This window comes from Meiothermus sp. QL-1 (genome assembly GCF_003351145.1).
Classification (GTDB): domain Bacteria; phylum Deinococcota; class Deinococci; order Deinococcales; family Thermaceae; genus Meiothermus.
Map to the genome: position 1 here is coordinate 1 of NZ_QQSV01000006.1, position 55,369 is coordinate 55,369.

The 55,369-nt window shown below is 66.7% G+C and carries 52 protein-coding genes, 3 tRNA genes and 1 pseudogene (1 of these 56 cut by a window edge); 30 read left to right on the forward strand and 26 right to left on the reverse strand.

Annotated features, from left to right (window positions below):
• From DV704_RS07590 to DV704_RS07630, 9 genes are all read left to right on the forward strand, one after another.
• Positions 1 to 206 (forward strand): zinc ribbon domain-containing protein (locus DV704_RS07590; protein WP_147279596.1); only part of this gene is annotated, 206 nt, incomplete at its 5' end.
• A 304-nt stretch (positions 207 to 510) separates the two neighbouring features.
• Entirely contained in the window at positions 511 to 2,166 is a 1,656-nt protein-coding gene (locus tag DV704_RS07595; RefSeq protein WP_147279597.1) for a hypothetical protein, read from the forward strand.
• A gap of 144 nt (positions 2,167 to 2,310) precedes the next feature.
• Complete coding sequence (locus DV704_RS07600; protein ID WP_233498295.1) at positions 2,311 to 2,958, forward strand: monothiol bacilliredoxin BrxC family protein; 648 nt, start codon at positions 2,311 to 2,313, stop codon at positions 2,956 to 2,958.
• A gap of 123 nt (positions 2,959 to 3,081) precedes the next feature.
• On the forward strand, positions 3,082 to 3,969 hold the full coding sequence (locus tag DV704_RS07605) for a histone deacetylase (RefSeq protein ID WP_114798985.1): 888 nt from the start codon (positions 3,082 to 3,084) through the stop codon (positions 3,967 to 3,969).
• Positions 3,970 to 3,972: 3 nt separating this feature from the next.
• The gene (gene pdxY, locus DV704_RS07610) at positions 3,973 to 4,827 is read left to right on the forward strand and encodes a pyridoxal kinase PdxY (protein WP_114798986.1); all 855 of its coding nucleotides are present in this window, start codon (positions 3,973 to 3,975) and stop codon (positions 4,825 to 4,827) included.
• Between the two features lie 7 nt (positions 4,828 to 4,834).
• A complete protein-coding gene (locus DV704_RS07615; protein ID WP_114798987.1) occupies positions 4,835 to 6,844 on the forward strand; it encodes a molybdopterin-dependent oxidoreductase in 2,010 nt (669 codons plus the stop codon).
• A gap of 157 nt (positions 6,845 to 7,001) precedes the next feature.
• Positions 7,002 to 8,576 carry a DEAD/DEAH box helicase gene (locus DV704_RS07620; RefSeq protein ID WP_114798988.1) on the forward strand — a complete coding sequence of 525 codons (1,575 nt, stop codon included), beginning with the start codon at positions 7,002 to 7,004 and terminating at the stop codon, positions 8,574 to 8,576.
• 154 nt (positions 8,577 to 8,730) lie between these two features.
• Positions 8,731 to 10,743, forward strand: coding sequence for a carboxypeptidase regulatory-like domain-containing protein (locus DV704_RS07625; protein ID WP_114798989.1), 2,013 nt, complete (start codon positions 8,731 to 8,733; stop codon positions 10,741 to 10,743).
• 9 nt (positions 10,744 to 10,752) lie between these two features.
• Positions 10,753 to 12,819 (forward strand): S8 family serine peptidase, encoded by a 2,067-nt coding sequence (locus tag DV704_RS07630; protein ID WP_114798990.1) that lies wholly within the window; start codon positions 10,753 to 10,755, stop codon positions 12,817 to 12,819.
• A gap of 72 nt (positions 12,820 to 12,891) precedes the next feature.
• Here DV704_RS07630 and DV704_RS07635 read toward each other — a convergent pair whose 3' ends face one another.
• From DV704_RS07635 to DV704_RS07650, 4 genes are all read right to left on the reverse strand, one after another.
• The gene (locus DV704_RS07635; RefSeq protein WP_114798991.1) at positions 12,892 to 14,397 is read right to left on the reverse strand and encodes a tripartite tricarboxylate transporter permease; all 1,506 of its coding nucleotides are present in this window, start codon (positions 14,395 to 14,397) and stop codon (positions 12,892 to 12,894) included.
• Positions 14,398 to 14,400: 3 nt separating this feature from the next.
• A complete protein-coding gene (locus tag DV704_RS07640) occupies positions 14,401 to 14,832 on the reverse strand; it encodes a tripartite tricarboxylate transporter TctB family protein (RefSeq protein WP_114798992.1) in 432 nt (143 codons plus the stop codon).
• Between the two features lie 61 nt (positions 14,833 to 14,893).
• A complete protein-coding gene (locus tag DV704_RS07645) occupies positions 14,894 to 15,862 on the reverse strand; it encodes a tripartite tricarboxylate transporter substrate binding protein (protein ID WP_114798993.1) in 969 nt (322 codons plus the stop codon).
• A gap of 64 nt (positions 15,863 to 15,926) precedes the next feature.
• The gene (locus DV704_RS07650) at positions 15,927 to 16,568 is read right to left on the reverse strand and encodes a GntR family transcriptional regulator (protein ID WP_114798994.1); all 642 of its coding nucleotides are present in this window, start codon (positions 16,566 to 16,568) and stop codon (positions 15,927 to 15,929) included.
• Between the two features lie 83 nt (positions 16,569 to 16,651).
• On the opposite strand from DV704_RS07650, the gene DV704_RS07655 reads away from it, so the two are divergent.
• Entirely contained in the window at positions 16,652 to 17,896 is a 1,245-nt protein-coding gene (locus tag DV704_RS07655; RefSeq protein WP_114798995.1) for an esterase-like activity of phytase family protein, read from the forward strand.
• Here the strand turns inward: DV704_RS07655 and DV704_RS07660 are convergent.
• From DV704_RS07660 to dcd, 3 genes are all read right to left on the reverse strand, one after another.
• Positions 17,893 to 19,002 (reverse strand): ATP phosphoribosyltransferase regulatory subunit, encoded by a 1,110-nt coding sequence (locus tag DV704_RS07660; protein ID WP_114798996.1) that lies wholly within the window; start codon positions 19,000 to 19,002, stop codon positions 17,893 to 17,895. The genes DV704_RS07655 and DV704_RS07660 overlap by 4 nt on opposite strands.
• Positions 18,999 to 19,553 carry a peptidylprolyl isomerase gene (locus tag DV704_RS07665; RefSeq protein WP_114799104.1) on the reverse strand — a complete coding sequence of 185 codons (555 nt, stop codon included), beginning with the start codon at positions 19,551 to 19,553 and terminating at the stop codon, positions 18,999 to 19,001. Before DV704_RS07665 ends, DV704_RS07660 begins: the two co-directional genes overlap by 4 nt.
• A gap of 133 nt (positions 19,554 to 19,686) precedes the next feature.
• Positions 19,687 to 20,232 (reverse strand): dCTP deaminase, encoded by a 546-nt coding sequence (gene dcd / locus DV704_RS07670; RefSeq protein WP_114798997.1) that lies wholly within the window; start codon positions 20,230 to 20,232, stop codon positions 19,687 to 19,689.
• A 91-nt stretch (positions 20,233 to 20,323) separates the two neighbouring features.
• Between dcd and DV704_RS07675 the strand changes: the two genes are divergently transcribed.
• Genes DV704_RS07675 through DV704_RS07690 form a run of 4 tightly spaced genes read left to right on the forward strand, consistent with a single transcriptional unit; the run spans position 20,324 to position 23,029 of the window.
• Complete coding sequence (locus tag DV704_RS07675; RefSeq protein WP_233498296.1) at positions 20,324 to 21,286, forward strand: putative Ig domain-containing protein; 963 nt, start codon at positions 20,324 to 20,326, stop codon at positions 21,284 to 21,286.
• 38 nt (positions 21,287 to 21,324) lie between these two features.
• Positions 21,325 to 21,543: a hypothetical protein gene (locus DV704_RS07680; protein WP_114798998.1), complete on the forward strand. Its 219-nt coding sequence runs from the start codon at positions 21,325 to 21,327 to the stop codon at positions 21,541 to 21,543.
• A gap of 2 nt (positions 21,544 to 21,545) precedes the next feature.
• A complete protein-coding gene (locus DV704_RS07685; RefSeq protein WP_114798999.1) occupies positions 21,546 to 22,460 on the forward strand; it encodes a metallophosphoesterase in 915 nt (304 codons plus the stop codon).
• A gap of 2 nt (positions 22,461 to 22,462) precedes the next feature.
• Positions 22,463 to 23,029, forward strand: a complete 567-nt coding sequence (locus DV704_RS07690; RefSeq protein WP_114799000.1) for an ankyrin repeat domain-containing protein — start codon at positions 22,463 to 22,465, stop codon at positions 23,027 to 23,029.
• Between the two features lie 233 nt (positions 23,030 to 23,262).
• Here DV704_RS07690 and DV704_RS07695 read toward each other — a convergent pair whose 3' ends face one another.
• The 5 genes and pseudogenes from DV704_RS07695 to DV704_RS07710 form a co-directional block, all read right to left on the reverse strand.
• Positions 23,263 to 23,640 (reverse strand): nucleotidyltransferase domain-containing protein, encoded by a 378-nt coding sequence (locus DV704_RS07695; RefSeq protein ID WP_114799001.1) that lies wholly within the window; start codon positions 23,638 to 23,640, stop codon positions 23,263 to 23,265.
• A complete protein-coding gene (locus tag DV704_RS07700; RefSeq protein WP_114799002.1) occupies positions 23,618 to 24,043 on the reverse strand; it encodes a HEPN domain-containing protein in 426 nt (141 codons plus the stop codon). The genes DV704_RS07695 and DV704_RS07700 overlap by 23 nt, the downstream gene beginning before the upstream one ends.
• A gap of 199 nt (positions 24,044 to 24,242) precedes the next feature.
• Positions 24,243 to 24,386 carry a hypothetical protein gene (locus tag DV704_RS12160; protein ID WP_158539613.1) on the reverse strand — a complete coding sequence of 48 codons (144 nt, stop codon included), beginning with the start codon at positions 24,384 to 24,386 and terminating at the stop codon, positions 24,243 to 24,245.
• Between the two features lie 3 nt (positions 24,387 to 24,389).
• Complete coding sequence (locus DV704_RS07705; protein ID WP_158539614.1) at positions 24,390 to 26,096, reverse strand: DUF4832 domain-containing protein; 1,707 nt, start codon at positions 26,094 to 26,096, stop codon at positions 24,390 to 24,392.
• Between the two features lie 325 nt (positions 26,097 to 26,421).
• Positions 26,422 to 26,666 (reverse strand): annotated as a pseudogene (locus DV704_RS07710) (DUF2188 domain-containing protein).
• A 356-nt stretch (positions 26,667 to 27,022) separates the two neighbouring features.
• Between DV704_RS07710 and DV704_RS07715 the strand changes: the two are divergent.
• The gene (locus tag DV704_RS07715) at positions 27,023 to 27,424 is read left to right on the forward strand and encodes a CoA-binding protein (RefSeq protein WP_114799004.1); all 402 of its coding nucleotides are present in this window, start codon (positions 27,023 to 27,025) and stop codon (positions 27,422 to 27,424) included.
• 10 nt (positions 27,425 to 27,434) lie between these two features.
• Positions 27,435 to 28,412 carry an A/G-specific adenine glycosylase gene (locus DV704_RS07720; protein ID WP_114799005.1) on the forward strand — a complete coding sequence of 326 codons (978 nt, stop codon included), beginning with the start codon at positions 27,435 to 27,437 and terminating at the stop codon, positions 28,410 to 28,412.
• On the opposite strand, the gene DV704_RS07725 is transcribed toward DV704_RS07720, so the two are convergent.
• From DV704_RS07725 to DV704_RS07735, 3 genes are all read right to left on the reverse strand, one after another.
• Positions 28,407 to 29,090 (reverse strand): FAD-dependent oxidoreductase, encoded by a 684-nt coding sequence (locus DV704_RS07725; RefSeq protein ID WP_114799006.1) that lies wholly within the window; start codon positions 29,088 to 29,090, stop codon positions 28,407 to 28,409. The two genes, DV704_RS07720 and DV704_RS07725, sit on opposite strands and share 6 nt — an antisense overlap.
• 16 nt (positions 29,091 to 29,106) lie before the next feature.
• Positions 29,107 to 29,182 (reverse strand) — tRNA-Lys (locus DV704_RS07730).
• 57 nt (positions 29,183 to 29,239) lie between these two features.
• Entirely contained in the window at positions 29,240 to 30,049 is an 810-nt protein-coding gene (locus DV704_RS07735) for a TlpA disulfide reductase family protein (RefSeq protein ID WP_114799007.1), read from the reverse strand.
• Between the two features lie 166 nt (positions 30,050 to 30,215).
• Here DV704_RS07735 and DV704_RS07740 point away from each other — a divergent pair, with 166 nt between their 5' ends.
• Positions 30,216 to 30,863 (forward strand): hypothetical protein, encoded by a 648-nt coding sequence (locus DV704_RS07740; RefSeq protein WP_114799008.1) that lies wholly within the window; start codon positions 30,216 to 30,218, stop codon positions 30,861 to 30,863.
• Between the two features lies 1 nt (position 30,864).
• Here the strand turns inward: DV704_RS07740 and DV704_RS07745 are convergent, their stop codons facing one another.
• From DV704_RS07745 to DV704_RS07775, 7 genes are read right to left on the reverse strand one after another with little or no spacing between them, the layout of a single operon-like run.
• Entirely contained in the window at positions 30,865 to 31,293 is a 429-nt protein-coding gene (locus DV704_RS07745; RefSeq protein WP_114799009.1) for a copper chaperone PCu(A)C, read from the reverse strand.
• The gene (locus DV704_RS07750) at positions 31,293 to 32,045 is read right to left on the reverse strand and encodes a hypothetical protein (RefSeq protein WP_114799010.1); all 753 of its coding nucleotides are present in this window, start codon (positions 32,043 to 32,045) and stop codon (positions 31,293 to 31,295) included. Before DV704_RS07750 ends, DV704_RS07745 begins: the two co-directional genes overlap by 1 nt.
• A 3-nt stretch (positions 32,046 to 32,048) precedes the next feature.
• Positions 32,049 to 32,546: a nitrous oxide reductase accessory protein NosL gene (locus DV704_RS07755; protein ID WP_114799011.1), complete on the reverse strand. Its 498-nt coding sequence runs from the start codon at positions 32,544 to 32,546 to the stop codon at positions 32,049 to 32,051.
• A gap of 44 nt (positions 32,547 to 32,590) precedes the next feature.
• A complete protein-coding gene (locus tag DV704_RS07760; protein WP_199489962.1) occupies positions 32,591 to 33,247 on the reverse strand; it encodes a nitrous oxide reductase accessory protein NosL in 657 nt (218 codons plus the stop codon).
• Positions 33,228 to 33,860 (reverse strand): ATP-binding cassette domain-containing protein, encoded by a 633-nt coding sequence (locus tag DV704_RS07765; RefSeq protein ID WP_114799013.1) that lies wholly within the window; start codon positions 33,858 to 33,860, stop codon positions 33,228 to 33,230. Before DV704_RS07765 ends, DV704_RS07760 begins: the two co-directional genes overlap by 20 nt.
• Complete coding sequence (locus tag DV704_RS07770) at positions 33,845 to 35,038, reverse strand: NosD domain-containing protein (RefSeq protein WP_114799014.1); 1,194 nt, start codon at positions 35,036 to 35,038, stop codon at positions 33,845 to 33,847. The genes DV704_RS07765 and DV704_RS07770 overlap by 16 nt, the downstream gene beginning before the upstream one ends.
• 55 nt (positions 35,039 to 35,093) lie before the next feature.
• Complete coding sequence (locus DV704_RS07775) at positions 35,094 to 35,450, reverse strand: hypothetical protein (RefSeq protein WP_114799015.1); 357 nt, start codon at positions 35,448 to 35,450, stop codon at positions 35,094 to 35,096.
• A gap of 118 nt (positions 35,451 to 35,568) precedes the next feature.
• Between DV704_RS07775 and trxB the strand changes: the two genes are divergently transcribed.
• Genes trxB through DV704_RS07800 form a run of 5 tightly spaced genes read left to right on the forward strand, consistent with a single transcriptional unit; the run spans position 35,569 to position 40,328 of the window.
• Positions 35,569 to 36,507: a thioredoxin-disulfide reductase gene (gene trxB / locus DV704_RS07780; protein WP_114799016.1), complete on the forward strand. Its 939-nt coding sequence runs from the start codon at positions 35,569 to 35,571 to the stop codon at positions 36,505 to 36,507.
• An 8-nt stretch (positions 36,508 to 36,515) separates the two neighbouring features.
• Entirely contained in the window at positions 36,516 to 37,583 is a 1,068-nt protein-coding gene (locus DV704_RS07785) for a C4-dicarboxylate transporter (protein WP_114799017.1), read from the forward strand.
• 60 nt (positions 37,584 to 37,643) lie between these two features.
• Positions 37,644 to 38,576, forward strand: coding sequence for a hemin ABC transporter substrate-binding protein (locus tag DV704_RS07790; RefSeq protein WP_114799018.1), 933 nt, complete (start codon positions 37,644 to 37,646; stop codon positions 38,574 to 38,576).
• A complete protein-coding gene (locus DV704_RS07795) occupies positions 38,576 to 39,568 on the forward strand; it encodes an iron ABC transporter permease (RefSeq protein WP_114799019.1) in 993 nt (330 codons plus the stop codon). Before DV704_RS07790 ends, DV704_RS07795 begins: the two co-directional genes overlap by 1 nt.
• Positions 39,561 to 40,328: an ABC transporter ATP-binding protein gene (locus DV704_RS07800; RefSeq protein ID WP_114799020.1), complete on the forward strand. Its 768-nt coding sequence runs from the start codon at positions 39,561 to 39,563 to the stop codon at positions 40,326 to 40,328. Before DV704_RS07795 ends, DV704_RS07800 begins: the two co-directional genes overlap by 8 nt.
• Here DV704_RS07800 and DV704_RS07805 read toward each other — a convergent pair.
• Entirely contained in the window at positions 40,325 to 40,663 is a 339-nt protein-coding gene (locus DV704_RS07805) for a heavy metal-binding domain-containing protein (protein WP_114799021.1), read from the reverse strand. The genes DV704_RS07800 and DV704_RS07805 overlap by 4 nt on opposite strands.
• Positions 40,664 to 40,750: 87 nt before the next feature.
• On the opposite strand from DV704_RS07805, the gene DV704_RS07810 reads away from it, so the two are divergent.
• The 3 genes from DV704_RS07810 to DV704_RS07820 are packed head-to-tail and all read left to right on the forward strand — an operon-like array spanning position 40,751 to position 43,490.
• The gene (locus DV704_RS07810; RefSeq protein WP_114799022.1) at positions 40,751 to 41,479 is read left to right on the forward strand and encodes a (Fe-S)-binding protein; all 729 of its coding nucleotides are present in this window, start codon (positions 40,751 to 40,753) and stop codon (positions 41,477 to 41,479) included.
• Positions 41,476 to 42,870 (forward strand): LutB/LldF family L-lactate oxidation iron-sulfur protein, encoded by a 1,395-nt coding sequence (locus DV704_RS07815; protein ID WP_114799023.1) that lies wholly within the window; start codon positions 41,476 to 41,478, stop codon positions 42,868 to 42,870. Before DV704_RS07810 ends, DV704_RS07815 begins: the two co-directional genes overlap by 4 nt.
• An 8-nt stretch (positions 42,871 to 42,878) precedes the next feature.
• Entirely contained in the window at positions 42,879 to 43,490 is a 612-nt protein-coding gene (locus DV704_RS07820) for a phosphoribosylanthranilate isomerase (RefSeq protein WP_114799024.1), read from the forward strand.
• Here DV704_RS07820 and DV704_RS07825 read toward each other — a convergent pair.
• Entirely contained in the window at positions 43,460 to 43,819 is a 360-nt protein-coding gene (locus DV704_RS07825) for a hypothetical protein (protein ID WP_114799025.1), read from the reverse strand. The genes DV704_RS07820 and DV704_RS07825 overlap by 31 nt on opposite strands.
• 57 nt (positions 43,820 to 43,876) lie before the next feature.
• Here DV704_RS07825 and DV704_RS07830 point away from each other — a divergent pair.
• From DV704_RS07830 to DV704_RS07850, 5 genes are all read left to right on the forward strand, one after another.
• Positions 43,877 to 43,953 (forward strand) — tRNA-Asp (locus tag DV704_RS07830).
• 28 nt (positions 43,954 to 43,981) lie between these two features.
• A tRNA-Phe gene (locus tag DV704_RS07835) sits at positions 43,982 to 44,057 on the forward strand.
• Positions 44,058 to 44,132: 75 nt separating this feature from the next.
• On the forward strand, positions 44,133 to 47,306 hold the full coding sequence (locus DV704_RS07840; RefSeq protein WP_114799026.1) for a DUF499 domain-containing protein: 3,174 nt from the start codon (positions 44,133 to 44,135) through the stop codon (positions 47,304 to 47,306).
• 3 nt (positions 47,307 to 47,309) lie between these two features.
• A complete protein-coding gene (locus DV704_RS07845; protein WP_114799027.1) occupies positions 47,310 to 50,582 on the forward strand; it encodes a helicase-related protein in 3,273 nt (1,090 codons plus the stop codon).
• Positions 50,583 to 50,613: 31 nt separating this feature from the next.
• On the forward strand, positions 50,614 to 53,352 hold the full coding sequence (locus tag DV704_RS07850; protein ID WP_114799028.1) for a DUF1156 domain-containing protein: 2,739 nt from the start codon (positions 50,614 to 50,616) through the stop codon (positions 53,350 to 53,352).
• Here the strand turns inward: DV704_RS07850 and DV704_RS07855 are convergent.
• Both DV704_RS07855 and DV704_RS07860 read right to left on the reverse strand, forming a co-directional pair.
• Entirely contained in the window at positions 53,349 to 55,181 is a 1,833-nt protein-coding gene (locus DV704_RS07855) for a glycogen debranching N-terminal domain-containing protein (RefSeq protein WP_114799029.1), read from the reverse strand. The two genes, DV704_RS07850 and DV704_RS07855, sit on opposite strands and share 4 nt — an antisense overlap.
• 36 nt (positions 55,182 to 55,217) lie before the next feature.
• A protein-coding gene (locus DV704_RS07860; RefSeq protein ID WP_114799030.1) for a carbohydrate ABC transporter permease crosses the window boundary here: on the reverse strand, positions 55,218 to 55,369 show its 3' portion. Its footprint extends 1,210 nt past the window's final position; 152 of the gene's 1,362 nt are visible here — the last part of the coding sequence; the start codon falls outside the window, past its right edge; its stop codon occupies positions 55,218 to 55,220.

A 55,369-nucleotide genomic window follows, 5' to 3' on the forward strand; every position in this document is an offset into this window, starting at 1 on the left:
GGCGGGTAGTCAGGGTAGACCCAAAATACACCAGCCAGGATTGTCCGGTGTGCGGCTACAGAGAAAAACGCCCTCTCTGGGTGCGGGAGTACACCTGTCCCCAGTGCGGCGCCCACCAGCACCGGGATGTGGCCGCAGCGCTGAACATCCTGGCCAGGGCTCGGACGGAGCCTGCGGGGATGGATACGGCAAGGGCCGTCCCGTGAGAACCGCGAAGCCCCGTTCTTCAGAACGGGGAGTCGTCACGAGGGAGACATGCGAAGCAACATCGCGCTACCCGGGATACTCTTCCTTCTTTTCGCCTGTACATCCCCTTCGGGCGGCTCGACCGACTTCGCCATCGCCCTAGACCCCACGAACCTGGCTGTGGAGCAGGGCGCTCAAGGGACCACAAGGCTTACCCTCACGCCCCGGGGGGGTTTTACCGGGATGGTCTCGCTCTCTTTGCACAACGCTCCCGCCGGGGTCAGCCTTGCGCCCACCAGCCTGAGCGTGACGGGGAGCAGCCCGGTGAGCCAGAGCCTCACCATCAGCGTGGGGAGCGGTGTGGCCGCCGGGAACTACACCGTCAAGGTGCGGGCCAGCGCAGGCGGCATTGCCAAGGAGGCTGATCTCGCACTTGCCGTGGGTGCACGGTTGGGCGGTGGAGAGGGCAGCCTGGTCGTTGGGCCGACCCGGCTCAAGCTTCTCCCCAATACCCGAGGGCAGGTCCAGCTCACCCTGACCCCTCCTTCGGGCTTCAGGGGGAGCGTGGAGCTTTCAATCTGGGGGACGCTAGTGCGGCCTATACCCGACCGGCTCGAGATTACAAGCGACCAGCCAGTCCGGATGCCTTTGGTCATCGCCGTGGGAAACCTCTCGCCACAGCGGCTCAACCTCCGGCTCTACGCTGAGGGGGATGGGTTCCCCCGGAAAGAGGCCCCCTTCGAGCTTTGGGTCGCCACCGACCCTGAACCGGACCCCAGCTTTGGCAGGGATGGGTTCGCCGCGACTGATACGGCGCCCGGCTTTGGGGATTCTCTCAAGGGGCTGGTCCAGCACCCTGATGGGAGCTTCACCGCCCTAGTCGCATATCATAACACAATCCAACTGGTCCGCTACCTCCCCGATGGCCAACTCGATACCTCGTTCGGCCAGGGAGGCGTTGTCGAGAGGGCCCTGCCCAGAATAAGAGAAGGCAGTATGCTCCTCGAGCCCAACGAAAGACTGGTGGTAGCGGGAGACAGGTTTAGACCAGACGGCAGCTTGAACACCTCCATCTTCCTGGCCCGCTTCAACCGCGACGGGACTCCGGACACGAGCTTCGACCAGGACGGGCTGCTGGAACTGAGCCTGGGTGGAATGAGTGAAGACTTCGGCGCCATAATCCGCCGGCCTGATGGGAGGTTGGTCGGGACTGGCAGCTCCTCGAACAATGGCAGCAAAATTCTCCTCTTCCAGGTCCGCTCCGACGGCCTTCTGGACCCGGGCTTCGGCGCCCCCGGAACGGGTTTCGTTCGTATCGACACTGGCAGCGAGCAGGGGTCAGGGAAGGACCTGGTGCTCCTGCCGAGCGGGGACTTCCTGGTGGCCAGCGAGCTGACATCCGGCGACATCCTTCTCACCCGCCACAACCACGACGGCAGCCTGGACCCTGCTTTTGGCGTGAATGGCCGGCTCAGGGTTGACCTGGGGGCCTTTGAGGACTCGCCCCGGCTGCTTGTCGATTCAAACGGCCGGGTGGTTCTGCTGGGGGCACAGCAGAGCTGCCAGGGCAGCACCTGCCAGTTCGCCTACTTCCTGCGCCGTTACCTGGCAAATGGCGCTCTGGACGCCAGCTTTGGCCAGGGTGGCACCCAGATCTTTCCGGTAGGCGATAGCCGGTACCGGCCCACCCAGCTCTTGGAGGTGGACGGGAAACTGCTCACGATAGGGAACTGGCCTCGCAATGGTGTTATCTTCCGCTACCACCCAGACGGCAGCCGGGACCAGGAGTTCGGCCCGGGGGGTAGTATTGGGTTCTTCTACTCCCCATATGAGACTGAACTCTCCTCAATCCTGGTGCAGCCCAATGGCAGGCTTGTGGTGGGTGGGACAGCATTTTACAGACAGACGTCGGGATGGTATTCCTTCACTCTCCTTGCGCGCTACCGCAGGGTTGAGGGGCTGGGGCCCCTGGCGCCCTAGGCGTTTGCTCCATACCCCCGAGGGGGCCTACTGAAATCAGGCCCCCTCGGATGCCGCATGCCCTGGGGATGCAAAGGGGACCAAGGCGACCGAGGTGTGGTGGCTGACGTTTGCCTAGAGGGGCCTTCGGCTAGACTCGAGCCTATGAGAGAGCGCATGCACCCCCTGACCACCCCTGAGGAAGTCGACGCCTTCATCGAAGGGCACCCCGTGGCGGCCATCTTCAAGGCCGGCACCTGCCACAAGACCATGCAGGGCTGGGGCTATGTGGAGCAGATGCTCCGGGTACGCCCCTCCATCCCGGTGGGCATCATCCGGGTGGTGGAGCACCGCCCCGCCTCCAACCGGGTGGCCGAGCGCACCGGCATCGTGCACCACTCCCCCCAGATCATCCTCTTCCGCAACGCCCAACCGCTTTTTGAGCTCAACAACTGGGACATCACCCCGGAAAACCTCGAGCCCCTCTTCGCTGCCCACCTCGCCGATGTGCCGGTGGTGGAGGCCGGGAGCGGGGCCCGGAGCGACCTCGAGCCCTACAAGCGCCTCCTGGACGCCTACCTGGGCGGGGCCATCAGCGAGCCCCAGTTCGCCTGGACCTACCTGAACCTTTTCCGGGAAGACGCTGCGCTGCGCTCTAAGGAGGAGTTCGACCTGCTCAACTCGCTCTTCGGCAACCCCGACGAGCACCACATCCACCCCATGGCCATCCTCCAGTTCGAGCAGAACAACCCCTCGCCTACCCCCCTGCGGGAGCGGGCCCGGGCGCTGCGGGAGCGGCTGGAGACCCTGTAAAAAAACCCCACCTGGCGGTGGGGAGCCCGGCCCCGAGGGGTTTCAATGGGAACCATTTTGAGCAGGGGTGGCTCGAGGCCGGGCAGACCTAGCCTAGCAAGCAGTTGTGGATAAGGTGTGGAAATGCGCGCCTACTCCACCGCCCATTGCACGCTGGAACTGCCCGACTACCACCCCTTCCCCCGCTACAAGTACCAGGGGGTGGCCGAGGCGCTGAGGGAAGAGCTGGAGGTTCGGCCCGCCCCCGTCATCGGCTGGGAAACCCTGGCCCTGGCCCACCACCCAGGGTACCTGGACAAGCTGCGCCGCGAGGGCCTGAGCCGGGCCGAGGCCCATCGGGTGGGCCTGCCCTGGAGCCAGGGCCTGCTCGAGCGGGCCCTCCACGCCGCAGGGGGCACCCTGGCCGCCACCCTGGATGCCCTGGCGTGGGGCCTGGGCCTGAACCTGGCCGGGGGCACCCACCACGCCTTCCCTGACCGGGCCGAGGGCTACAGCCTCTTCAACGACGTGGCCGTGGCGGTGGCCTACCTGCGGGCCCGGGGCTTCCAGGGCCGGGTGCTTGTAGTGGACCTGGACGCCCACCAGGGCAACGGCACCGCGGTATTTTTCCAGGGCGACCCCACGGTCTTCACCCTCTCGCTCCACGCCGAGCGCAACTACCCCCTGAAAAAGGAGGCAAGCGACCTGGACGTGGGGCTGGCCGACGGCACCGACGACCGGAGCTACCTCGCCGCCCTGGAGCCCGCTTTGGACCAGGCCTTTGCCCACCGGCCCGAGCTGGTCTTCTACAACGCCGGGGTGGACGTGCTGCGCAACGACCGCTTTGGCCGGCTGGGGCTGAGCCTAGAAGGCCTGGCCGAGCGGGAGCGGCAGGTCTTTGCTCGGGTAAAGCAAGCCCACCTGCCCCTGGTGGTGGTGATGGGCGGCGGCTACAACCGCGACCCCCAGCTGACCGTGACCGCCCACGCCCAGACCTACCGGCTGGCCCTGGCCATGCTGGGCCAGAGGTGAGGGGTGGGCCAGGTCCTTTCGATCCAAAGCTGGGTGGCCTACGGCCATGTGGGCAACGCTGCGGCCACCCTTCCCCTCCAGCGCCTGGGCTTTGAGGTCTGGGCCGTGCACACCGTACAGTTCTCCAACCACCCCGGCTACGGCCTGTTCCGGGGCATGCGGCTTCCCCCCGCGCACCTTTTGGAAGTGGTGGCGGGCCTGGCTGAACAGGGCGTGCTGGCCAAGTGCGATGCCCTGCTCTTGGGCTATATGGGCCAGGCCGGCACCGCCCAGGCCGTCCTTTTCGCCCTGGAGCAGCTCCGGGCGCAGAACCCAAGGGCCCTATTCTGCTGCGACCCGGTGATGGGCGACGAAGGGCGGCTTTACGTGGAGCCGCAGGTTCCCGAGGCCATCCAGCGCCTGCTACCCCAGGCCGACCTCCTCACCCCCAACCCCTTCGAGCTGGGGCTGCTCAGCCAAAGGGAGGTAGATGACCTGGACGCAGCGCTCGAGGCCGCCTGCCTGCTGCGGGAACAGATGCGGCCCGAAGGGCCCCGCATCGTGCTGGTCAGCGGCCTGCGGCAGGGGGAGGAGACCGAGACCCTGGCCGTGGGCGAGGAGGGCGCCTTTGGCGTGCGCACCCCCTATATCCCCTTCCATCCGCCCCCCAACGGGACCGGCGACGCCCTAGCCGCACTGTTTTTGGGGCACTACCTGCGGGAAAAAGCCCTGGTGCCCAGCCTGGAGCTGGCCGTATCGGCCCTGTGGGGGCTGCTCTGGCACACCCACCAGGCCCGAAGCCGCGAGCTTTGTCTGGTGGCTGCGCAGGAGGAGTACGCCCAACCCAGCCGGCGCTTCAGGGCAGAACGGCGCTTATAATGGCCCCATGCAGCCCCGCCAGGCCCGCGCCACCTGCCCCCTGGACTGCCCCGACGCCTGTTCGCTTTTGGTAACCCTGGAGGGGAACCGGCTGTTGGAGGTGAAGGGCGACCCCGCCCACCCCATCACCCGGGGCTTTGCCTGCGTCAAGACCTACCGCTACCCCGAACGGCAGCACCACCCCCTGCGGCCCCTCTACCCCCTCAGGCGGGTGGGGCGAAAGGGCGAGGGGCGCTTTGAGCGGGTGGGCTGGACCGAGGCTTTGGACGAGATTGCCGAGCGGCTCAGGCAGATTCTGGCCGAAAGCGGCCCCGAGGCCGTCCTGCCCTACCACTACGCCGGCACCATGGGCCTGATGCAGTACGAGCATCCCCTTGCCTTCTTCCGGGCCCTGGGTGCGAGCGAGCTCGAGACCACCATCTGCGCCACCGCGGGCCGGGCCGCCTGGGAGGCCACCTACGGCCACCGCTTCGGCACCGACCCCGAGGAGGTGCCCAAGGCCCGCTTCATTCTGCTCTGGGGCATCAACAGCCTGCACACCCACACCCACCTCACCCCCTTCCTCAAGGAAGCCCGGCACAACGGGGCCCGCATCGTGCACATTGACCCCTACGAGAACCTCACCAGCCGCTTTGCCGACGAGCACATCAAGATTCGCCCCGGAACCGATGCGGCGCTGGCCTACGGGATGGCCCGGGCCATCATCCAAGCCGGGCTCCACGACAGGGACTACATTGCGCGGATGACCACCGGGTTCGAGGCCTTTGCCCAAGCAGCCCTGGCCTGGACGCCCGAGCGGGTGGAGGCGGTCACCGGCGTACCGGCGGCCACGGTGGAGCGGCTGGGGCTCGAGTTCGCCCAGGCCCGGGCCAGCTTCATCCGCACCAGCTACGGCCTCACCCGCCACCCCGGCGGGGGCTCGGCCCTGCGGGCGGTCATCCTGCTGCCCGCCCTCACCGGGGCCTGGCAGTACCCGGGCGGCGGGGCTTTGCTGAGCACCAGCGGGGCCTTCGCCCTCAACCGAAAATTCCTGGGCGGCCAGCACCTCCTGGCCCGGCGCCCCGCCCCACCCCGGCGGGTCAACATGACCCAGCTCGGCACCGCCCTCACCGCCCTCAAGCCCCCCATCCGGGCCCTCTTCGTCTTCAACTCCAACCCGGCGGTCATCGCCCCCCGCTCCGACCTGGTGCAAAAGGGCCTGCTGCGCGAGGACCTTTTTACGGTGGTGCTGGAGCAGGCCCTCACCGAGACCACCCGCTACGCCGACTTCGTGCTGCCCGCCACCACTTTTTTAGAGCACCCCGACCTCTACACCGCCTACGGCCACTACTACCTCTCCTGGAACGAGGCCCTCCTGCCCCCCCAGGGCGAGGCCCGGCCCAACACCTGGGTCTTCGCCGAACTGGGCCGAAGGCTAGGCCTGGAGGAGCCCACCCTTTACTGGGACGCCGAGACCCTGGCGCGCTCGCTTTTGGACACCGACCATCCCTGGCTGGAGGGCATCACCCTGGAGCGGCTCAAGGCCGAGGGCTTCGTGCGGCTCAACATCCCCCGGGGCTACCAGCCCTTCACCGAGCAGGCCGGCACCCCCTCGGGCAAGATAGCCTTCGACCCCCCGCCCCAGGTCATCCTGACCGAGCCCACCGCCGAATTTCCCCTGATTCTGCTTACCCCCCCAGCCAAACACTTCCTGAACAGCACCTACGGGCACATCGAGCGCCTGGTGCGGGCCGAGGGGGGTGAGCCCTTCCTGCTGGTGCATCCAGAGGACGCGCAGGCCTTTGGGGTGAAGGACGGGGCGCTGGTGCGCATCCGCTCCCCGCACGGCGCGGTGGTGCGGCGGGTGCGGGTCACCGAGGCCCCTATCCCCGGCACGGTGGTGCTGGAGGGCACCTGGTGGGAGGCCCCGGCCCCCGACGGCAAGGGGATCAACTGGCTCACCGGCGAGCACCTGACCGACCTAGGCGCGGGCTCCACCTTCCACAGCAACCCGGTGCGGTTGGAGCCGCTGGACTAGGGCTTGACAAAAGCTGTGCCAACCCCCAAACTGCTAGGGTTGCGCCCAATGGCCGCCGGGTGCGGCTGGGCGCGCAGTGGGCCGTACATCCAGGGTAGCCCCGACGGTTTTCTTTCTGGGATGGGCGGCTCGAGCCCCACACCCGGAGGAAGAACCGATGGAATTTGCTGCGCTCAATCTGCGGCTCGAGGTGGCCCAGGCCATCCAGGCCAAGGGCTTCACCACCCTTACCCCCATCCAGGCCGCGGCCATCCCGCTGGCTCTGGAAGGCAAAGACGTGCTGGGGCAGGCCCGCACCGGCACCGGCAAGACGCTGGCCTTTGGCATCCCCATCGCGCACCGGCTGGAGCCGGCCCGCGCGCGGGGCCGGGCCCCCAGAGCCCTGGTGCTCACCCCCACCCGCGAACTGGCCCTGCAGGTGGCCAAGGAGCTGGCCTGGCTGGCCCCCCACCTCAGCATCACCCCCATCTACGGCGGAACCGGCTACGGCAAGCAGGCCGAGGCCCTGAAGCGCGGCACCGACGTGGTGGTGGCCACCCCCGGGCGGGCCCTCGACTACCTGGAGCAGGGGGTGCTCGAGCTCTCCCAGATCGAGATTGCCGTGCTGGACGAGGCCGATGAGATGCTATCGATGGGCTTCGAGGAGGCGGTGGAGCGGATTTTGGAAGCCACCCCTCCCTCGCGCCAGACCCTCCTGTTCTCGGCCACCCTGCCCCCCTGGGCCCGCCGTCTCTCGGAGCGCTACCAGCAGGGCGCCATCCACGTGAACGTCATCAAGGACGAGGCCGTCTCCTACGAGGAGGTGGCCATCCAGGCCCCTTTGCAAAACCGCCTGGCTTTGCTGTCCGACCTGCTCTTCGCCTACGCCCCCGAGCGGGCCATCGTGTTCACCAGCACCAAAGCCGAGTGCAACGATCTGGCCCTGGGCCTGGAAAGCCGCGCCCACAACGCCGCCCCCATCCACGGCGATATGGGGCAGCTCGAACGCGAGCGGGTGATGGAGCGCTTCCGCAGCGGGGCCACCACCGTTCTGGTGGCCACCGACGTGGCCGCGCGAGGGCTGGACATCCCCCAGGTGGACCTGGTGGTGCACTACCGCCTGCCCGACCAGCCCGAGACCTACCTGCACCGCTCGGGCCGCACCGGGCGAGCAGGGCGCTCGGGCAGGGTGGTGGTGCTCTATGGACCCCGCGAAAAGCGTGAGTTGGAGACCCTTGAGCGCGAGCTCAAGCGCAGCTTCAAGCGGATCAACCCCCCCACCCCCGAGGAGGTGATGGAGGCCAAGTGGGCGGCCCTGGCCCGGCGCATCGCGGCCCAGCCCGAGGCCGACAAAAAGCTGTGGCGGAAACAGGCCGAGCGGCTGGTGGTGGAGGGAGGGGTGGACGCGGTGGCCGGCATGCTGGCTTTGCTTCTGGGCGGGGCCCCCACCCCCAGGAGCCTGCTCACGGGCGAGGAGAACTGGGTCACCCTCAGGCTCACGGGCCCGCGCCTCAGCGTAAGCCGGGTGGTGGCGCTGCTCAAAGCCGCCGGGGCAGGGGAAATCGGCCGCGTTCGCCTCGAGGGCGACACGGCCTACGTGGATTTGCGCCCCGCCGATATGGACCGGCTCGAGCCCACCCCTTTGCGCGAGCTAAAGCTCAGCCGGGCCACTGAGGTACCTCCCGAGTCGGAGCCCAAGCAATACCGCCGAAGCACCTCTGCAGGTGAACGCCGGCGGGTGGCCTATCGTTAGACAGGAACCTCGCAAGGGTTTGGTTTCTCCTTGACCGAATTCTAACGGTGTATTATTCTAACGGCGCATTCTCCTTGGGAGATGTAAAAATAGCAGTTCGCTTATCGTAGGCCAAAGTCAAAAACCATCGTCCAAGCCATCTAGGAGGAGGCGGATGAAGCTCCTGAGGTCTTTCTTTTCTTTGCTAGGCATCACCCTTCTTTTGGCTGGGTGTTCCTCAAGTACCCCCGACACCACAAGCCCCACGGTTACGATCTCCCAGCCACGAAACAACACTACGCTCAACAGCAACCAGGTCGCCATCCAGGGCTCCGCCCAGGACAACACCCAGGTGGCCCGCATCACCTACCAGCTCAACGGCGGCCAGGAACAGCAGGTCCCCATCACCCCAGGCCAAAACGTCTCCTTCCAGTTCCAGGTCACCCTCCAGCAGGGCCAAAACACCATCGCCGTCCACGCCTACGACCAGGCCAACAACAAGGGTAGCGCCACCATCCAAATAACGTACGATCCGACTGCTGTACACACCCTCTCAGGTGCGGTGGTGAGCGAGTACGCCGGCGGGCCCGTGGCCGGAAGCACGCTCAAGCTCTACAAAAACGGCAACCTCGTGGGCACGACCCTCTCCGGGGCCGATGGAAGCTTCAGCTTTGGCACTCTGGCCCCCGGCACCTACCGCCTGGAAGCCCAGAAGCCCGGCATGGCGGGAAGCGTTCTGGAGGGCATCCGGGTGCCGGAAATGGCCAGCGTCACCCTCATCCAGCGCCAGGCCTTTGACGCCAACGCCTCCACCACCCCGCCCACCCTCCTCATCACCCAGGATGGCACCCAGCCCTTGGAAGGGGGTACCTTCACCAACGCCATCCCCTTCCGGGTCCAGGTGGACACCAGCAAGGATTACGTCCGCCCCATGCGCCTCATCTACGTGGCCCTGGGCCGCACCCCAGGCGCTACCTTCATCACCAACAGCGCTACCTGGACCCGCCAAGCTTTCAGCAACGTGGAGGACACCGGCAACCGCACCCTCAGCGGTGCCAACGTGGCCGGCTTCGGCAGCACCAGCGGAGAAGCCGTTTACGTGGAGGTGGTAGCCTACGACTTCAACCTGAACCGTAGCCACTACCTGATTCCCATCACCTTCAAGAACACCTCCCCCAACCAAAACAACACCGTGAGCGCCCCCACCGGGGTAGCGGCCACGGCCATCACCCTGGGCGAGGCCGTGGGGTTCTACAGCGTAAAAAGCCCAACCACCCTCAAAGTACCCGTGGCCAAGGGGATGATGGGCGAACTCACCCTGGACCCCCAAGCGGCGCCTGAAGGGAGCAACCTCTACGTGGAGGTGCGCTGGTGCTACACCGCCACCGCCGTTCCCTTCGCCTTTGACATAGAGCGCTCCACCGACGGGACCAACTGGAACCGGGTAGGCACGGTGGGTGGGGCCAGAAGCAGCAGTTGCGACACCAACAACCCCCTCAACCGGCCCTTCTTCTTCCGCGACGCCTCGCCCGACCTGACCCCCGGCCAAACCTACTACTACCGGGTGGTGGCCCGGGGGGCCAACCAGGCCCCAAGCGCCCCCAGCGCCACTACGCCCCTTCCCCCCTTCTTTGCCCCCCTTCTGAGCCCTGCGGACGAAAGTGTGGGCGTCTCCCGCACCCCGGACTTCGTCATCGGGCATCCCCAGCTCACCATCGGAGCGGACGGCGCCGCCTACAACCTGGTCCTCTGGGACACCCTTACCGGGGACAGCGTGGCCTGGCAGAGCCTGGCCGGGTACAACCTCTTGGTGGAGTTTGGCACCCCGGACAACGGCATCCCCAGCGGTGAGGCCCTGGTCTACGGCTTCCACCCACCCAGCAACAGAGTGGTCTTCTTCACCGACACCGCGGGAATCATAGACCCGGCAAGGCCCAACCGGGTGCCCGTGGACACCACCCAGGGAACGGTAAGCATCCCCTACAACTTTGACGGCCTGGCCCAGCTCCCAGCCCTCCAGGCCCTGCGCTCCTACGCCTGGCAGCTTTTCGTAGCCTACGCCTACAAGCACAACCCCCAGGAAAACCGCATCTCGGCCTACAGCATCCAGACCTGGCCCAGCTCCACCTCCTTCATCCGCATCACCCGTCCCGGCACCCAGGTCTTTGACTTCACCACGGGGCAGTAAGGAGAAACGATGAAAAACCTTCGCCTAACCCTCATCCTCAGCCTTGCCGCCCTGCTCGGGGCCTGCTCCCAGGGGCCCCAGGGGGCGACCCCTCCCGCCTCCCCTCCAGGTGTGACCACCATCTCTGAGGGCATCCGCCACTTCCAGGGGCAGGTGGTGGTGGGCTACCAGGACGAGGCCGCCCTCCAGGCCGCCATCCAAAAGATCCGGGCCAGAGAGATCGCTCGGATACCCGAGCTCAAGGCCGCCCTTCTTCAGGTGAATGGGGATGCCCTGAAGGCGAGCCGCAGCCTGAAAGGGCTTCAGGGCCTGCGCTTCGCCGAGCCCCACCTGGCCCAGGTCACCCCGCCCAGCGAAGACCCCGTGGAGCGCCCCCACCGGGAAGGCGACCTGCTACCCCTGGCCAACCCCGCTGACCAAATTCTGGACGCACTACCCCAGTACGCCCTGGACCCCCGCCACCTGAACGCCAAGCGGGCCTGGGACCTGGGGTTTGAGGGCCAGGGGGTGACGGTGGCCATCATCGACGATGCCGCCGACGTCACCCACCCCGACCTGGCCGCCAACTGGGCGGGTAGGGCCTATGACCCTGTGACGGACACCACCTACACCAACGCCAGCGCCTGGCTGGCCTTCATCAACAACAACCCCAACATCTACCACGGCACCTTCGTGGCCTCCACGGTGAGCGCTCCCCGGGACGGCCAGGGCATCGCTGGGTTAGCTCCCAGGACCAAGTTTCTCCCCGTGGCCATCTTCCAGCCCGGCTACGTGGGCGATTTCTACGTGGCCCGGGGCATCGTGTGGGCGGTGAACAATGGGGCCCAGGTGCTCAACAACTCCTGGGGCGGCTTAGGGTATGGGGAGCTCGTCAAGGAGGCCTTTGACTACGCCCTGGCCAACGGGGTGGTGGTGGTGGCCAGCGCCGGAAACTCCTACAAGGACGAGGTGCGCACCCCCGCAGGCTACCCGGGAATAATCGCCTCGGTGGCGGCGGACGGGAACCGCAACCGCGCCAATTTCTCCACCCATGGCCGCCATGTTTCCACCGCCGCCCCCGGGGTGGACGTCCTCCTGGCCAACCCCACCTGGCTGGGGGGGGGCTACGGGCTCATCTCCGGCACCTCCTTCTCGGGGCCCTACACCGCCGCTGCGGCCGCCCTGGTGAAGGCCGCCTGCCCGGGCGCCACCCCTTACCAGGTGCGCCGGGCCCTGGAGACCACCACCTGGGAAAGGAGCTTCAGCCGCCAAAAAGGCTGGGGGCACCTGAACGCCGGCAACCTGGCCGACCTCCTGCAGCAGGGCTGCGGGGCGCTTCCCCCCAAGGGCGCGGTGGTGCGGGTAAAGGTGGAGTACTTCAACCAAAACGGCGTCTTCCCCGGTCTCCTGGCCGACGTGATCCTGCGGGGCAAGGGCCTGCGACCCGGAGACCCCACCGACCCCACCCCCATGTACTGGGCCCGCACCAACCAGGAGGGGGAGGCCTGGTTCTACGAGATTGCCCCTGGGGAGTACGACATCTACGTGGCCGGGGCTGACCTGGCCCTCACGGGAGGCTTCCCCGAGGAGCGGGGTACCTTCGTGGGTACCCTGGTGGCCACCTCGGGCTCCCATGCGGGTAACCCTGACTTCAAGCGGGTGCGCCTGAACGCCAGCGAGGTGAACCTCAACCCCACCGACCCCTACGAGCCCAACGACAATCCCGCCCAGGCCACGCCCATGGTCTACAACACCACCACCCAGACGGCCTACATCTTTGGCCAGCCCCGGGACTTTGACTTTTTTGCCTTCTCCGGAACTTCTGGAGACCAGATCCGGGCCCGGGTCTACGCCCGCTCCAGCCTGGGAGGGACCCTGGAATCCTACCTCTACCTGCTGGACGGGAACGGGAACGTGCTGGCCGAAAACGACGACATCATCCCCGGGCAGAACACCGACTCGGAAATCACCTACACCCTAACCAGCGACGGCACTTACTACCTGGTGGTGACCAGCTACACCATTGCCAGCAACCCCAACGCCTCCGACAACAGCCCCTTCAACAAGTACCAGCTCGAGCTCAGGAAGACCAACTGACCTAGAGGAAGAACCCCCGGCTGCACTCTCAGCCGGGGGTAGGCTTCTAGCTATCCCAAACCCCAGCCACGGTCAAAGCTCCTCGCCCCCCAGGCCCCGCCGGTGAAAGCGGGATAGGAGCCAAGGGGCCAAGAGCGAGAGCAGCGCCAGCCCCCAAAGGGCGATGGCGATGGGGCTGCTAAAGAGATAGCCCACGTCTCCACCGCTCAGGGTCATAGCGCGGCGCAGGTTGATTTCCATCAGGTAGCCGAGCACCAGGCCCAAAAGCACCGGGGCCAGGGGGAACTCGAGCTTACGCATCAAATAGCCCAGGAAACCGAAAAAGGCCATCAAGAGCAGGTCGAAGGGGTTGTTGTTGACCGCGTAGACCCCGATGAAGCTGATGGCCAGCACGGCCGGTATCAAAAACCACGCAGGCACCGCCAGGAGGCGCACGAAAAGGCCCACCAAAGGTAGGTTTAGCAAGAGCAAAACCGCGTTGCCCACATACATCGAGGCAATCAAGCCCCAGACCACCTGGGGGTGCTGCTGAAACATCTGGGGGCCTGGGGTTACCCCCAGGCTCATAAGGGCACCCAGCATGATGGCGGTGGTGCCGCTGCCGGGAAGGCCCAGGGTGAGGAGGGGAATCATGGCCCCACCTGCTGCCGCGTTGTTGGCCGCCTCGGGGGCCGCCACCCCCCGCAGGTCGCCCTCGCCCAGCCGCCCCCGTGGGCCCAGCCAGCGCTTTTCGCTGGTGTAGGCCACAAAACTGGCAATAGAGGCCCCAGCCCCTGGCAGAATCCCGATCAAAAAGCCCAGCACGCTGCTGCGCAGGATGGTGAGGAGTGAGCCCATGAAGTCACGAAGGGAAAGGTAGATCCGCCCCACCTGGGCTTTGATGACCCCTGGGGTTTTCTCTTCCAGAAGCATCAAGACCTCGCTCACTGCAAAAAGGCCGATGGCCACTACCAGAAAGTCCAGGCCATCCTCGAGCTGCATCACCCCGAAGGTGTAGCGGGCTATACCGGACTGCGGGTCCTGGCCCACCGTGGCCAGCATCAAGCCCAGCGCCGTGGCGGTGAGAGCCTTGAAGAGGTTCTTGCCTGCCAGGGCCGAAAGGGTGGAAAAGCCGAAAACCATGAGGGCAAAGTACTCTGCAGGCCCAAAGCGGATAGCCCACTGGGCTAGAAGGGGCCCCAGGGTCATGAGGCCCAGCACCGAGAGGGTACCGGCGATGAAGGAGGCCCAGGCCGCCATGGCGAGGGCCGGGCCGGGCCGGCCCTGCTTGGCCAGTTTGTTGCCATCTATGGCGGTCACCACCGAGGAGGTCTCGCCTGGGATGTTGAGCAGGATGCTGGTGGTGGAGCCCCCGTACATGGCCCCGTAGTAGATGCCGGCCAGCAAAATCAAGGCCGACTCAGGCGGAAGCTTGAGGGCAAAGGTGAGGGGCACCAACAGCGCCACCCCGCTGATGGGCCCAATTCCAGGCAGCACACCTATGAGAGTGCCCACCAAACACCCCAAGAAGACCAGCAGCAGGTTTAGGGGCTGTAACGCCACCCCGAAGCCGTTTAGAAGGGCCTGTAGGATATCCATAAGCTAGGGGAAGAAAAAACCGGATGGAAGACCAACCCCCAAACCCTCGGTAAACAAGAGGTAAAGCACCAGGCTGAAAACCAAAGCAGCCAGGAATCCTCTCGGTACCGAAGCCCCAAAGAGCCAGGCGAGCAGGGTCATCTCGAGGGTAGTGGCCACAACGAAGCCCAGGGGTACCACTGAATAGGCATAGGCCCCAAGGCTCAAAAGCACCAGCCCCAGGACCGCCCAGAAGCGTTTGGGCGGCCAGGTGGGTTCAGGGTCGGGGCGCAGCAGCAAGCCCAGCGCCGAAAGCCCTAATAGCAATGCGATGATATAGGGGAAAGGTCTGGGGCCCAGGGGGTCGGTGAAGAAGCTCACCTGCATCCGGCTGGCCTCGAGGCCGTAACCAAGGGCCAGCAACAAGAGTAGGGACCCTACGATGCGGTCGGTCATACAGCCTCAACAAACAGCAGCCCCCAGGGAGGAACGAAGGCTTCCCCTGGGAGCCTCTAAGCTAGCGAATGATGCCCAGCTCGCGCGATAGGTTGCGGAACTGGTTGACCTGCCGGTCGATGAAGACCTGGAACTCGGCCCCTACCATGAAGAACTGGCCCAGGGCGTTCTGCTCCCGGATGCGGGCCCACTCCGGGCTGCGCTCCACCTGCCTCAAAGCCCGGGCCCAGAACTCGTAGGCCTCGGCGGGCATGTTCTTGGGCACGTAAAAACCGCGCCAAACCACCCAGTCCACGTTGTAACCAAGCTCCCTCAAGGTAGGTACGTTGGCGTAAACCCCACCCAGCCGACGGGGCGCCATGACCCCCAGCACCCGCACCGTACCGGCCTGCACCTGGGCCCTGAGCTCCGAGGCATCGCCCGCGAACACCTGGATGAACCCTCCCAGAAGCGCGGTCAGGGCCTCCCCACCCCCATCGAAGGGCACGTACTTGATGTTCCGGGGCTCAATGCCCGCCGCCCGGCCCAAGAGCAGCACCTTCATGTGGTCCTGCCCGCCCACGGCGCTGCCGCCCCCCACCGCGAGCCGGGCTGGATCGGCTTTCCAGGCCGCTACCAGCTCCTGCATGGTGCGCCAGGGGGCATCGGCCTTGACCGCCACCACGCCAAAGTCGGCGGCAATGGCCCCTAGCCAGCGCACGTCCCGCTCGGTGAAGCGGCTGTACTGCCCCTGGGCCAGGCGCACAGTGGTGGCCGGGCTGGCCGCCACAATCAGGTTGGCGTCATCGCTGCGCTGGGTAACCACGTTGGCATAGGCCACGCCACCCCCACCCCCGGTCACATTGCTCACCCGCATGGGCTGGGGAATGAGTTTTAGGTCGAAAAGCACCTGGGCCACGCTGCGGCAGGTGAAGTCCCAACCACCCCCGGCCCCAGCCGGGGCGATGCACTCGGGGTTGCGCGGGGTAAACTGGGCCAGCCCGCCGCTCAGGGCCAAGAACAGAAGGGTTGGGATAAGCCATCGAACCATAGGTTCCTCCGGTTTTCGAGACCCGTTCCTAGGTGCCTAGATTCTACTAATACTCTCACTTTCGTCAAGGGCGCGTGAGCAGGGCCGAGCCCTCGAGGCTGCGCAAAAGAGCCTCACGGGAACGCTCGAGGTGCTGCTGCATGAATAGCGCAGCCTCCTCACCCCTGCCCTCCTGCACCAGCTCGATCAGGGTCAGGTGGTCGCTCAGGGCGGCCTCGGCCCCTTTGGGCCGGGTAATCTCCAGATAGCGGGCCCGGTAGATGCGCTGGAGCACCTGGGCCAGCGCGGCCACCACGAAGCGGTTGCCGGTGAGGCGGGCCAGGGCCAGGTGGAAGTCGGTGGCCTTCTCCAGCTCCACCTCGGGGTCCAGGTCGGCCTCCAAGGAGGCCAGCAGGTCCCTGAGCTCCTGGGCCTTGGGCCGGCGGGCTGCGGCCACCCGGACCACCTGGGTCTCGAGCCACTGGCGGAACTCAAAGGCCTCCTCGAGCTCGGCCAGGTCCACCGGGGCCACGGTGTACACCCGGCCCGAACGCACCACCAGCCCCTCGCGGGAAAGCTGTTGCAAAGCGGTACGGATAGGGGTGCGGGAGACCCCCAGCCTCTCCTCCAGCCTGCGCTCGACCATGGGCTCGCCCGGCCTGAGCTCCAAAGAGAGAATCATCCGCCGAAGGCGGCGGTAGGCTTCCTCGGTCTGGGGTGCCAACACGCCGGTTATGGTACCCTTTCTGGTATACCGGCTCAAGCCGCTCTGACCCTTTTCTGACGCTTCAGAGCTACCTTCATCCCGGTATGCGACGCTTCATCTCTCTCGCCCTTGGGGCCGGCCTGGCCCTGGGCCAAGGGGGGCAGGTGGTGGGGGTCTACACCCTGCCGCCCACCCCCATCCGCACCCTCAACCCTCATCTCACCCAGGCCGACGTAGAGAGCAGCTTGAAAGCGGGCTGGCCGGTAAGCGACCGGCCAGCGCTGGGCTCGAGCCTAGCCTACCTAGGCCAAGGGCGTTTCGTAGGCAGCACCGACCGCGGCCCCAACGGGGACTGCCCTGGGGGCAAGTACTTCCCTTTGCCCGGCTTTACCCCTAGCCTGCTCTTTTTCCGACTGGAGGGCAAGGAGATTCGTCTGGAAAAATCCCTGCCGCTGCACAACCTGGGCGGCAGGCGGGTCAGCGGCCTGCCCAACCTGCCGGGTGAGGACGTCCCCTTTGCCAACAAGGAGTGCAGGGAGCGCCTTCCCCTTGACCCTGATGGTTTGGACGTAGAGGACATAGCCATAGCCCCGGGAGGAGGCTTCTGGCTGGTGGAGGAAAACTCCCCCTCCCTCCTCTATGCCACACCCCAGGGGGCCATTGTGATGCGCTACGTGCCCCAAGGGGTGCGCCTCAACGCCAGCTACCCGGTGCGCGACAGCCTGCCCGCCATCCTGCGCCAGCGCCGCAATAACCGGGGCCTTGAGAACCTGGCCCTATCCGGGGACGGAAAGACCGCCTGGATCATCTTGCAAAGCCCCATTGGCCCCACCTCCAATCCAGCCTTCGACCAAAGCCTGGTGGCCCGGGCGGTGCGGCTCGACGTGAGCAACCCGGTGCAGGCCCGGGTAACCGGGATGTACCTGGTGCCCTTCTCCGACCCCAAGGACTACCCCAAGCCCAACCGGCCCCGCGACATGAAGTACAGCGCCGCCACCTGGGTCAAGGACGAGCAGATTCTCCTCCTGGAGCGGGCCGAGGGCGGGGCACGGGTCTACCTGGTGGACTTCGCCCGCGCCACCAACCTGCTGAGCCGGCCCGATGGAAGCAGCAGCGAGCTGGACAAGGCTGGGGTGGACTATGCTTCCCTGGGCATTCACCTACCCGAACGGCGGCTTTTGCTCGAGACCTGGCGGCTGCCCGAGTTCGATACCGACAAGCTCGAGGACCTGGCTCTGTTGGAGGACGGCCAGACCCTGGCCATCGTGGACGACAACGACTTCGCCATCACCGGCAAGGAGGGGCCCAGCCGGCTGTGGCTGGTGCGGCTGGCGCAAAAGCTCCGCTAGCGCCCCACCTCCTCCAGCCGCCCCTCCCGGGCCAGGTAGCGGATGCCCCGGGCCCGGGCGTAGGCCCGCAGGGCCTCCAGGTCCTCCGTCCAAGCGAGCTCCACCCGCCGGCCCTCGGCCCGCAGCCGCCGGGCCAAGGCCCTATCCAGGGCCAGCACCTCTGGAGGGGCCTCGGCAGTAGGCAGTCGCAGCGCCTCCATCACCCGCTCCAGGCCCAAAGCAAAGCCCGCCGCATAGGGCAAAAGCGCCCCGTCGTAGCGCCCCCCGCCCAGAAGGGGCAGGCCGAAGTCGGGGGTGTAGGCCTGGAAGTTGAGGCCGGTGTAGAAGGCTAAGAGCCGAGCCCGGCCCAGGTCCAGCAGCAGCGGCACCTGGGGCAGCAGGGCAAGCACCCGCTCCAGCCAGTCCAGGTCGGCCAGGGCCTTTTCCGAAAGCGGCAGCCGCCGCGCCTCCTCCAGCACCTCCCGCCCCCCATACAGGTCGGGCAGGCTCAGCAGCACGTTCCCCACCTCCGGCTGGACCCGGTAGGCCTCCACCAGGGCCTTCAACTCCGGGGTGTTCTTTCGGTGGATGGCCAGCCGCAGCCGCTCCCGCTCGGCCTCGCCCAGGCCCGTGGCCTCCAGCACATCCCGCACCAGCGCGGGCAGGCCCACCTCAATCTTGGCCTCGGCAAAGCCCACCCGCAGGAGGCACTCCCAGGCCAGCTCGAGCACCTCGGCATCGGCTTCGGGGCTGGAAACCCCCACCAGCTCAGCCCCCACCTGGCGGAACTCGCGGCTGCGGCCCAGCTCGGCGGTGGCCTCACGCAGCCAGAGGGTACCGGCATACTGCAGGCGCAAGGGCCGGTTCAGCCCTGGCCCCCCGTTGCCCCGCAGAAGCCGGGCCACCGCGGTGGTGAACTCGGCCCGCAAGGCCAGCACCTCTCCGCTTTTGTCCACCAGCTTGAAGGCCCGCTCGGCCAGGGGGTGGGCGGGGTCGTAGAACTCCAGCGCGGGCAGCTCTATGGGCTCATAGCCCCAGGCATAGAGCAGGCGAAGGAGCTTCTCCTCTATCTCGCGCCGCAGCCGGGCCTCGGGCGGCAGGAAGTAGCGGGTGCCTTCGGGGATCATGGGGCTTTGGGCCCAACCAGAATGCGCACCGCCAGGATTCTATCCCGCTCCCGGCTGGCGCCGGGGCCCTCGGTGGGCGCGATGCGCTCCACCACCTCCATCCCCTCCACCACCTGGGCAAAGATGGTGTACTGCTGGTTCAGGTTGGGGGTGGGGGCATAGGTGATGAAGAACTGGCTGCCGTTGGAGTTGGGGTCCATGGTGCGGGCCATGCCCACCACGCCTTTTCTGTCGTAGTTGAGCCTGGGGGTGACCTCGAGGCCGAACTGGTACCCCGGCCCCCCCATCCCCGTGCCGCTGGGGTCGCCGGTCTGGGCCACAAAGCCGGGGATGACCCGATGGAAAAGCACCCCCTCGAAGTAGCGGTGGAGGGCCAAAAACACGAAGGAGTTGGTCGTGATGGGGGCCTCCACCTCGTAGAGGTCCATCAAAAAGCGGCCCTTGGTGGTCTCGACCTCGGCAAAGTAATCGAACCGCTGAGGGTCGATGACCTGCTCGGGCCTGGCGAAGCGAGTGATGGGCTTTTCGGACCTATAGGGCAAGGCTTCCATGTGGCCTCCCGGGCGCGCGCCCTCGCCGCCCCGCCAGAGGAGAAAACCGGCCAGCGCCGAAAGCAGGACGGAAATCGCTAGCGCCACGCGCATCGGCCCCAGTCTACCCTCCCGCTGCCGGGGGCGCCACGCTTCAGATTCTGGGCAGGGTGATGCCCCGCTGGCCCTGGTACTTTCCCTGGCGGTCGCGGTAGGTGACCTCAGGGCGCTCGCCCTCAAAGAAGACGAGCTGCACCACCCCCTCGCCCGCGTACATCTTGGCCGGCAAGGGGGTGGTGTTGGAGAATTCCAACGTCACATGCCCCTCCCAGCCCGGCTCCAAAGGGGTGATATTGGCCACGATGCCCACCCGGGCGTAGGTGCTCTTGCCGATGGCGATGGCCATCACGTTTTCGGGCATGCGGATGTACTCCACGCTCCGCGCGAGCACGAAGGAGTTTGGGGGAATGATTACCTCGTCCCCCTCGTAGTCCACAAAACTCTTGGGGTCCAGCCCCTTGGGGTCGGCGATAGTGTGAAACACGTTGGCGAATATCTTCCACTCCCGCGCCGCGCGCAGGTCGTAGCCGAAGCTGGAGAGGCCGTAGCTGATTACCCCCTCGCGCACCAGCCGCTCCTCAAAGGGCTCGATCATGCCCTGCCGGGCCTTCTCCCGTATCCACCAGTCGGGCTTAATCATCCACCCCAATATACGTGAAGCTGGGCGTTATTTGGGGTTGCTCAAGGGATTTTTCACCCTGAACCCTCACCCAACCCCCTAAACTTAGGGTATGCGTCGCCTCTGGCTTTTAGGAAGCCTGCTGCCGGTCGTTCTGATGGCATGCGGCTCGGACAACCAGAGCAATCAAAGCCGCCAGCCCCTGCGCCTTACCGTGCGCTTCGACCCGGGCTACCTCGACGAGCCCTACAGCACCACCCTGACCGCCGACGGGGGGGTGCGGCCCTACCGCTTCACCCTCGAGGGCAACCTGCCCAAAGGGCTCACCTATAGCAACGGGCGCGTGAGCGGCACCCCCCAGGAAAAAGGCAGCTTCGAGCTCCTGGTAAGCGTGGAGGACGCCAACCTCTCGGTGCGCACCCAGAAGGTTACCCTGGTCATCGGCGACACCCCGCCCCCCCGGCTGGACCAGGTCTTCCCCCTGGCCGAGGTCACCGACCCCTTCCCCTACCTTCTGCGGGTGCGGGAGCGGGAGGCCCGGGGCTTTCAGGCCCAGCTTCCCCTCAGGGGCCTGAAGCCCGACCTGGAAAGTTTTAGGGCCGATGGCAGCGTGCTCTACGTGCTCCGCTACGACGAGGCCCGGGGGGTTCTGGACATCGACGCGGCCTTCACCACCCCGCGCCGGGACTTCGAGGCCTTCCGCGTAACCCTTGCCCCCCTGCCCGAGCAGCGGGTGCGCCCCGAGCAGAGCTTCCGCGAGGCCCGGGTGGCCTTCTACGACAGAAACGGCAAGCTGGCCGCCAATGCCCCCGCCATCGAGCGCACCCCCAGCGAGGGGCGCTACCGCTACAGCGACCTCGAGGCCCTCGCGCGCAACTGGGGCCGCCGCCTCCAGGCCCCAAACCCTCCGCAAACCGCTCCAGAACAGCCCCCCCAGGCCGGGGGTCAGCCAGCCCCTGCCCGGCTCGAGGGCGACCTGAACGGGGATGGGGTGGTGGACACCAAGGACCTGGAGGCCCTGCGAGCTTCCTACGCCTGGGCCAGCGTGGGAGCGCCATCCTCTACAGAACGCTAGGCCTCTGCACTGGCTGGGGGCTTATCCTTAAGGTGAGGATGGCCCGGGCGCTTCTGCTTCTCCTGGTGCTGTGGCTCCTGTCCCTGGCAGGCTTTCTGGCCCTGCGCCGGGTGCCCCGGGGCGCCCCGCTTTGGGGCCTGAGGGACCTCTTCTGGATGCTCTGGCAGGCCGCCAGCCTGGTCCTCCTGCTGGCCCTGGTGGCCCTGGCCACCGGCCTTCTCAGCCTGCAGACCAACCCCTTCAGACCGGAGCCCTGAGGATGCGCATCGCCATTCTGGCCGACATTCACGGGAACCTGCCCGCTCTAGAGGCGGTCCTCTCCGACCTGCGCCAAGTGAGCCCTGCCCTGGTCATCGTCAACGGCGACCTGGTCAACCGGGGACCCGCGAGCCGCGAGGTGTTGGAGCGGCTCTGGGAGCTAGCCAGCTCCAAGGCGGGGCTGGCGCTGGCCCCGCAGGGCTTTTACTTCACCCTGGGCAACCACGACGACCTCCTGGTGCGCTGGGCCCGGCGCGACCCCTCGCTGGCCGAGCTCTACCAGGACCCCCTCTTTGGCCCCGCTGCCTGGTCGGTGGCCCAGCTCTCCCAGGCCCACCTGGACTGGCTGGCCCAACTGCCCTACCAGGTGGCCCTCCAGGAAGGCCAGGTGCTGGGCCTGGCGCAGGCCCAGGGCGCAGGTGAGCGGGTAGAGGTGCGCATCACCCACGGCTCCCCCCGCCACTACCGCGAGGGCTACGACGAGCACAGCCTGGGAGCTTTGGCTGAAATCGAGCAGCGCTACCCGGCCCGGCTTCTGGTGGGCTCGCACACCCACAAGCCCTTTATGGGGCAGCTCGAGCGGGCCCTGGTGCTCGGCACCGGGGCGGTGGGTTCGCCCTTCAACGGCGATGTGCGCGCACAGTATGTGGTGGTGGAGCTGGGGGAAAACCACGTGCAGGTGGACTTCCGCCAGGTCCCCTACGACCTCGAGGCCACCCTCAGGGCCTTCTACGAATCGGGGCTGATGGAAGAGGGAGGGCTGGGGGCCGAGATCTTCTACCACGAGACCCGCACCGCTCGCTCCTTGCTGATGAACTTCTGGCACTGGGCTGAGGCCCTGGGCCGCCCCCGCGACCAGGAGGCCTGGCGGCTTTACCAGGCCGCCCACCCCGAGCGCTTCTCGGCTAAGCTTTAACCATGCCCAGCCCCGAGCAGATTCGGGCCTTCGTGATGGCGGCCCACGGCGATCTGGCCCAGGTGCAGCGCATGCTGGAGGCCGAGCCCGCCCTTTTGAACCTGCCCCACGCCTGGCGGCCCGACGACCTCGAGACCGCCATCCAGGCTGCAGCCCACACCGGCCAGCAGGCCATCGCCCTCTACCTCCTGGAGCGGGGAGCCCCGCTGGAGATTCCTACCGCGGCCATGCTGGGCGATGTGGCCCGGGCGCGGACCATGCTGGACCAGGACCCCAGCCTGGCCAAAAGCAAGGGCGCCCACGGCATCCCCCTGCTGCCCCACGCGGCCTTATCGGGCGACCCGGCCATGCTCGAGCTGGTCTTCAGCCGTGGCGCCCGCGAAGGGGTGGAGCAGGCTCTGCACCTGGCCATTCTCCAGGGGCAGGCAGCAGCCGTAGCCTGGCTTCTGGAAAACGCCAGGCCCAACCTGGCCCAAAAAGGCCTCAGGGGAAAGACCGCGCTCGAGCTGGCCCAGGCCCTAGGCCACAAAGAGATCGAGGCCCTGCTGCGCTCGCATGAAGGGGGCTAGGCACCTCTGATAGGGTCTAGGTCGTGCTGCTTTCGGTATACCACCTGACCGAGTATCACTACCCCGAGGGGCTCAGCCTGGCGGTGGATGGGGCGGCCGAGGGGTGAGGGGAGACCCCGGTACCAGCTCACCGAATACCAAACCTCGCCTCGGTGGGCCAAGCCCCGTGGGGTCAAGCCTCCTGCCACACCCCCGGCGGGGGTCCGGGCCCCGTAGGAGACCATCCCACCCCTTCAGGCCGGCCCAAGGGAGGACCGGAGGGAGGCCCAGGCCCCCTTCCGCTCAAAAAGAGGGAGGCCGGAAAGGAGGGCTGGCCGCACCATCCCCCATCCCTCCCGGAGGCCCCGGTGGGCCTCCTCCAGGGTGTAGGGGAAGACCTCGACCCCACGCACCCCTTGGGGCCGGTAAAGGAGGAGGCGCTCCGAAAAGTCCAAAGGGGAGGACTCCAGAAGCACCAGGAGGTCGGCATCGCTCATGGCCGTGGCCTGCCCCTGGGCCAGGGAGCCGAAAAGGACCACGGCCAGCACCTCAGGCCGTTCCCCCAGGGCCTCCGCGGCCCCCCTCAACTCCTCCAGCCGGGCCTTTGGGTCAAAGGGAAAGATCCGGACCATCCTCCCTCGCACCTGCCTCCGGCGCCATGCCAAGGGCAAAATCCAGGATCGCCCTGGCCAGGCGGACGGCCTCCTCTGCCTCACGTTGGGTGTAGTGCCGGGCTGCGGGGCCCGCCGGGTGGGCATCGGGGTAGCGGGTGGGAATGTAGTACTTATCCAGAACTCTAGCGGCCTCCACAACCCCTTCAGGCACCTCCAGGCCCTCAGGAAGCCCTGCTAGCAGGTCCAGAACGGAATACCCCCAGGCCACCTGGCCCCGGGACAGGTGAAGGCCCTTGAGGGCCGCCTCGGCTGCCTGGTGGGCGGCGAAGCAGGCCCAGGCGTAGTCCTCCAGACCCAGGCTCCCCTCCGCGTGCCGGAGGTTCCACCTGGCCTGCTCCAGCCAGTCCGGGGCCCGGTTCACCCCTTCCATTTTAAAGGTTCCGGGCGTCCAGGATGGCCGCGTACCGGGTGCCCATGAGCCCCTGGGGGGCCCGGAGGGTGAAGCCCCCTCCCGGGCCCCACCAAGTGGTGTCCAGGAGGACGCTCCAGGGGCCTAGGGAATAGGGGGCTTCTCCCAGGGGGAGGAAGCCCGCTGCCTCCTGGTAGCCCTCCAGGGGCCCCTAGGAGGCGTTCCTCAGGCGCAGGAAGCTCCTGGCCTCCCCACCCGGAGGGACCTCCAAGGCGTATACCAGATCGCCTTCCACCACCAGGCCCCGCCCCAGGGGGAAGGGCCAGAGGAGCAAAAGGGCCAAAAATCCCCTCACGGCTCACCTCACGTGCACAAAGAGGGCCAGGTGGTTCCGGCCCTCCCGGTACTCCAGGCGGCTGGCCAGGCGCAGGTTGTAGCGGGAGTCCTGGGGGAGGTCCGGGTCGTAGATGCGCAGCCACAGGGCGTAAGTCCCCGGGGACGGGGGAGCGGCCACCGTGTACGTGTAGACGGCCTCCTCCCCCGGGGGCGGGCCGAAGAAGCGCGCCTCCAGAGGGCGCCCCACCGTAAGGCCATCCCCCTCCCGCACGAAGACCAGCTCCAGGCCCTTGGGGTTGTAAAGGCCTGCGAAGCCCTGGTTTTCCAGGTGGAGGCGGAGGGTGAGGCCCTGGCCCGGGGCCAGGTGGGTGGCGCTCACCTCCGCCCGCCGCAGGTGGAGCCGGTGCCCCAGGTCCCGTTTGAGGGCGGCAAGGAGGCTCCCTCCACCCAGGGTCTGGCCCGCCAGCCAGGCCATCATCCCCGGGTGGTAGAGGATGTTCAGGGTGCTGTAGCGGTAGCGCCGGAACTGCTCATAGACCCAGGTGGCAGGGTCCTCCCCCGGGGGGACGTAGGGGGTGGGGGTGCAGGTCTCCCCTCCCATCACGGTGAAGCGGTTGTCCTGGCTCCAGAACTCCTTCTCCAGCTCCTGCTCTGGCCCTGGGTCGTAGTAGAAGGTCCCGTAGTCGTCCGCCGAGGCCAGGAAGCAGTCGTTGTGGGCCCCTAGCCGGGCCTTCAGCGTGTTCCCGTGGGCCTCCCAGGGGGTCAGGGGGGTGAAGGAGGAAGGGGCAGGATAGGTCCCCGCAGGCCCCCCTAGGGCCAGCTCCAGGAGCTTGGCCTTGGCCATGGGGTAGCGCACGGCCACCTTCCGTCCTGGCACCTCCTGCAGAAGAGCCTGGACGATCTCCAGGGTCTTGGCGTTGGGGAGCTTGCGGTCGTAGTTCTGCCGGCCGCAAGGGGGCTGGGCCCCCTCCTGGTACCCGGGGAGGGGGTCCATGAGGGCCGCTTCAGGGCTGGCGGAGTGCCACTCCCCCCAGGGGCCGATGAGCCCCGCCTCCAGGTAGGCGACCACCCCCAGGCGGGCCCGCAGGACAGGCCCCAGCTGGGCCAGGTGGGCCAGGATCCGCTCCTTGGGGGGGTCGCAGTAGGTGGGGCTCCCCTGATAGTTCTCCTCCGGCCGGTAGGCGAAGCGGAGGATGAGCTTGACCCCCGCGGCCTGGGCGGAGGCCAGGTCCTGGGCCAGGGTCTGGAGGAAACCCTGGGGCAGGGCGTCCTGCCCGGCGAAGGTGTGCAGGTAGTAGACCCGGCGGATGAGGCGCACCTCGAAGCCCCGCTCCCGGGCCCAGGCCACCTTGGCCGCGGCGTCCAGGCTGGGCTCGTCGGGGTAGTGGGAGTCCAGGGAGAAGCCCCGCTCCGGGTTCACCACCTCCCCCTCCGCAGGTAGGAAGTCGAGGACCTCCGAAGCGTTCACGGTGAGGGTAAGATCCACCTCCCTGACGATGCCCCCGGCAGCAGCCCGCACCTTGACGGTGTAGTTCCCGGTGGCCACGCCGCTGCCCACGCTGATGGTGAGGCTCTGGTTCACTGGGCTGGAGCCCGTCACGTTCAGGCTGGTGGGCGAGAGTGTGACCCCGGGAGGAGCGTTCTGCAAGGACAGCGCAACCGCCCCGGTAAAGCCATTCTGCGGCGTCAGGATCAGGGTGGTGGTCCCCTGACCCCCCTGCTGGACCACAAGGCTCGTGGGGCTGAGACCGACGGTGAAACTAGGAGGCGGGCCGCCTGGAGAGCTGCAGGCGGCCGGAAGAAGAGTAAACAGGGCTTTTAGAATTCCAGGTCTGAATGAAGCCATGTTCACCTAACGGAAAGCGGTTTCCAGACCGCAACCGATTATAGCAGCTACCCTTTCTTTACCCATCGCGAGAACTGGCCCTTTCAGCTCCAAAAATGCTTTTCCAGTGTCAACTCCCTAGGCGCGGCGCTCAGGCACCCGCACTGGCGGGGGCCCAGGAAGGAGCCCGAAAAGGGGGAGCCCGTGTGGCCCGAGGGGGCTCTGGCGCTTAGTGCTTCTTGTCCTTCGGGGGATAGGGGTCGTTGCCGTAGCTATCCTTGTCCTGGATCTTCCCGTCTTTACCGTGGATTGTTACCTCCCCATCCTCCTGGCGAGCCCTTTCTCGGGCGTACTCCTCTGCCTCCTTGTTTCAAAGATTTTGGAGGGCTCCTTAGCTCCCTCCTCCTTCACGGCCCACTTTTTCCCGTAGGGAACTACATGAAGGCTTCTGGGGTTGCCGCCTTTTCTGGCCATTTGAACATCATAAAACCTCCCAGTTCCTCCTCCGCCTCTGGGTTGTTCGGGCCCGGGTTGCAGCTAAACTACTTTTCCCTCTTCCAGGAGGTGTACTCCTCGGGGATGCGCCCCCGAATGAAAATGAGACCGAGATGGGCCCCCGGGGGCCTGCCTAGCCGAAGTAGACCCGACTCAGCCCCAGTGCAGCCGACGCCCTACAAAAGGCACTTCAGGCCGGAACCGTGGTGCTCGAAAACCCGCCCAGCACCCTCCAAAATAATCCAGCGTAGCCGCCAGCCAACGCGTCCTGATATTGTGAAATCATCCAGTCCCACAGCGCCTGGCAGAGGCTAGGAATTAGACTGGACTTTAAAATGAAGGACCTTCGCAGTTTCCTGCGCTCTGCCCGCACCATCGCGGTGTTGGGGGCTCATCCCGACCCGCAGAAGCCCGCCCACTATGTGCCCGCCTACCTGAAGCAGCAGGGCTACACCCTTTTGCCTGTGAACCCTGTCTATGCTGGTCAGGTGCTCTGGGGAAGACGGGTAGCGGCGCGGCTTGAAGAGCTGGAGGAACCGGTCGACATCCTCAACATCTTCCGCCGCAGCGAGGCCCTCATGGCTCACCTGGAGGAGATCCGGGCACTGCAGCCCAAGCTGGTTTGGCTGCAGTCGGGCATCCGCCACCCGGCCTTCGCCCGGGCGCTGCTGGAAGTGGGGATTCCGGTGGTGGAGGACCGCTGCCTTATGGTGGTGCACCGCCAGCTTCTGGGTTAGGAGCACAGGCATGGACGAGAACAGTGCAAAAGAGGCGCTGGTGGGGCGGGTGCTGGGCTGGTATCAAAAACACCGCCGCCTTCTCCCCTGGCGCGGCGAGCAGGACCCCTACCGGGTGTTGCTCTCGGAGGTGCTGCTGCAGCAGACTCGAGCAGCCCAGGCCATCCCCTACTACCACCGCTTTCTGGCGCGCTTTCCCACCCTGGAGGCCCTGGCCCAGGCCACGGAGGAGGAGGTGCTCTGGGTCTGGCAGGGATGCGGCTACTACACCCGGGCCCGCAACCTTCACCGCCTGGCCCGTCAGGTATCCGCCATACCCTCCTCTTACGCTGAGCTACGCCGGCTACCCGGGCTTGGCCCCTACACCGCAGCGGCGGTGGCCTCCATCGCCTTTGGCGAGCCGGTGGCTGCTGTGGATGGCAACGTGCGGCGGGTGCTGGCCCGCCTTTGGGCCTGGGAGCAGCCCAAAGGCGGGCTGGTACGGGCCAAGGCCGAGGAGCTGATGCGCGAGGCGCTCCGGCGGGCCCCACCCGGCGAGTGGAACCAGGCCCTTATCGAACTGGGGGCCCTGGTCTGTACCCCCCGCCGCCCCGAGTGCAAGAGGTGCCCGGCGGTCCAGTTCTGCCAGGGAAGAGAGGCCCCCGAGCGCTACCCCCGGCCCCAGGTGCGAAAACAACAGCCGCAAGAGATGGTGGCCCTGGTGCTACAGGGACCGGCTGGCTTCCACCTGGAAAAGCGGCCCGGAGGTGTGCTGGGGGGGCTTTGGGGCGTCCCCATGGAGGAGGAGCCCGGCGGGCTGGAGCGCCTGCTGGCGCGCTTTGGCCTAAAGCAGGCCCAAAAGGTGGGCGAAGTGCGGCACGAGTTCACCCACCGGCGGCTTCTGGTCCGCGTCTATCAGGCTCCTTGGGAGGGTGGTGAAAATCCCGGGCTTCGACCCCTGTCCCGGCTGGACCGCAAGGTTTTGGAGCTGGCGGGCGCCCGACTATAGGCTGCAAGCCGCAAGGCGCATGCCCTCCTCGGCCATCTGGGCATAGGTCCCCTGCCCCAGCACGCACAGCCCCACCGCGTAGAGGCCCTCGAGCCGAGGTAGGCGAAAGGTGGCCGGCTCCCACTCCCCGGGAGCAAAGACCTGGTAGACCACCCGGTAGCCCGGGGTGTCCTCCTGGGGGGGCACCGCCGCCTCCTGTGGGACAAAGGCGAACCCCAGCTCGAGCAGATGCTGGTACAGGTCCGGGTAGGCCACCTCCGAAAGCCGGCCGGCCTCCTCGGCCACATCCCCGATGTAAAGCCGGGGCGAGAGGAAGCTCCCCACCGCCAGCACCACCCTGGGGGCGCTCTTAGAGGGCCCCTCCCAGGTCCTCACCCCCACCACCCGCCAGCCCTCCAACCAAAGCTGGGTCACCGAGAGCTGGAGCAGGTGAATGCGGGGGTGGTTCTCCAAGCGGTACTTGGCCCGGCTGTGCAGCGCCCAGCCCTTCAGGCCCGCTTCGCCCACCTCGGCCAGAAGTGAGCCTGCGGGGAAAGGGGGGTAGACCGGGGTAAAGGGAAGGTAGACCGAGTCCAGGCTGGTGGTCAGCAACCCCACCCGCATTCCCTTTTGGGCCAGCGCGTAGGCCGCCTCAGAGCCAGCAAAGCCGGCCCCCACGATAAGCACATCGTAGTCCACGCCTTCCCCAAACTATTGGTGGACCGCACAGGATTCGAACCTGTGACCTACCGATTAAAAGTCGGTTGCTCTACCAGCTGAGCTAGCGGTCCGCTGGGGGCCTAGGCCCCAATGGCCCTAGCGATTATAGGTAAACCCACGGGGTTTGTCTAGCGCAGGCGCTGCAGAAGCGCCTCGAGCTGGGCGCGGTTCACGGGCCCTAGGTGGCGGGCCACCACCTGCCCCTCAGGGCCAATCAACAAAGTGGTGGGCAGACCGCTCACCTGGAAGGCCTGCTGCAGCCCCGCGCCATCCAGAAAGACCCGCGCCTCCAGCCCGCTCTGCCGCAGGAAGGCCTGGATGGCCCCCGGGTCCTCCCCTGCGTTCAGCAGCACAATGGGGTAGCCCTTCCGCTGGTACTCCACCAGAAGAGGCATCTCGGCGCGACAGGGGGGGCACCAGGTGGCCCAGAAGTTGACCAGCATGGGCCGGGGCAAATCGCCCCACCGCGCCTCGCTGGGGCGGGACTGGCCGGGCTCGAGGTAGAACACCACCCGGTCCCCGAGTTCAGACTGCCCCCCCGCCAGCCCGCGCTGCAAGCCGTGCTGCAGGCCCAAAGGTAGGAGGGCCACCGCTAGGGAGGCCACCCCTGGCAGCACCAGCCGGACCGCCTCTCGCCCCAGAAGCCCCCAGGCGGCCAGAGCTCCCCCAAGCAGCCCCGCCCACCCATGCCAACCCCCGGTGCGGATATCCACGATGCCCAGCAAGGCCGCGCCCAGGCTGGGCCAGACCGCGTGGTGCTCCAGCGCGTAGCCTACCCGCGCAGCCAGCCCCGCAACCAGCACCACCCCCCAAGCCTTACCCTCCACCCCTCGCCGGGCGGAAAGCCAGATGAAGGTGAAAACCCCGAGCAGCAGGGCCAGGTTGGGCCAGCTCAGGGCCAGAGGACCCAGCAGAAGTGCATCGGGCGTCACCCGCATCGGCCCCACCCCACCGCAAAGCTTTCCGCGATCCAGGGCGTCATATCCTAGTAGGGTATCTTAAGCACAGCTTCTGGACAATAGCTTCCAATAGACAAAGCCTTGACCTCCCACCCGTATGATGAGCCAGGGTAAATACCCCGTAAGGATATAAGGAGGTGAAACCATGCGTCTTTTCTGGTTTGCGCTTTTGCTGGCCCTAGGCCTCGGTTTCGCTCAGCCCCTCACCCTAGGGGAGCAGTATCTCCTGCGCGGCTACACCGGCAACGCCATGGGGAAGGTCTGGGCCAACAACCTGCGCTTTGAGGGCCTCGAGGTGCTTACCAACAACAGCTCCATCTGCGCCAGCCTGAGCGGGGCGGCCATCGCCAGCTACCTGGAGGCCCGGCCCAACGCCCAGGTGGCCACTGCTGCTCTCTCCAGCGCCGACGATGTGCTGCGCCTGGTGAGCTTCCGCCTGCCGGCCCTGGCCCTGCTCTTTGGCGGCCAGACCGATGCGGCCACCAACAACGCCCTGGTCAAGGCCGTGCTGGCCGAGGCCGCCCAGCGCAACTACGGCGGGGCCATCTTCATTCATGTGCGCACCTGGGGCCTGGGCTCGGTAGGCCTGGCAGCCAGGGAGGACGCCAACATCCGCCGCTACCTGAGCGCCAAGAACAACCTATTCGCGGTGCTGGTGGACGGCAACGCGGGCGAGGTCCGGGTGGCCCAGGTGCGCATCAACGCCACCACCGGCGAGCAGGAGGTGGCCCAGGTGCTCGGAAGCCAGAAGATGAGCGAGACCTGGCTGGCCCTCTTCCGCCGCTCCCTCTAGGCTAGCGCGTTTCCACAGGCAGGCTGAAGGTCACGCTACCCCCCCCCTCGAGCCTGAGGGTGATGGCCACCCTCTGGCCCTCCTGCAAGGGGCGGGGGTTTTTCTCCCGCAAACCGTATAGCATCAGGTGGTACCCCCCGGGCAGGACCTCGAGCCGCCCCCGCGCCGGCACGACCAAAGCCGCCACCCGCCGCATGGCCGAGAGGTCGGCGTGGTGGTCGTGGCCGCCTCTTGTGGTCTGGTGAAACTCCACCCGACTGGCGATGGGGCTGCTGGCCCCCACGATTCGCACCGGTCTGTCGCCCGGGTTGTAAAGCACCATGTAGGCCGCGGTGACATCCCCCGGCACCCGGCGCACCCAGCCCTGCTCGAGCCGCAAGGGCTGGGCCAGGGCCACGCCCATCAGAACCAAAAGAGCAGTCCAGCGCATCACCTATCCCTCCTTCCAAAGCGCCAAGCGGCGCCCCAAAAACCCAGCGCAATCGCCAGCAAGCCCACGCCCACCGGCAAAAGCCCACCACTGTAGCCCAGAAACTCCCTCAACAAGTAGCCCGTGGGCCCCACCAGCACCGGGGCTTCCAGCGCGTATAAAAGCCCAACCCGAAGGAGCTCCACGGGGTTCAGGAGCACCGCCGCGAGCAAAAAGCCCTCCAGCGGGTACGCCTGCAGCGCCACCGCCAGCCCCACCACCAGCGGGTCGTAGGCCAGGACCAGCAGCCCCCAAAGCAAAAGCCCTATCCCCAGGGCGCGGGGGGGCTCCAGGCCTGCCCCCACCCAGCCCGAAAGGGCCACCCAGAGCCAAAGCAGCCCCAGGCCGCTCAGAACGAGGAGCAAAGCCCCCCAGGCCGAGAGGCCCAGAAGCCCGGCGGACAGCGCCAGCCCACCCAGGGTGGGGAGGCTTAGCCCCAACCCCACCCCCAAAACCCCCCACAGGTAAAGCCGGGCGGGGTGCTGCGGCATGCCAGCCCAGAAGGCCCAGTCCTCCCGGGCCCCCAGGAGGGGCAGGCCCAGGGCCAGCACCAAAGGCGGCAGCAAAAGGGAGAGGGAGGCGAACAGCGAGACCACCGCCACCGCCTCCCCCCGGCCCTGAAAGGCCAGGGCCAGGATGGGCAGCAGGCCCGCGGGGGCCAGGGCCCAGGGGTTGCGCAGAAGCGCCTTGGCGTAAAGGGGTAGAAGGGCCACTGCCTACCTGCCGTACCCCGGCACCCAGGGCCGCTTGCGACCGAGGGCCACCAGGTCGTTCCAACGCAGACGTTCGCCCGCGTGCTGGGGCCTCTCCTTCAGGTACGCCTCCAAGGCTGCCGGGCCGGAAAAGGCCAGCAGCCCCACCCCCATGGGGGTCCGAATCCGCTCGTTGTAGAGGAAGAGGGCCTGGTTCACCGGGATGAACCGGGCCTCTTTGCGGCTCGAGGCGGCGAAGTCGGCCACATAGAGCTCCCTGGGGGTGGCCCGCGGGCCCCCGTAGCCCAGCACGTGATCGAGCAGGCAGCCCACGTCGTCGTAGTTGTAGACCCGGCCGGTGCTGGTCACCATCTGGGCGGCGTACCGAGCGTCCAGAATGGTCATATTGCAGTACGGGCAGGCATCCACCCCCACCCGCAGGGGCCGAGGCGCCGCCAGCGCCAGCGGTACTCCCCCCAAGGACAGGGCCAGCAGACCCTTGACCAGGCTCCTCCGATTCATACAGGCCTCCCGCCCCCTTCCTCTGGGGGAAGGGGGCAAACAAGCTACTTCAGCAGCCCGGCGTGCTTGGCCAGCAGGTTCACCAGGTTCATCTCCGGCAGGGGGGCCAGGTCCACCAGGGTCTGCCAGTCCAGGATGCGGGTGCGGCCCAGGTCGGGGTTGGCCCGGGCGAAGGCCAAAGCCGCCTCCTGGCTGCTGAAGGCCGCAATTTTGGCATCCATCACCACCCAGCCGCGCTTCTCGCCCCAGAGGTAGACGGCCTGCCGGGCCGGGATCAGGCGCACCGCCTCGGGGCCCCGGGCCGGGTCGTAGGCCCCCCGGTCGGTCACGTAGAAGGTGGTGCCCACCCCGTCGCGAAGGCCGTAGACCCAGGCGTAGTTCACCATGCAGGCGATCGACTCGAAGTGGAAGGCCTCCTTGCCCTTCTGGGCCTCCTTCAGGGCAATCTGGCTGTAGGTCTGCTCGAAGAAGCCTGGGGAAAAGGTGCGGCCCATCCAGGCCCCTGGCGGGGGGGTCTTGAGGGGCATCTCGCAGAACTCGCAGTTGCCCTTGTCCCAGGGGATGGCCTTGGCCGGGATGGTCTCGAGGCTAGCCGGGGCCGCAGGCTGGGCGGGCATCTGCTGGTGCATGTGCTGGGCCAGCGCAACCGAAGCACCCAAAGCCGAAAGCATCTTCACCACTTCACGACGGCTCTTGCGCATAACTTCCTTCCTCCATCACCTGGCCGTTCTCCAGGCGCAAAAAGCGCTCGGCCAGGCGCAAAACTTCCTCTTGCCGATGGGCCGACACAATGACCAGTCCGCCCGTGGCCAGGTGGGCCTCCACCCAGGCCCGCAGACGCTCCAGCCCCTCGGTGTCCAGCGAGGAGGCCGGCTCGTCCAGAAGCCACAGGGGCGGGCAGCCCATGAGCCCCGCCGCCAGGGCCAGCCGCTGCCGCCAGCCCCCCGAGAGCTGGGCCACCGGCCGCCCCAGGTAGGCCTCCAGCCCCATGCGGGCGATGGCCTCGTCCCGTTCCTCCGCTGAAGCCCCCCGGAGGCGTCGGGCGGCCTCCAGCACCTCGGCCACCCGCAGGACGGACGGAAAGGCGATCTGCTGGGGAATGTAGGCCCGCAGCCGGGCGGCTTCCAGGCTGCGGGGGGGATGGCCGAAAAGGCGCACCCGGCCCCCATCCGCCCCAAGCCTTCCGGCCAGGATGCCCAGCAGCGTGCTCTTGCCCGCCCCGTTGGGGCCCAGCAGGGCCAGGCTGCCCACTGTGTGCCGGAAGCTCACCCCTTGCAGCCGACCCCGCTTGTGCAGGTCTACCGCCTCAACCATAAGGCTCCTCCAAGCCCCAACAGGGCAAGCCCCAGCAGGGTTGGCGCCGGGGAATGGGGGGGCGGGGGCACCGCCCTGGCCTCCGGGTCGGCCAGCTCCAACAGGCGCAGCCCCGGCACCCGGGCCTCGGCCGCCTCCCACAGCAGGACCCCGGGGGAGAGGGCGAAGAGGCTCAGGTCGGGCTGGCGGGCGCTCAGGTAGGCGAAGCTGCTGCTGGGCAGGTGGGGCACCGGCAGGGGGGCGGCCCGGTCGAAGGCGTTGCCCCGAAGGGTGACCCGGGCCTGAGGGTCGTCCACCGCCAGGTCGTAGAGGTTCCCCACGAAGGTGTTGCCCCGGGCTAGGAGGGTGTTCCGGCCGGCGTCGCGGGCGAAGAGGAGGGCGGTGCCGTTGTGCTCGAAGCGGTTCCGCTCCAGAAGGATATCCCTCGAGTCCAGGGACAAAAGCCCGATGGTGCTTCGCACGAAGCGGTTGTCCCTGAGGAGGGTTCCCCACTCCTCCTGGAGCAGGAGCCCGTAGCGCAAAGGCCCTACCTCCTCGGCGAAGGTGTTGGCCTCCACCTGGTTCTTCGCCCCGTGCATCAGGGCCGAGCCCACCCGGTTGCGCCGGCTCAGGTTGCCCTGGAGCCGGGCCTGGTAGGTGAACATCAGGTGGAGCCCATAGCGCCCGGCCCCCTCCACCCGGTTCCCCTCTATCCGGAGCCGCTCGCCGTATTCCACGTAGAGGTTGTCCAGGAAGCCCCGGATGGCGTTGCCCTGCAGCACCACCCCGTCGCTGCGGTAGGTCTGCAGGCCGGGGGCCCGGCCGGTGCCCTCCAGCAGGCTCGCTTCAATCCGGACTCCGTTCGACCTCTCCACCCGGATGCCCCCCGTGACCCCCCGGGCCACCAGCCCCCGCACCACGCAGCCGGTGCAACCGTCCAGGACCAGCGCAGCGTCCGGCTCATAGAAGTCGTCGCCCTGGCCCACGTTTCGCACCTCGAGGCCCTCCACCTGGATGCCCGGGGCCGACAGAACCAGGGCGCTGCCCTGCCCCCCGCCGTCCAGCAGCGCGCCGGGGCGGGCCACAAGGCGCACCCCCGGGGTCTGGATGGTCCACGGACCCCGGTAAACCCCGGCTTCCAGCACCACGGTCTGGCCGGGGGCCAAGGGGGGTAGTGTGGGCGGATGCAAAACCAGCATGGCTCGGCAAGGGCCTAAAGGCCGCACAGGAACTGGTTCTGGGCGGACGAAAAGGCTAGCCGAGCCAGGGCGGGCCGCGGTTTAGCAGGGGGAAGACCGGGGATAAGTGGGGCCGGTCGCCCTCCTGGGGCACCACCCCCAAGGGCTTTGGCGAGGGCCCGGGCAGGATGGGCGGCGGGGGCGGACCATCGCTGAAGCCCCCCACTATGCACAGCGGGCAGTGGGGCTGCGGGTGGGCCGGGGCGGGGTTGGAAGAGCCGTGCGGAGCCGGCTTTGCGGTGCACAAGGCCCCGGGGGAAAGTATCGGGAGCGCCTGGGTGCGCGGGTCGCGCAGGGCGTACTGGCTCGAGACCAGCCCCACCAGCCCGGCCAGGAAGAGGACCAGGAGGAGATGGGGGGTTCGAGACCGCATCCTAGTGTAGAGTATAGGGCCACCCCCCAGCAGGGCATATGTCCCGCCGATATATCCCCCGGGGGTATGATATACTCGGGCCTGAGCGACCGGCGTATGCTGGTCTTTGGGAGAATCTATGAGCCAGCTCTACGATGTGGTGATCATCGGCGGAGGGCCCGCGGGCCTGACCGCCGGCATCTACGCCGGCCGGGCCAACCTCAAGACCCTTATTCTGGAGAAGGGCCTGCCAGGAGGCCAGATCGCCCAGACGGAGGAGGTAGAGAACTATCCCGGCTTCCCCGAGCCCATCAGCGGGGCAGAGCTCTCCGAGCGCATGGTGCAGCAGGCCAAGCGCTTTGGGGCTGAGATCGTGATGGACGAGGCCCAGGGGGTGGAGAAGACCCCGGAGGGCTTTTTGGTGCGGGGCTACGAGCAGGGCTACAGGGCCCGCGTGGTCATCCTGGCCACCGGGGCCAACCCCAGGAAGCTGGGCGTCCCCGGCGAGGAGAAGTTCTACGGCCGGGGGGTGAGCACCTGCGCCACCTGCGACGGCTTCTTCTACCGTGGCAAAGAAGTGGTGGTGGTGGGGGGGGGCGACGCGGCGGTGGAGGAGGGGCTCTTCCTCACCAAGTTCGCCAGCAAGGTCACCCTGGTGCACCGCCGCGACACCTTGAGGGCCAACAAGACCGCCCAGGCCCGGGCCTTTGCCAACCCCAGGATGCAGTTCATCTGGGACACGGTGGTGGAGGAGATCCTGGGGGAGGAGACCGTGACGGGGGTGCGGCTCAGAAACCTCAAGACCGGGCAGGTCTACGACTACCCCACCGATGGGGTCTTCGTCTTCATCGGGCATGTGCCCAACACCAGCTTCCTGCAGGGCCTGGTGGAGCTGCGCCCAGACGGCTATGTGGCGGTGCGGGACGAGATATTTACCTCGGTTCCAGGCATCTTCGCGGCAGGCGACGTGGCCGACCCTATCTACCGCCAGCTTTCCACCAGCGTAGGGGCCGGCACCCGCGCAGCCATGATGGCGGAGCGCTACCTGGCCGAGCAGGAGCACGCCGCAGCGCACTAGGAGGAGGCATGGAGGCCGCAGCTTCCGCGCAGCCCAGCGTGCGCTACCTGAACCCGGCCTGGTTCGCCTCGGTCATGGGCACCGGGGTGCTGGCCCTGGCCCTGGCCCAGTTTGGCCTGGCCTGGCTGGCGGTGCCGGTCTACCTGCTGGCCCTGCTGGCACTGGTGGGCCTGCTGGGCCTTTACCTGGCCAAGCTTCTTCGCTACCCCCAAGCGGCCCTCTCCGACCTGCAGCACCCCATCCTGGCCCAGATGCTCCCCACCCTGCCCATCGCTTTGCTGGTGGTGAGCCTGGCCACCCAGGCCCTACCCCTGGGGCCCTGGGCGCCGGCTTTGGGGCAGGGGCTCTTCGGGGTAGGTACGCCGCTCATCTTCCTGGTGGGGCTGCTGGTGGTCTACACGGTGAGCACCCGGCAGCGGCTATCCCTCGAGGCCGCCAACGGCACCTGGTTCATTCCCCCGGTCTCGGCCCTGCTGGTACCTCTGGGCGGGGGGGTGTGGCTTTCCAGCTTCCCCCCAGCCTGGCAGAAGGAGGTCTGGGTGACGAGCGGGCTCTTCCTGGGAATCGGCTTTTTCCTCTTCCTCTTCGTGCTTCCCAGCCTCCTTCAGCGCCTGTATGGGTTTGGCCGCCTGGAGCCCCACCTGCTGCCGTCCGTCTTCATCGGGTTGGCCCCTGTGGGCCTTTTGGTGCTCGCCCCCTGGCGCTGGCTCGAGGGCGGGGCCCAGGCCGGCCTGGTGCCCCAGGGTTGGCCGGAGGCCTGGCCGGTCGTGGGGCTGGCCATCTGGGGCCTGGGGCTGTGGTGGCTGGCCTACAGCCTGGCCCTGCTGCTTGACACCCTGCTGGTGGGGTGCCGCCGGGCGCAGTTCCACTTCGCCCCGGGCTGGTGGGGGTTTGTGTTTCCGCTGGGAGCTTTTACCCTGGCCACCAAGGCCCTGGCCCAGGCGCTGGGCTCGGCCTTCCTGGGGGGGCTGGCCTGGGGGCTTTTGGGTCTCCTGCTGCTCTTCTGGCTCTGGGTGCTGCTCCCCTCCCTCCGGGCCTGGGCCGGCCTGGGGACTCTGCGCCCACCCAAGGGCTAGCCGCGCCGGTGACAATTTGGTGACACTTTTCCCACGTGGGTCCGGTAGATTAACCCTGCTATGAAAACCCTCTGGCTAGGCCTATCCCTGGCGCTTTCGCTGGCTTTGGCCCAGCCTTTCCGCGTCACCGATGCGACGGGCCGGGAAGTCGAGGTGCGAAGCGCCGAGCGAATCGTGAGCGTGGGCGGCTCAATCTCCGAGATTCTCGATAAGTTCGGTCTCACCGACCGCATCGTGGGGCGCGACACCGGCTCGTACATCCCAGCGGCCCTGCTGCGGCGGCCCGACGTGGGCCTCTTCTTCCGCCTGAACGCCGAGGCCATCCTGGCCCAGCGGCCCACCCTGGTGCTGGCCGTCTCCGAGGCCGGCCCCCCACCGGTGCTGGCCCAGCTCCGCCAGGCCGGGGTGAGCGTGGTGCTGGTGCCCGACGAGCCCACCCCCGAGGGGGTCAAGAAGAAGATTCGCACCATCGGGGCTGCGGTGGGCCAGCCGGCCCGGGCCGAGGAGCTGGTGCGGGCTTTGGAGCGCGACCTGTTGGCCCTGCAATCCAAGACCCGGGTGCGGCGGGGCGAGCCCTTGCGGGTGCTCTACATCTACCCGCGCGACCCCCGCAACACCTTTGTGTGCGGCGAGGAGGCCAGCGGGGCGGGTCTCATCACCCTGGCCGGGGCCCAGAACGCCGTCCGAACGGTGCAGGGCACGGGGGCGGTGCGGGGCTGCGTGAACCTCACCGCCGAGGCGGTGGTGGCAGCCCGGCCCGACGCCATCGTGGTGCCCTTCTTCCCCGACCAGCCCTTCAGCTTTGAGAGCATCCTGCGCCTGCCCGGGGTGGCCGAAACCCCCGCGGGGCGCAACCGGCGCATCGTGGCTATGGACGTGACCTACATCTCGGGCTACGGCTACACCGTGGGCCGGGCAGCCCTCGAGCTCCACCGGGCCCTTTACGAGCAGACCGGCCCGGTGCGAATCAACCACCCTAGCTTCAACCCGTGATGGGCGAGGCAGGAGCCCGCCGGCGGTTCCTGCTTCTGGGGCTGGCCCTGCTGCTTCCCGCAAGCCTCTTGCTGGGCGCGGCCAGCGGGGCCTACTACATCCCCCCCCTCGAGATTCCCCGGGTGCTGAGGGAAGGGCTCGAGGGGGCCCCGGTGCTGCTCAACATCCGCTTCCCCCGGGTGCTTTTGGCCGCCTTGGTGGGCGGCACGCTGGCGCTGGCGGGCGCTGCGCTCCAGGGCTTGCTGCGCACCCCGCTGGCCGAACCCGGCCTGCTGGGCCTGGGGATGGGGGCCGCCTTGGGCGCGGTGCTCTGGCTGGCCTTTTTCCCCTTGCTGCCCTTTGGGCTGCCCCTGGCCGCGGCGCTGGGGGCGCTGGGGGTGGTCTTCCTGCTCCTGCGGCTGGTGGGGGAGCCGGCCGAGCAGCCGGGGGTGCGGCTCCTGCTGCTAGGGCTTCTGCTTTCCCCCATCCTAAGCGCCCTTATCGGACTGCTGCAGTTCCGCGTGGCCGACCCCCAGGGGCGCAGCCTCACCTTCTGGACCCTGGGGGGGCTGGGCGGGGCGAGCTGGGAGCTGCTGGCCCTCACCGCCCCCACCGCCCTCCTGAGCACCCTCGCCCTGCTGCGTCTGGGCCGCTCGCTCAACGCCCTTACTTTGGGCGAGGAGGAGGCCTTCCACCTGGGGGTGGCGGTAAGAGCCCTGCAGCGCTGGGGCCTGCTATGGGTGGCCCTGGGGGTGGGGGCCGCGGTGGCCGCGGCGGGGAATATCGCCTTCGTGGGGCTCCTGGTGCCCTGGCTGCTGCGGGCTATAGGCGGGGCCGACCACCGCTTCGTGCTGCCCGCAGCCTGGCTCCTGGGGGCCAGCCTCACGGTGCTGGCCGACCTGGTGGCCCGCACCGCCTTCGCCCCCGCGGAGCTTCCGGTGGGCCTCCTCACCACCCTGGTGGGGGGGCCGCTCTTTCTGTTCCTGCTCGTCCGGGGAGGGTGGCGTGGCTAGCTGGCTCGAGGCCGAGTCCCTGGGCCTCCGCCGGGGCGGACGCTGGCTTTTGCGCGGGGTCTCCCTGCAGCTCGGGCCAGGCTTCTGGGCCCTATTGGGGCCCAACGGGGCGGGCAAGAGCAGCCTTCTGCGCCTCCTATCGGGCGAGTGGCTGCCCACCGAGGGGCAGGTGCGGCTTCTGGGCCAGCCCCTTGGGCGCTACTCCCCCGCCAAGCTGGCCCTGAAGCGGGCCTTTCTCCCCCAGCAGCGCAGCCTGGCCTTTCCCTACACCGCCCGGGAGGTGGTGGCCCTGGGCCGGCTGCCCCACCAGCGGGGCCGGGCGGAAAGCGAGGCCGACCGAGAGCGAATCGAGGAGGCCCTGGCCGCGACCGGGGCCCTGGGCCTGGCCCCACGCCCCTACTTTGCCCTCTCCGGGGGCGAGCGCACCCGCATAGACCTGGCCCGGGTGCTGGCCCAGGACACCCCCATCCTGCTGCTGGACGAGCCCACCAACCACCTCGACCCCCGGCAGCAGCTCGAGGTGCTGGCGCTGTGCCGCCGCCTGGCCGGGTCGGGCCGGCTGGTGCTGGCCGCTTTGCACGACCTGAACCTGGCGGCCTTGTTCGCAGAGGGGCTGGTTTTTCTCAAGGAGGGGCGGCTGGTGGGGGCGGGGGCGACCCGGGAGCTTCTGCAGCCGGGGCTGCTGGAGGAGGTCTACGGGGTGCCCTTCGCGGTGCTGGAGCACCAGGGGCGACGGGTGGTGCTGCCGGAGCCCGGCTAGTAGACCCGGCTGGCCTTCACCGCGGTGCCCGAGGCGGTGACCATGAGCATGTTGCCCTGGCCCACGGTCTCGTAGTCCACGTCTATGCCGATTACCGCATCGGCCCCCCGGGCCAAGGCGGCCTGCTCGAGCTCTGAGAGGGCAATCTCGCGCGCTTTACGCAGCTCAGCCTCGTAGGCCCCGCTGCGCCCACCCACGATGTCCCGCACCGAGGCCAAGAGGTCGCGGAAGATGTTGGCCCCCACGATGGCCTCGCCGAAGACCACGTCCAGGTACTCGGTAATCTGGTAGCCCTCGAGCTGGCTCGAGGTACTCAGGATGAGCTTTCGCCTCATACCAAACCTCCCAGAGCATTCTAGGCGATTCCCCGCGCCGGCCCGGTGAAATCCGGGGCCTGGTTTTTGGATATAATCCATACCACCATGAAGGTGGCCCTCCTCGTCACCTGCCTCACCGACCAGTTCTTCGCCGAGGCCGGGGCAGCAGCGGTGCGGCTTTTGCGGCGCCTGGGCTGCACGGTGGAGGTGCCCTTGGGCCAGAGCTGCTGCGGCCAGCCGGCCTACAACGCCGGCTACTGGGCCGAGGCCCGCCAGATGGCCGAGCACACCCTAGACACGCTGGAGGGAGCCGAGCACGTGGTCCTGCCCTCGGGCTCCTGCACCACCATGCTGCGGGTCTTCTACCCCGAGCTATTTCGCGAGCAGCCCCGCCGGTTTGCCCAGGCCCTGGCCCTGAGCCACAGGACCTACGAGCTCTCGGAGTTCATCGTCAAGGTGCTGGGGGTCACCCACCTGGGCCAGGGGCTGAAGGGGCGGCGCATCGCCTACCACCACGGCTGCCACGCCCTGCGCGAGCTCGGCATCAGGCAGGAGCCCCTCACGCTTCTGCGCAACGCCGGGGCCGAAATTGTGGACTGGGCCGCCGCCGAGGAGTGCTGCGGCTTTGGCGGGCTCTTCTCGGTCAAGCTGCCCGAGGTGGCCCTGAGCATGGCCGACCGCAAGCTCTCCACCCTGCCCCCCGCCGGCCAGGTAGACTTCCTCACCAGCGCCGATAGCGGCTGTATGCTCCACCTCACGGGGCGCATCGAGCACCGGGGCCTGGGCCTGCCGGTCAGGCCTTTGGCCTCGGTGCTCTGGGAGGCCACGCAATGAGGGTCGCCGCCAACCAGTACCCCCAGGCCGCAGCCCGGCTGCTGCGCGAGGAGCCCCATGTGCGCGACTCGGTCACCGGGGCCACCCTCCACTTTGACGGCAGAAGGCAGCAGGCCTACGCCGAGGTGGACGCCGAGGCCTGGCGGCGCTGGGCCGAGGCGGTCAAGAACCACGTCCTGATGCACCTGGACGAGTACCTGCTCCAGGCCGAGGCCAGCCTACAGAAAAACGGCGTGCAGGTGCACTGGGCCGAGGACGCCGACGACGCGCGGCGCATTGTGGCCGAGATTGCCCGCAGCGGCAGGGTCAAAAAGGTGGTCAAGGCCAAGACCATGGTTTCGGAGGAGCTGGGCCTCAACCCCATGCTGGAGGGGATGGGCATCGAGGTGCTAGAGACCGACCTGGGCGAGTACATCATCCAGCTCCTGAACCAGCCCCCTTCGCACATCGTGGGGCCGGCCATTCACCTGAACCTGGAGCAGATTCGCCACCTCTTTCACGAGCGCTTTCAGACCCCCCTGGAGGCCAGCCCCGAACAGCTTGCGGCAGTGGCCCGCCGAGTCTTGCGCGAGGGGTTCCTTAGTGCCGACATGGGCATCTCGGGGGGCAACTTCGTGGTGGCCGAGACCGGCACCCTGGCCCTGATCGAAAACGAAGGGAACATAAGGCTCTCCACCTCGGCCCCCCGCATCCACGTGGCGCTGGTAGGCATCGAAAAACTCCTGCCCCGCTTCTCCGACCTGGCGGTCTTTCTCTCGCTCACCGCCCGCGCCGCCACCGGGCAGCGGCTCGGCACCTTCGTCTCGCTCATCCAAGGGCCACGCCGGCCCGGTGAACCGGACGGGCCTGAAGAGGTGCACGTGGTCTTCGTGGATAATGGGCGGAGCAGCGTGCTGGCCGACCTCGAGGCCTGGGAGACCCTGCGCTGCTTGCGCTGCGCGGCCTGCCTCAACGCCTGCCCGGTCTACCGCCAGACCGGCGGCCACCCCTACGGCTACGTCTACAGCGGCCCCATTGGCTCCATCCTCTCGCCCGGCCTTTTGGGCCTGGAGGAAACCAAGCCCCTCCCCTACGCCTCCTCGCTCTGCGGGGCCTGTTTCCAGGCCTGCCCGGTGCGGATTCCCATCCCCAAGCTCCTGCTCACCTGGCGCCACCGGGCGGTGCAGGAAGGGCTCACCCCTAAGGCAGAGGCCGCCGCCATCAAGGCCTACGCCCAGGTCATGACCCACCCCTGGCTCTACCGCCTGGCCTCCAGGGCCCTGCGGCTGTTGCCCGAGAAGGCGCTGAACAACACCCTTCTCCCGGTGATTCGGACCTGGAGGGAGGGCCGGGCCGGGCTCAGACCCAGCCCCAAGAGCTTCCTGCAGATGTGGGAGGATGGAGAGGTGTAGTAAAACCCATGACCCGCGCCAAAATCTGCGGCATCACCCGCCTCGAGGACGCCCTCCTGGCCGAAGAGCTGGGGGCCTGGGCCCTGGGCTTCATCCTGGCCCCCGGCAGCAAGCGCTATGTGGAGCCCGAGCAAATCCGCCCCATCGCCGAGGCCCTGGGGCCTCTGGTGGTGCGGGTGGGGGTGTTCGTGGATACCCCTCCCGAGGCTGTCCTGAAGCAGTTGCAGACCGCCCGGCTCCAGGTGGCCCAGCTCCACGGCGCCGAGCCCCCAGAGTGGTCTGAGCACATCCGGCGTTTCTTCCCGGTCATCAAGGCCTTCCGGCTCTCGGGCCCGGCCCGGCCCGAGTGGCTCTCCTACCCGGCCGATGCCCTTCTAGCCGATGGGGCAACCCCTGGCAGCGGCCAGCCCTACCCCCTGGGATGGCTGGAGCCCCTGCGCGCCCACCCCCGGCTAATCGTCGCCGGGGGGCTCGGGCCAGACAACCTGGCCCCGGTGCTGGAGATTGGGCCCTACGCGGTGGACGTGAGCAGCGGCGTGGAGGCCGGCCCGGGGCGCAAAGACCCCGGCAAACTCCGGGCCTTTCTGGCTCAGGTAATGGGCTCCAGCCGGAACCAGTAGACGTAGCGGCGCTCCTCCTCCAGCCACTCGTAGGCCACCGAGACCACGCGGTGGGGGCCCAGCTCCCGCCAGCGGTTCACCCCTTCCCGCAAGAAAACCCGCATAGGGCGCTGGGTGTGGAGGGCCTCCAGCAGGGTCCGGTTGCCCCCCACCGGCTGCTGGTGGCCTTTCAGGCCCTCCCCCGGGTACAAAATTGCCCCGTCGGGCAAAAACCGGTTTCTGTACCCCGACTCCCCCCGGTCCACCAGGAGGGTTTTTTGCCCTATTCCGCGCAGGGTTTTGTGCTCCCGAAGCACTTCTTTCCAGCTCAGAATCGGCTTGACACCCATGCAACCAACCGCTATTATCCTATCTGCCTGTTCGGATGTCTCCGCACAGGGCAATGGGCTCCGGTGGTGTAGCTGGTCAACATACCCGCCTGTCACGCGGGAGATCGCGGGTTCAAGTCCCGTCCGGAGCGCCAAACGGCCGGCTGGGTCAGCCGGCTGCAGGCCAAGGTAGCTCAGTCGGTAGAGCATGCGACTGAAAATCGCAGTGTCGGCGGTTCGATTCCGCCCCTTGGCACCAGGTCCGGACCGGGAGTGAGTCCCGGTCCTTCGCATATAAACCCCTTCCCCATCCCCCAACCCATACAATTCCGGCATGGAAGCCCACGGTCGCTTGGCCCAGGCCTTCAAGGTCTTTGCCGATGCCATGAAGCCTTTCCTTTTGGAAACGCTGAAGCACGCCCACGGAAAGGGTTGGGTGGAGGCCTATTTGGCCTCCTTGAGTGAAGGCCGCCGGGAGCTGGTCAAGGAAGAGATGAAGCGGGGCCGGCTGGCCGAGGAAACCCTGGACCTCAACCACTTCAAGGATATCCTGTTAGGACAAAAACAGGTCCTTCGAGAGCGCTTTGGCCGTAATTACAACCGCGCCATCACCTGGGCGGATGAAATCAGTGAGGTGCGTAATGAGTGGGCGCACCAAAAAGACCTTGCTCACGAAGACGTAAATCGCGCGCTCGACAGTATGGTCCGCCTCCTCCGGCTTATTGGAGCCGAAGAAGCAGCCCAGCAGATGCGTCGGCTAATGGAACGTGAGTTGCCCAATGCCCCCAAAGGCAGCCTGCCGCCCTGGTGGCAACTGGCTGAGCCCGACGAGGCCATACGGCGAGGCGATTTCGATGAGAACACCTTTGCCGCCAAACTCGACGACGTGGTGGCCGGGAGGGCTCCCGTTGAGTACCAGTATGCGGAGAATTTCTTCAAAAAGACCTACCTGACTCGGGAACTCAGCGCCATTCTGAAGGACGTTTTGCGGCGGCTTGCCGGACAGGGTGGGGAAGCTGTAATTCAGCTACGCACCCCCTTCGGAGGTGGCAAGACCCATACGCTGATAGCCCTGTACCACCTGGCCAAGGCCTACAGCGAGATTTTAGACCTGATGGAAATTCAGAAGCTGCTCGAGGAAGCCGGGGTCGGCCAGATGCCCCGGACTCGAGTAGTAACGCTGGTAGGCACCGAGCTTTCGGCCCAGGGGCGCAAGGTGGAGGGCCTCCACATCCGCACCTTGTGGGGCGAGCTGGCGTACCAGCTAGGCGACAAAGCGGCCTATGCCCAGGTACAGGCCGCCGACGAGGCGCTGAGCCCGCCGGGCAAAAAGGCCCTAAGCGAGTTGCTGGCAGCCTACAGCCCGGTGCTCATCCTGATGGACGAATTGCTGGTCTACCAGGTGAAGGCAGCCTCGGTGGCGGTGGGGAACACCACTCTGCAAGCCCAGACCTTTGCCTTCTTGCAAGAGCTAAGCGAGGTGGTGGGAAGTTTGCCCAACGCTGTACTGGTCACCACCTTCCCCGAGTCCCACCTCGAGTACTACGACCACCAGGAGGCTCCTCAGGTCTTTGCCCGCCTGGAGAAGATATTCGGGCGGGTGCAGGCCGTGCGGATGCCGGTGCAGGGCGAGGAAATCTATGAAGTGCTGCGGCGGCGTCTGTTCGAACGGATTGACGGAGAAGCAGCCAAGCAAGTGGTGGCCGCCTACATGCAAACCTACGAGCAGTACGAAAAAGAACTGCCTCCAGAAGTGCGCAGCGGCGAGTATGGGCGCAAGATGCTCAAAGCTTTTCCCTTTCACCCCGAACTGGTGAACGTTCTCTATGAGCGCTGGGGCACCCTGCAAACCTTCCAAAAGACCCGTGGGGTGCTGCGCCTCCTGGCCCGGCTGGTAGAAACCGAGTACCTAAGCCCTTCCGCCCGGCCCCTCATTGGCCTGGGAGAGGCGGCCTTGGGCGATGCCGACCTGCGGGCCACGGTGACAAGCGTGCTGGGCGAGGCCAACTGGGAGTCGGTGCTGGCCTCGGATATCATCCCTCCAGAAGGCAAAGCGTTCCTGCTCGACCGCGAGCTGGGCGGCGAATATGCGCGGTACCGTCTGGGCCAATCGCTGGCCACGGCAATTTTTATGTACTCCCACTCAGGTGGAGCCCAGCAGGGGGCCACCCGACCCCAGCTCAACCTGGCCCTGACCTACCCCGGCGGGATTACCCCGTTGCTGGTGGGGGATGCGCTCGACAACCTGAAGGGAAGGCTTTACTACCTCTATGCCAATGGAAGCTGGATTTTTAAAGCTCAGCCCAACCTGAACGCGGTGCTGGCCGATCGGATGGCCCAGGTCAAGGCCGAAGCGGTAGAGGATTTGCTGCGAAAAGAGGTCGAGAGGGTAGCCGGCAGCGGGCCCTTCAAGGTGTTGGTCTGGCCCCAGAGCCACCGGGAGGTACCCGATGGCCCCGGCCTCAAGCTCGTCCTGCTGGGCCCCGAGGCCCCTCACGATAATGAAGAAGACCTAAAACGCCTGTACCACGTTATCCAGGACAACCACGTCTCTGGGCCACGGATCTACAAGAACACCACGCTCTACCTGGCTATGGCCCGAGCCCCCTATCTGCGGGCCCAGGAGGCCGCCCGCAAGCTTCTGGCCCTGGAGGACATCCAGTCCGACCGGGGGCTGGTGCTCTCCGACGACCAGAAAGCCGACCTAACCCGCCTTTTGAAAGAGGCCCGCGAGGCCGTGCCGGTGCTGGTCAAGAGCAGCTATACGGGTATGCTCGAGCCCCAGGACGCCAAGGGGGCTTTCCGCTTCTTCGACCTGACCGCCTACGTCCGCACCCAGCCCACCCTTCAGGCCGCCGTGGCCGAGGTGCTGCGGGCCGAGGATCTGCTGCTCAGCAAACTTGACCCCAGCTACCTCGTCCAGGGCCCCTGGGGGCTTTGGCCCGCGGATGAACCCTACCTGAGCCTAAAAGACCTCAGAGAACATTTCCTGCGCCTGCCCCACCTGCCCTTTTTGGAGAAGGAGGAGGCCCTGAAAGAGGCCGTGGTGCAGGGGGTTCGCATCCATCTCTTTGAGCTTGGGGTAAGGCGGGATGGGGGGTTTGCCCAGGTCTGGGATGCGCAGAACCCCCCACGCCTGGAGGAGGTCTTCTTCGGCGAAGCTTATGTGCTGGCAAGGCCTGGGGTTTTGCCCAAACCCGAGGCTGACCAAACCAAAGAGACCTCGCCTTCTCGTGTTCCTCCGGTGGTGGACCCGGCTCCAACCCCCTCGCCCGCTCTCCGTCCCAAGGTAAAACAGGTGAGGGTTGTTCTGGACCCCATAGAGCTCAACCGGCTTCCTGCCCTGGTGGACCTGGCCAAAGCCCTCCAGGACGCTGGGGGCCAGGTGCGGCTGCGGGTGGAGGTTCGGGCAGAGAACCCCAGCGGCCTGAACGAAGCCCTTCTCGCCACCTCTGCACGGGAAATCCTGGACCAGCATGGGCTTCACTATGACTGGAAGGAGGAGTAGGCCGTGGATTGGCAGGCCCTTTTGGACCAGGTGGTGGAGGCCTCATTCTGGCCCGAGCCGGTGCGGGTGTTGCGAATTGAGCCTGTGGGTGGTCGCTTCCGCCTGGTGGCCCAGGGGCTACAAAGCCATAGGGCCTTTCACCTTCTCTTGGATGGGGAGAAGGTGGCCCAGCTTCTTGAGGGCCTCGAGGCCAAGGCACCACCCTTTGCCGGGGACGGGGAGCTCCTGGCTTTGGGGGTGGAAGCCCGGCGCATCCAGCTCGGCTACCTCTTTGATCCCTTTTTTGCCGTTTCGGCCAGCCGCATAGACCCCTTGCCCCATCAGCTCGAGGCCGTGTATGGGGTCCTCCTCAAAAAGCCCCGGGTGCGCTTCCTCCTGGCCGACGACCCTGGGGCGGGTAAAACCATCATGGCCGGGCTTCTCCTGAAGGAGCTTAAGTATCGTGGGGTGGTTTCCCGAACCCTCATCGTGGTGCCGGCCAACCTCACCGACCAGTGGCGCCGGGAGCTCAAGGAGAAGTTCGGGGAAACCTTTGAGGTGATGAACCGCGAGGGGGTGGAGGCCCTGTACGGGGAAAACCCCTGGCTCAGGCGCAACCAGGTCATCACCAGCCTGGATTTTGCCAAGCGAGAAGATAACCTCCGCCTTCTGGAACAGGCCCACTGGGACCTGGTGGTGGTGGACGAGGCCCACAAGCTTTCGGCCACCCGGTATGGCCTAGAGGTGAAGAAGTCCCAGCGTTATCGCCTGGGCGAGGTCCTTTCCCGCCGGAGCACCCACATGCTCTTCCTCACCGCTACCCCCCACCAGGGGGACGAGGAGAAGTTCCGGCTCCTTCTGGACCTTCTGGAACCCCAGCTTTTCGCCAACACGGCCCTTCTGCAGGAGGCTGCCCAAAGGGGGGAGAACCCCATCCTGCTCCGCCGCCTCAAGGAGGACATGACCGATTTTGAGGGCAAGCCCCTTTTCCCGCCCCGCTACGTGCACACTTTGGCCTTCCGGCTCTCCCCCAGCGAGGAGATGCTCTATCAGGAGGTGAGCGATTACGTGGCGCGCCACTTCCGGCGGGCTTGGGACCAGGGGCGGCGCAACGTGGGCCTGGCCATGGCGGTATTACAGCGGCGGCTGGCCAGCAGCACTTACGCCATTGCCCAAAGTCTGGAGAACCGCCGGAAGCGGCTGGCTGCTTTGCGGGAGCAGGTGCTTAGGTTGCAGGAAGGCTCCCAGGCCGAACTGAGCGAGGAGGACCTGGAGGAGCTGCCTGAGGCGGAGCGCTGGAAGCTAGAGGATGAGCTGGCCGAGCGCCTTACCCTGGCCCGGAACCTGCCTGAGCTGGAGGAGGAACTGGCCCAGCTCGAGGCCCTGGCCAAGAAAGCCCGTACCCTGGCCCGGTTGGAGGACGACCGTAAGTTGCAAAAGCTTCTAGAGGTGTTGGGTAGCCTCCAGGGGGAAAAGCTCCTCGTTTTCACCGAACACAAGGCCACGCTGGAGTTTTTGGTGGGGGTCTTGAGGAAGCGGGGTTACGCCGTGACCTCCATGGACGGCTCCATGAGCCTGGAGGAGCGGGTCCAGCGGGAGCGGGAGTTCCGCCATGGGGCCCAGGTGATGGTGGCTACCGAGGCTGCGGGCGAGGGCATCAACCTCCAGTTTTGTGCGGTGATGGTCAACTACGACCTGCCCTGGAACCCCACCCGCTTGGAGCAACGCATGGGCCGGGTGCACCGCTATGGCCAGCGCTACGATGTGCACGTCTACAACCTGGTGGCGGAGAACACCCGCGAGGGCAAGGTACTCCAGGTGGTGCTGGACAAGCTGGAGACCATGCGGGCCCAGATGGGTTCAGACCGGGTCTACGACGTGGTGGGGGAACTTCTGGCGGACGTGAACCTGGAGGACCTGATTCTAGCCCACCTGGCCGGCCGCAAAACCCTGGAGGAGATCCGGGCCATGGTGGAGGCCCGGCTTTCCCCCGAGCGGCTGGAGTTCATCCGTAGGATTACCTTGGAGGCCCTGGCCAAGCGGGAGCTGGACCTTTCCCGCCTTCGCCAGGAAAAAGCCCGTTCTGAGGAGCATCGTCTGCAGCCCGAGTACATCCAGCGTTTCTTTGTTCGGGCCCTAGACCGCCTGGGAGGGAGTGTCCAGCGGCGGAGCGATGGCTTATTCCGGGTGAGCGTACCCTACGGGCTTTTGCGCAAGCAGCCTGGGGTATTGGTCCGGGAGTACCCCCGGGTTACCTTTGACCCCAGGGCCCGCCTCGAGGCCGAACTCATCGCCCCAGGCCATCCCCTCTTTGACCAGGTGCTGGAGGAAGTCCTGGCCCAGTCGGCCCCTGTTTTACGCCAGGGGGCCGCTTTCCTCTATGACGGTGAGCGGGATGGGGTGCTGGGCTACTTAGAGCTGGCGGTGGTGGATGGACTGGGCCAGACGGTGGCCCGGCGCCTCTTCGCTCTCCTCATGGATATGGAAGGGGTCTGGCAGGTGCCTCCGGAGCTTTTGGTGGATGCCGAGCCCACCATACCTCCCCAAAATCCTCTGCCTTCCCCCAGGGAGGTAGAAGGGAGGCTTCTTGAATGGGCCTACCAGCATCTTGTGGACGATTTTTTCCAGAGTGTGCTGGCCGAGCGGGAGCAGGAGGTGGAGATCCGGCGCAAGTATGCCCAAAAGAGCCTACAGTTTCTCATCGCTGAATCCGCCAAAAAGCTCACGGAGTACAAGCTGAAAGGGGGTGAGGCCATGCGCCTTGCCATTCAGCAGGAGGAGCGCCGCCTGAGGGAGCTGGAGGAGCGGCAAAGAGCCCTGGAAGAAGAGCTGAAAAAAGCCCGGTCCCTGAACCCCGAACCTGCTCAGGTGGCGGCCCTGGCCTACCTGTATCCCCGTTCTCTGGGTTTGCCCGATGAAGAAGACCCCGAAGTGCGCCGGCGGGTGGAGGAAGCGGCTATGCAGGTGGCCATGGCCTACGAACGTATGGAGGGGCGGGACCCGGTGGATGTGAGCCGGGAGAACCTGGGCTATGACCTCCGGTCTGGAGGGCGCTTTATAGAGGTCAAAGGCCGGGCTGGGGTGGGGCCCGTGGTGCTTACCCCCAACGAGTGGATTGCTGCCCGGCGGCTTGGGGACCGGTACTGGCTTTACATCGTGACGGGGGCCCTCACTAACCCGCGCCTCCATCTGATTCAAGACCCGGCGGCCAGGCTCACGCCGGGGGAGGAAGTACAGGTGGTGCGGTATGTGGTAGACCCAGAGGAGTGGCAGCGCCATGCGGAGGTTGTGGAGTAAGCCACTTAAATAGTAGGGGGAAACAAAAACCATGAACCCTAAACGCCGCCTAATAGAACACCGCTTACCCCTCAAAGAAATCTCCGAGGCCTCGGCCCGCGAGAAGTCCATCCGCCACGGCCATATCTCCACCCTGCACATCTGGTGGGCCAGGCGCCCCCTGGCCGCCAGTCGGGCTGCGGTGTTTGCCACCCTGGTGCCCGACACCGACGCCAACTACGAGCTGGTCAAGAAAATCGTCCCCTGGGAAGCGGTTAAAGACGGCAACAACCCGGACATTCTGGAAGCCCGTCGTAGAGTTCTGGAGGCGAATGGCGGTCAGCCTCCCAGAGTGCTGGACCCCTTTGCCGGGGGTGGGGCTATTCCCCTCGAGGCCCTACGCCTGGGTTGCGAGACCTACGCCCTGGACCTGAACCCCGTGGCCTACCTGATTTTGAAGGCCACCCTCGAGTACCCCCAGAAGTACGGCCAGCCGGGTAGCCGTCCGGTGCCCGAGTACATCCGGGCCAAGGATGCCAAGGAGAACAAGGGCCGCCAGGCGCTTGATTTTGGTGTAGGGGAGTGGGCGAGCAGCTACCAGCAGAACCCCCTGGCCACCGAGGTGCGCTACTGGGGCGAGTGGGTGCTGGAGCGGGCCAGGGCCGAGCTCGCCGAGTTTTACCCCCAAGACCCTGACGGCAAGACCCCCGTGGCCTACCTCTGGGCCCGCACCGTCACCTGCACCAACCCTGCCTGCCGCGCCGAGGTGCCCCTGGTGCGCCAGTGGTGGCTGGCTAAAAAGGACAAAAAGCGCATTGCCCTGAAGCCCCTGGTGGACGAACGTGCCAGGGCCATCTCCTTTGCGGTGGTAGAGGTAGGCAAGGGCGAGGACTGGCCCGAGAAGGGCACCATTGAGCGGGGGAATGCCACGTGTTTGGTTTGTGGTTCGGCAATTCCTTCATCCGAGACCCAAGTTCAAGCTAAAGAAAGAAGGTGGAAAGAGCGACTTTTGGCAGTCATTCTGGGTAGCCAGGATGAAAACGGTAAGACTTACCGACCAGCTACATCAGATGATGAGGCTTTTTTTGAAAAAGCCAGGTTGAAGCTGGATGAGCTCAAGCATGGGGAGAATCTATTTGGCGAGCTTCCTTTGATTCCCGATGAGCCCATTCCTTACGAGCCTCGAGCTTTCACACCTTGTATCTATGGTTTTGAGCAATGGGGCCAGCTCTTCAACCCCCGCCAGGCCCTGGCCCTGGTCACCTTCGCCAAGTGGGTGCGCGAGGCCCACGCCGAGATGTTGCGCCGGGGGATGGAGGAGGAGTGGGCTCGAGGGGTGGCGACGTATTTGGCACTAACAGTTGATAAAATCGCAGACTACAACTCAACTCTTTGTCGTTGGGCAAACCATGGCGAATACATTGGTAATACTTTCACACGCCAGGCACTCCCCATGGTATGGGATTACGCCGAAACCGTTCCGATAGCTGATACATCTGGTAATTGGGAAGGTGCGTTGGACTGGAACATCAGGGTTGTTGAGCAATGTTCGCTAACTGCTCACCAAGGCAGCATTGTCTACCGTGCTACCGCCACCCAGCTTCCCTTCCCAGACGGCTTCTTTGACGCCATCATCACCGACCCGCCCTACTACGACGCCGTACCGTATGCCGACCTTTCGGATTTCTTCTACGTCTGGCTCAAGCGCACGGTGGGCCACCTCTACCCCGAGCACTTCCGCACCCCCCTTACCCCCAAAAGCCAGGAGGCGGTGCAGAACCCGGTGCGCCACGGGGGCGACAACCAGAAGGCCAAGCAGTTTTTTGAGGACATGATGCGCCAGGCCTTCCAGGAGATGCACCGGGTGCTCAAGCCTGAGGGCGAGGCCACCATCGTATTTGCCCACAAGAGCACCGAGGCCTGGGAGACCCTCATCAGCGCCCTCATCCAGGCGGGGTTCCGGGTGGAGGCTTCGTGGCCGCTCCATACCGAGATGCAAACCCGCCTGCGGGCTCGGGAATCGGCGGCCCTGGCCTCTTCCACCTTCCTCAACTGCACCAAGCGCACGGCCCAGGGAGGGGGGGCTTCGGTGGGCTTTTTTACCAACGTGCGCCGCGAGATGCAGGAGGCCATCCGTCCGCAGCTTTTGGAGTTCTGGGAGGCCGGCATTCGTGGGGCCGACTTCTTCATGTCCGCCATTGGGCCGGGACTGGAGGCCTACAGCCGCTACGACGTGGTCAAGCGGGCCGATGGGCGCCAGGTGGGGGTAGGGGAGTTCCTGGACGAGGTACGCCGCATTGTGCTGGAGTTCGCCCTGGAGCAGGTTTTGGGCGCAAAGGCCATGGGTGGGGTGGACGGGCCCACCCAGTTTGCCCTCCTGGCCCTCTGGGCCTACGGCACCGAGCTCCCCTCCGACGAGGCCCGCAAGCTGGCCCAGAGCGTGGGGGTGGAGCTTGCCGAGCTGGGTAGTCTGGTGCAGCAGAAGGGGGAGAAGACCCAAGTGCGCCTTTCCGCTGAGCGGGCCAAGGACAAGCGCCTGGGTCAGGCAGACGAACAGGGCCGGGTGTTCATGATAGATGCCCTCCACCGCACCCTCCTCCTTCGCCGCGAGGGCAAGCAGGCCATTGCCGACTATTTGGGGAAGGTGGGCTACCTGGAAAACGAAGTCTTCTGGCAGGTGGCCCAGGCCCTGGCAGAGGTTCTGGAGGGTACGGAGGAAGGCCGGGGCCTCAAGGAGCTTCTGGCGGTGCGCCAGGGGCTGCCCAGGGCTGCCGCCTCGAGGCTGTTCTAGCCGGGAATCTGAAGGCTCTTTGCCGAGCGGCCCATCTCCTGCAGAAGCCTGAGCATGTACACCACCGCCGCAGCATCCCAGGCCTGCGGCCGGCAGGCCGCCGGGTAGGGCACGGGGGGCTCGCCTGCCTGCCGCGAATACCCCCCCACCAGCTCCGGCAGGCGGGCATCGGGCTGGCTCAGGGCCAGTTGGAAAAGGCCCTCCATGAGCCCCAGGGCCTCCTCGTAAAAGCCGTAGCGCACCAGCCCCCCGATAAGAAGGGCATTGTCATGCGGCCAGACCGAGCCGTTGTGGTAGGAAAGCGGGTTGTAGCGCACCTCGCTGGCCCCCAAGGTGCGCACCCCCCAGCCGCTGTAGAGCTCGGGCGAGAGAAGGGTCTGCACCAAAATTGGCGCCACCTCCCCGGGCACTATCCCGCTCCAAAGCAGGTGGCCCGGGTTCGAGGTGAGGATGGCCATGGGCTGCTTGGCCCCGTCCAGCCCGGCGGCGTAGGTTCTGCGCTCGGGCAGCCAAAAGCTCTGGTGGAAGGCCTCGCGAAGGGCCGCGGCCCGCTCCTCCCAGGGCCTGGCCTGCTCCGGCTGGCCTAAAGCGCGGTATAGTTCGGCAGCATCCAGGTAAGCGCGGTAGGCGTAGCCCTGCACCTCGCAGACCGCAATGGCCCCCTCGGCCAGCGAGCCGTCCCGGTGGCTTTGGGAGTCGAAGGAATCCTTCCAGGACTGCACCCGGTGCCCCTTGTAGGGGTTGGGGGCGTACTCCAGGAAGCCATCTTGGTCGGGGTCGGCGTACTCCACCATCCATCTGAGGGCGGCTTCCCAGTGGGGCTTCAGGCGCTGCACCAGCTCCAGGTCGCTCGAGTCCTTCCAGTAGCGGTGCAGCAAGATAACGAAAAGCGGGGTGGCATCCACGGTGCCGTAGTAGCGGGCGAAGGGCACCTTACCCGTGCGCGAAAGCTCGCCCAGACGCGCCTCATGGAGGATTTTGCCCGGGGTCTCGTCCAAAAAGGGGTCCACCACCCGGCCCTGATGCCTGGCCAGAAAGGCCAGCACCCCCTGCGCAACCTCGGGGGCCCAGGGCTGCACCATGTAGGCCGTGAGCAGGGCATCGCGGCCAAAGGGGGAAACATACCAGGGTATGCCCGCTGCCGGGTAAAGCCCCTCGGGCAGCGAGAGCAGCAGGGCCCGAAGGTCGGCAATGGCCTGCTCCAGAACCCGCTGGCCCGGCCCCTCTACCCGCAAAGGAAAGCGGGCCCGCCAGTCCTCGTAGCTGGGCAGGGGCGGGGTATGGGGCTCGAAGGGGCTCTCGAGGCGAGCCTGAACCACCAGGTGGGCCTGCTCCTTGGGGGCCAGCCCGATGCACCAGCGGTAGCTGGGCGAGGCCGCGGAAGGCTGGGGGTCGAAGCGAAGGTGGATGGCCAGCTCTAAGCCGTCCTGGGCGGTATACCTGAGCCCTTCCACGCTCCGCTCCATCCTGGGCCCGCCCTTGACCTCAAAAAGGTCGGCAAAGTCGGCCCCGACCTCGAGGCTGAGCTCCACCCGCTGGGCCGAAAGGGAGGTGTTCTCCAGCCAAAGCTGGTCTTGGAATCCTCCTCGAACCATGACCAGCTCCCGCCGCAGCCCCACCACCTGGTCGGGGCCCGCCCAAAGCCCCCAGTGCTGCACCAGCCGGTCGGGCCTGGGGCTTTGCGAAAGCAACAGGCGGAAGCCGGGAAAACCCCAGGCATAGCGCGAGAGGTAGCGGGTGTCGTGCCGGTAGAAGCCCTGTTCCTCGCCTTCTACCTGGCCCTGGTCGGAAAAAACCGCGTAGGTATCGTCTTCCTTTAGGGGTAGCATGCAAAACCTCAGATAGAAGCTGTGGTGGTTGGTTCATCAACCCTTTATCCCGGCGGTGGACACCCCCTCCACGAAGTAGCGCTGGAAAACCACGAACAAAACGATGATGGGTATCATCGAAAGGAAAGCGCTCGCCAGCATCAACCCCCAGTCGCCTGCCACCCCGTAGGCGCTGCGAAAGAAGGAGA

What these genes read in the sequence shown, in the direction of transcription:
- DV704_RS07785 (WP_114799017.1), top strand. Translation starts at nt 36,516, where the DNA reads ATGGAGGCCGCAGCTTCCGCGCAGCCCAGCGTGCGCTACCTGAACCCG.
- DV704_RS07675 (WP_233498296.1), top strand. Translation starts at nt 20,324, where the DNA reads ATGCGTCGCCTCTGGCTTTTAGGAAGCCTGCTGCCGGTCGTTCTGATG.
- DV704_RS07760 (WP_199489962.1), bottom strand. Translation starts at nt 33,247, where the DNA reads ATGCGCAAGAGCCGTCGTGAAGTGGTGAAGATGCTTTCGGCTTTGGGT.
- DV704_RS07755 (WP_114799011.1), bottom strand. Translation starts at nt 32,546, where the DNA reads ATGAATCGGAGGAGCCTGGTCAAGGGTCTGCTGGCCCTGTCCTTGGGG.
- DV704_RS07790 (WP_114799018.1), top strand. Translation starts at nt 37,644, where the DNA reads ATGAAAACCCTCTGGCTAGGCCTATCCCTGGCGCTTTCGCTGGCTTTG.
- DV704_RS07740 (WP_114799008.1), top strand. Translation starts at nt 30,216, where the DNA reads ATGCGTCTTTTCTGGTTTGCGCTTTTGCTGGCCCTAGGCCTCGGTTTC.
- DV704_RS07855 (WP_114799029.1), bottom strand. Translation starts at nt 55,181, where the DNA reads ATGCTACCCCTAAAGGAAGACGATACCTACGCGGTTTTTTCCGACCAG.
- DV704_RS07765 (WP_114799013.1), bottom strand. Translation starts at nt 33,860, where the DNA reads ATGGTTGAGGCGGTAGACCTGCACAAGCGGGGTCGGCTGCAAGGGGTG.
- DV704_RS07825 (WP_114799025.1), bottom strand. Translation starts at nt 43,819, where the DNA reads ATGGGTGTCAAGCCGATTCTGAGCTGGAAAGAAGTGCTTCGGGAGCAC.
- DV704_RS07635 (WP_114798991.1), bottom strand. Translation starts at nt 14,397, where the DNA reads ATGGATATCCTACAGGCCCTTCTAAACGGCTTCGGGGTGGCGTTACAG.
- DV704_RS07665 (WP_114799104.1), bottom strand. Translation starts at nt 19,553, where the DNA reads ATGGAAGCCTTGCCCTATAGGTCCGAAAAGCCCATCACTCGCTTCGCC.
- trxB (WP_114799016.1), top strand. Translation starts at nt 35,569, where the DNA reads ATGAGCCAGCTCTACGATGTGGTGATCATCGGCGGAGGGCCCGCGGGC.
- DV704_RS07840 (WP_114799026.1), top strand. Translation starts at nt 44,133, where the DNA reads ATGGAAGCCCACGGTCGCTTGGCCCAGGCCTTCAAGGTCTTTGCCGAT.
- DV704_RS07690 (WP_114799000.1), top strand. Translation starts at nt 22,463, where the DNA reads ATGCCCAGCCCCGAGCAGATTCGGGCCTTCGTGATGGCGGCCCACGGC.
- DV704_RS07720 (WP_114799005.1), top strand. Translation starts at nt 27,435, where the DNA reads ATGGACGAGAACAGTGCAAAAGAGGCGCTGGTGGGGCGGGTGCTGGGC.
- DV704_RS07805 (WP_114799021.1), bottom strand. Translation starts at nt 40,663, where the DNA reads ATGAGGCGAAAGCTCATCCTGAGTACCTCGAGCCAGCTCGAGGGCTAC.
- DV704_RS07625 (WP_114798989.1), top strand. Translation starts at nt 8,731, where the DNA reads ATGAAGCTCCTGAGGTCTTTCTTTTCTTTGCTAGGCATCACCCTTCTT.
- DV704_RS07715 (WP_114799004.1), top strand. Translation starts at nt 27,023, where the DNA reads ATGAAGGACCTTCGCAGTTTCCTGCGCTCTGCCCGCACCATCGCGGTG.
- DV704_RS07695 (WP_114799001.1), bottom strand. Translation starts at nt 23,640, where the DNA reads ATGGTCCGGATCTTTCCCTTTGACCCAAAGGCCCGGCTGGAGGAGTTG.
- DV704_RS07745 (WP_114799009.1), bottom strand. Translation starts at nt 31,293, where the DNA reads ATGCGCTGGACTGCTCTTTTGGTTCTGATGGGCGTGGCCCTGGCCCAG.
- DV704_RS07645 (WP_114798993.1), bottom strand. Translation starts at nt 15,862, where the DNA reads ATGGTTCGATGGCTTATCCCAACCCTTCTGTTCTTGGCCCTGAGCGGC.
- DV704_RS07630 (WP_114798990.1), top strand. Translation starts at nt 10,753, where the DNA reads ATGAAAAACCTTCGCCTAACCCTCATCCTCAGCCTTGCCGCCCTGCTC.
- dcd (WP_114798997.1), bottom strand. Translation starts at nt 20,232, where the DNA reads ATGATTAAGCCCGACTGGTGGATACGGGAGAAGGCCCGGCAGGGCATG.
- DV704_RS07600 (WP_233498295.1), top strand. Translation starts at nt 2,311, where the DNA reads ATGAGAGAGCGCATGCACCCCCTGACCACCCCTGAGGAAGTCGACGCC.
- DV704_RS07660 (WP_114798996.1), bottom strand. Translation starts at nt 19,002, where the DNA reads ATGATCCCCGAAGGCACCCGCTACTTCCTGCCGCCCGAGGCCCGGCTG.
- DV704_RS07795 (WP_114799019.1), top strand. Translation starts at nt 38,576, where the DNA reads ATGGGCGAGGCAGGAGCCCGCCGGCGGTTCCTGCTTCTGGGGCTGGCC.
- DV704_RS07815 (WP_114799023.1), top strand. Translation starts at nt 41,476, where the DNA reads ATGAGGGTCGCCGCCAACCAGTACCCCCAGGCCGCAGCCCGGCTGCTG.
- DV704_RS07685 (WP_114798999.1), top strand. Translation starts at nt 21,546, where the DNA reads ATGCGCATCGCCATTCTGGCCGACATTCACGGGAACCTGCCCGCTCTA.
- DV704_RS07655 (WP_114798995.1), top strand. Translation starts at nt 16,652, where the DNA reads ATGCGACGCTTCATCTCTCTCGCCCTTGGGGCCGGCCTGGCCCTGGGC.
- DV704_RS07820 (WP_114799024.1), top strand. Translation starts at nt 42,879, where the DNA reads ATGACCCGCGCCAAAATCTGCGGCATCACCCGCCTCGAGGACGCCCTC.
- DV704_RS07770 (WP_114799014.1), bottom strand. Translation starts at nt 35,038, where the DNA reads ATGCTGGTTTTGCATCCGCCCACACTACCCCCCTTGGCCCCCGGCCAG.
- DV704_RS07615 (WP_114798987.1), top strand. Translation starts at nt 4,835, where the DNA reads ATGCAGCCCCGCCAGGCCCGCGCCACCTGCCCCCTGGACTGCCCCGAC.
- DV704_RS07735 (WP_114799007.1), bottom strand. Translation starts at nt 30,049, where the DNA reads ATGCGGGTGACGCCCGATGCACTTCTGCTGGGTCCTCTGGCCCTGAGC.
- DV704_RS07680 (WP_114798998.1), top strand. Translation starts at nt 21,325, where the DNA reads ATGGCCCGGGCGCTTCTGCTTCTCCTGGTGCTGTGGCTCCTGTCCCTG.
- DV704_RS07850 (WP_114799028.1), top strand. Translation starts at nt 50,614, where the DNA reads ATGAACCCTAAACGCCGCCTAATAGAACACCGCTTACCCCTCAAAGAA.
- DV704_RS07605 (WP_114798985.1), top strand. Translation starts at nt 3,082, where the DNA reads ATGCGCGCCTACTCCACCGCCCATTGCACGCTGGAACTGCCCGACTAC.
- DV704_RS07810 (WP_114799022.1), top strand. Translation starts at nt 40,751, where the DNA reads ATGAAGGTGGCCCTCCTCGTCACCTGCCTCACCGACCAGTTCTTCGCC.
- DV704_RS07620 (WP_114798988.1), top strand. Translation starts at nt 7,002, where the DNA reads ATGGAATTTGCTGCGCTCAATCTGCGGCTCGAGGTGGCCCAGGCCATC.
- DV704_RS07775 (WP_114799015.1), bottom strand. Translation starts at nt 35,450, where the DNA reads ATGCGGTCTCGAACCCCCCATCTCCTCCTGGTCCTCTTCCTGGCCGGG.
- DV704_RS07640 (WP_114798992.1), bottom strand. Translation starts at nt 14,832, where the DNA reads ATGACCGACCGCATCGTAGGGTCCCTACTCTTGTTGCTGGCCCTTGGT.